General features: G+C 60.7%; 44 protein-coding genes and 2 pseudogenes (1 of these 46 running past the window's edge). 19 read left to right on the top strand and 27 right to left on the bottom strand.

Going from position 1 to position 57,671, the window contains the following annotated elements:
* Positions 1-3,796 carry the 3' portion of a DUF4329 domain-containing protein gene (locus tag F8N85_RS13740; protein WP_191636180.1) on the top strand. Its footprint begins 2,279 nt before the window's first position, so the window shows 3,796 of its 6,075 coding nt (coding positions 2,280-6,075); its start codon lies beyond the left edge, outside the window; it ends in the stop codon at positions 3,794-3,796.
* Positions 3,797-3,898: 102 nt separating this feature from the next.
* On the opposite strand, the gene F8N85_RS13735 is transcribed toward F8N85_RS13740, so the two are convergent.
* From F8N85_RS13735 to cbiE, 11 genes are all read right to left on the bottom strand, one after another.
* On the bottom strand, positions 3,899-4,909 hold the full coding sequence (locus F8N85_RS13735; protein WP_150804143.1) for a FecCD family ABC transporter permease: 1,011 nt from the start codon (positions 4,907-4,909) through the stop codon (positions 3,899-3,901).
* Positions 4,906-5,865: an ABC transporter substrate-binding protein gene (locus F8N85_RS13730; protein WP_150804142.1), complete on the bottom strand. Its 960-nt coding sequence runs from the start codon at positions 5,863-5,865 to the stop codon at positions 4,906-4,908. Before F8N85_RS13730 ends, F8N85_RS13735 begins: the two co-directional genes overlap by 4 nt.
* The gene (locus tag F8N85_RS13725) at positions 5,862-6,650 is read right to left on the bottom strand and encodes an ABC transporter ATP-binding protein (protein WP_150804141.1); all 789 of its coding nucleotides are present in this window, start codon (positions 6,648-6,650) and stop codon (positions 5,862-5,864) included. Before F8N85_RS13725 ends, F8N85_RS13730 begins: the two co-directional genes overlap by 4 nt.
* 193 nt (positions 6,651-6,843) lie before the next feature.
* Positions 6,844-8,226, bottom strand: a complete 1,383-nt coding sequence (locus F8N85_RS13720) for a PepSY-associated TM helix domain-containing protein (RefSeq protein ID WP_150804140.1) — start codon at positions 8,224-8,226, stop codon at positions 6,844-6,846.
* A gap of 136 nt (positions 8,227-8,362) precedes the next feature.
* Positions 8,363-8,794 carry a DUF2946 domain-containing protein gene (locus F8N85_RS13715; protein ID WP_412072491.1) on the bottom strand — a complete coding sequence of 144 codons (432 nt, stop codon included), beginning with the start codon at positions 8,792-8,794 and terminating at the stop codon, positions 8,363-8,365.
* Positions 8,795-8,819: 25 nt separating this feature from the next.
* Entirely contained in the window at positions 8,820-9,299 is a 480-nt protein-coding gene (locus F8N85_RS13710; protein WP_150804139.1) for a copper chaperone PCu(A)C, read from the bottom strand.
* Between the two features lie 48 nt (positions 9,300-9,347).
* Positions 9,348-9,749: a DUF2946 domain-containing protein gene (locus F8N85_RS13705; protein WP_150804138.1), complete on the bottom strand. Its 402-nt coding sequence runs from the start codon at positions 9,747-9,749 to the stop codon at positions 9,348-9,350.
* A gap of 46 nt (positions 9,750-9,795) precedes the next feature.
* Positions 9,796-10,107: a hypothetical protein gene (locus F8N85_RS13700; protein WP_150804137.1), complete on the bottom strand. Its 312-nt coding sequence runs from the start codon at positions 10,105-10,107 to the stop codon at positions 9,796-9,798.
* A gap of 316 nt (positions 10,108-10,423) precedes the next feature.
* Positions 10,424-11,158 carry a cobalt-precorrin-6A reductase gene (locus F8N85_RS13695; protein ID WP_150804136.1) on the bottom strand — a complete coding sequence of 245 codons (735 nt, stop codon included), beginning with the start codon at positions 11,156-11,158 and terminating at the stop codon, positions 10,424-10,426.
* Entirely contained in the window at positions 11,155-12,252 is a 1,098-nt protein-coding gene (locus F8N85_RS13690; RefSeq protein WP_150804135.1) for a cobalt-precorrin-5B (C(1))-methyltransferase, read from the bottom strand. Before F8N85_RS13690 ends, F8N85_RS13695 begins: the two co-directional genes overlap by 4 nt.
* Positions 12,245-13,456, bottom strand: coding sequence for a precorrin-6y C5,15-methyltransferase (decarboxylating) subunit CbiE (gene cbiE / locus F8N85_RS13685; protein WP_150804134.1), 1,212 nt, complete (start codon positions 13,454-13,456; stop codon positions 12,245-12,247). Before cbiE ends, F8N85_RS13690 begins: the two co-directional genes overlap by 8 nt.
* Positions 13,457-13,586: 130 nt before the next feature.
* Between cbiE and cobG the strand changes: the two genes are divergently transcribed.
* From cobG to cobJ, 4 genes are read left to right on the top strand one after another with little or no spacing between them, the layout of a single operon-like run.
* Positions 13,587-14,894, top strand: a complete 1,308-nt coding sequence (cobG, locus tag F8N85_RS13680) for a precorrin-3B synthase (RefSeq protein ID WP_150804133.1) — start codon at positions 13,587-13,589, stop codon at positions 14,892-14,894.
* Positions 14,887-15,513 (top strand): precorrin-8X methylmutase, encoded by a 627-nt coding sequence (locus F8N85_RS13675; RefSeq protein WP_150804132.1) that lies wholly within the window; start codon positions 14,887-14,889, stop codon positions 15,511-15,513. The genes cobG and F8N85_RS13675 overlap by 8 nt, the downstream gene beginning before the upstream one ends.
* Entirely contained in the window at positions 15,513-16,244 is a 732-nt protein-coding gene (locus tag F8N85_RS13670; protein ID WP_150804255.1) for a precorrin-2 C(20)-methyltransferase, read from the top strand. The genes F8N85_RS13675 and F8N85_RS13670 overlap by 1 nt, the downstream gene beginning before the upstream one ends.
* On the top strand, positions 16,244-17,944 hold the full coding sequence (gene cobJ / locus F8N85_RS13665) for a precorrin-3B C(17)-methyltransferase (protein WP_150804131.1): 1,701 nt from the start codon (positions 16,244-16,246) through the stop codon (positions 17,942-17,944). Before F8N85_RS13670 ends, cobJ begins: the two co-directional genes overlap by 1 nt.
* 24 nt (positions 17,945-17,968) lie before the next feature.
* Here cobJ and F8N85_RS13660 read toward each other — a convergent pair whose 3' ends face one another.
* The 14 genes and pseudogenes from F8N85_RS13660 to F8N85_RS13595 all read right to left on the bottom strand — a co-directional run bounded on the left by F8N85_RS13660 (position 17,969) and on the right by F8N85_RS13595 (position 36,715).
* Positions 17,969-18,565, bottom strand: coding sequence for a MarC family protein (locus F8N85_RS13660; RefSeq protein WP_150804130.1), 597 nt, complete (start codon positions 18,563-18,565; stop codon positions 17,969-17,971).
* A 63-nt stretch (positions 18,566-18,628) separates the two neighbouring features.
* Positions 18,629-21,406: a hybrid sensor histidine kinase/response regulator gene (locus F8N85_RS13655; protein ID WP_150804129.1), complete on the bottom strand. Its 2,778-nt coding sequence runs from the start codon at positions 21,404-21,406 to the stop codon at positions 18,629-18,631.
* A 99-nt stretch (positions 21,407-21,505) separates the two neighbouring features.
* Positions 21,506-22,801, bottom strand: a complete 1,296-nt coding sequence (gene purD, locus F8N85_RS13650) for a phosphoribosylamine--glycine ligase (RefSeq protein ID WP_150804128.1) — start codon at positions 22,799-22,801, stop codon at positions 21,506-21,508.
* A gap of 147 nt (positions 22,802-22,948) precedes the next feature.
* Entirely contained in the window at positions 22,949-24,556 is a 1,608-nt protein-coding gene (purH, locus tag F8N85_RS13645; protein WP_150804127.1) for a bifunctional phosphoribosylaminoimidazolecarboxamide formyltransferase/IMP cyclohydrolase, read from the bottom strand.
* An 80-nt stretch (positions 24,557-24,636) separates the two neighbouring features.
* Positions 24,637-24,957 carry a DNA-binding transcriptional regulator Fis gene (gene fis, locus F8N85_RS13640; protein WP_007921650.1) on the bottom strand — a complete coding sequence of 107 codons (321 nt, stop codon included), beginning with the start codon at positions 24,955-24,957 and terminating at the stop codon, positions 24,637-24,639.
* Positions 24,954-25,967 carry a tRNA dihydrouridine synthase DusB gene (gene dusB, locus F8N85_RS13635; RefSeq protein ID WP_150804126.1) on the bottom strand — a complete coding sequence of 338 codons (1,014 nt, stop codon included), beginning with the start codon at positions 25,965-25,967 and terminating at the stop codon, positions 24,954-24,956. Before dusB ends, fis begins: the two co-directional genes overlap by 4 nt.
* Before the next feature lie 195 nt (positions 25,968-26,162).
* Positions 26,163-27,410 carry a DUF3426 domain-containing protein gene (locus F8N85_RS13630; protein WP_150804125.1) on the bottom strand — a complete coding sequence of 416 codons (1,248 nt, stop codon included), beginning with the start codon at positions 27,408-27,410 and terminating at the stop codon, positions 26,163-26,165.
* A gap of 30 nt (positions 27,411-27,440) precedes the next feature.
* Positions 27,441-28,319, bottom strand: coding sequence for a 50S ribosomal protein L11 methyltransferase (gene prmA, locus F8N85_RS13625; protein ID WP_150804124.1), 879 nt, complete (start codon positions 28,317-28,319; stop codon positions 27,441-27,443).
* Positions 28,320-28,556: 237 nt separating this feature from the next.
* A complete protein-coding gene (gene accC / locus F8N85_RS13620) occupies positions 28,557-29,918 on the bottom strand; it encodes an acetyl-CoA carboxylase biotin carboxylase subunit (protein WP_150804123.1) in 1,362 nt (453 codons plus the stop codon).
* Positions 29,919-29,935: 17 nt separating this feature from the next.
* A complete protein-coding gene (accB, locus tag F8N85_RS13615) occupies positions 29,936-30,397 on the bottom strand; it encodes an acetyl-CoA carboxylase biotin carboxyl carrier protein (protein WP_150804122.1) in 462 nt (153 codons plus the stop codon).
* A 24-nt stretch (positions 30,398-30,421) separates the two neighbouring features.
* Entirely contained in the window at positions 30,422-30,877 is a 456-nt protein-coding gene (gene aroQ, locus F8N85_RS13610) for a type II 3-dehydroquinate dehydratase (protein ID WP_150644101.1), read from the bottom strand.
* Positions 30,878-31,008: 131 nt separating this feature from the next.
* Positions 31,009-32,793, bottom strand: coding sequence for a protein-disulfide reductase DsbD (locus F8N85_RS13605; protein ID WP_150804121.1), 1,785 nt, complete (start codon positions 32,791-32,793; stop codon positions 31,009-31,011).
* 238 nt (positions 32,794-33,031) lie between these two features.
* Positions 33,032-33,538, bottom strand: a pseudogene (locus tag F8N85_RS35755) (methyl-accepting chemotaxis protein); the annotation flags it as partial.
* A gap of 1,507 nt (positions 33,539-35,045) precedes the next feature.
* Positions 35,046-36,715: pseudogene (locus F8N85_RS13595) on the bottom strand (diguanylate cyclase).
* Between the two features lie 288 nt (positions 36,716-37,003).
* Here F8N85_RS13595 and F8N85_RS13590 point away from each other — a divergent pair.
* The 6 genes from F8N85_RS13590 (at position 37,004) to F8N85_RS13565 (ending at position 44,085) form a co-directional block, all read left to right on the top strand.
* Positions 37,004-38,071: a DUF2333 family protein gene (locus tag F8N85_RS13590; protein WP_150804118.1), complete on the top strand. Its 1,068-nt coding sequence runs from the start codon at positions 37,004-37,006 to the stop codon at positions 38,069-38,071.
* A 3-nt stretch (positions 38,072-38,074) separates the two neighbouring features.
* The gene (locus F8N85_RS13585; protein WP_150804117.1) at positions 38,075-38,632 is read left to right on the top strand and encodes an NUDIX hydrolase; all 558 of its coding nucleotides are present in this window, start codon (positions 38,075-38,077) and stop codon (positions 38,630-38,632) included.
* A 279-nt stretch (positions 38,633-38,911) separates the two neighbouring features.
* Positions 38,912-39,283, top strand: a complete 372-nt coding sequence (locus tag F8N85_RS13580; RefSeq protein ID WP_150804116.1) for a translation initiation factor Sui1 — start codon at positions 38,912-38,914, stop codon at positions 39,281-39,283.
* A gap of 225 nt (positions 39,284-39,508) precedes the next feature.
* Positions 39,509-41,422: an arginine decarboxylase gene (gene speA, locus F8N85_RS13575; RefSeq protein WP_150804115.1), complete on the top strand. Its 1,914-nt coding sequence runs from the start codon at positions 39,509-39,511 to the stop codon at positions 41,420-41,422.
* Between the two features lie 246 nt (positions 41,423-41,668).
* On the top strand, positions 41,669-43,291 hold the full coding sequence (locus F8N85_RS13570; RefSeq protein ID WP_150804114.1) for a contractile injection system protein, VgrG/Pvc8 family: 1,623 nt from the start codon (positions 41,669-41,671) through the stop codon (positions 43,289-43,291).
* Positions 43,288-44,085, top strand: a complete 798-nt coding sequence (locus F8N85_RS13565; protein WP_150804113.1) for a DUF4123 domain-containing protein — start codon at positions 43,288-43,290, stop codon at positions 44,083-44,085. Before F8N85_RS13570 ends, F8N85_RS13565 begins: the two co-directional genes overlap by 4 nt.
* Here F8N85_RS13565 and F8N85_RS13560 read toward each other — a convergent pair.
* Positions 44,077-45,450 carry an MATE family efflux transporter gene (locus F8N85_RS13560; protein WP_150804112.1) on the bottom strand — a complete coding sequence of 458 codons (1,374 nt, stop codon included), beginning with the start codon at positions 45,448-45,450 and terminating at the stop codon, positions 44,077-44,079. The genes F8N85_RS13565 and F8N85_RS13560 overlap by 9 nt on opposite strands.
* A 190-nt stretch (positions 45,451-45,640) precedes the next feature.
* On the opposite strand from F8N85_RS13560, the gene F8N85_RS13555 reads away from it, so the two are divergent.
* The gene (locus F8N85_RS13555; protein WP_150804111.1) at positions 45,641-50,560 is read left to right on the top strand and encodes an alpha-2-macroglobulin family protein; all 4,920 of its coding nucleotides are present in this window, start codon (positions 45,641-45,643) and stop codon (positions 50,558-50,560) included.
* 212 nt (positions 50,561-50,772) lie between these two features.
* On the opposite strand, the gene F8N85_RS13550 is transcribed toward F8N85_RS13555, so the two are convergent.
* Positions 50,773-51,066: a hypothetical protein gene (locus F8N85_RS13550; protein WP_150804110.1), complete on the bottom strand. Its 294-nt coding sequence runs from the start codon at positions 51,064-51,066 to the stop codon at positions 50,773-50,775.
* A gap of 212 nt (positions 51,067-51,278) precedes the next feature.
* Here F8N85_RS13550 and pbpC point away from each other — a divergent pair, with 212 nt between their 5' ends.
* The 7 genes from pbpC (at position 51,279) to F8N85_RS13515 (ending at position 57,656) form a co-directional block, all read left to right on the top strand.
* On the top strand, positions 51,279-53,591 hold the full coding sequence (pbpC, locus tag F8N85_RS13545; protein ID WP_150804254.1) for a peptidoglycan glycosyltransferase PbpC: 2,313 nt from the start codon (positions 51,279-51,281) through the stop codon (positions 53,589-53,591).
* A gap of 153 nt (positions 53,592-53,744) precedes the next feature.
* Entirely contained in the window at positions 53,745-54,047 is a 303-nt protein-coding gene (locus F8N85_RS13540; RefSeq protein WP_150644813.1) for a MazG-like family protein, read from the top strand.
* Positions 54,047-54,796, top strand: a complete 750-nt coding sequence (locus F8N85_RS13535; protein ID WP_150804109.1) for a methyltransferase domain-containing protein — start codon at positions 54,047-54,049, stop codon at positions 54,794-54,796. The genes F8N85_RS13540 and F8N85_RS13535 overlap by 1 nt, the downstream gene beginning before the upstream one ends.
* Positions 54,797-54,837: 41 nt before the next feature.
* Entirely contained in the window at positions 54,838-55,470 is a 633-nt protein-coding gene (locus tag F8N85_RS13530; RefSeq protein ID WP_150804108.1) for a DUF4136 domain-containing protein, read from the top strand.
* A 42-nt stretch (positions 55,471-55,512) separates the two neighbouring features.
* The gene (locus F8N85_RS13525; RefSeq protein ID WP_150804107.1) at positions 55,513-56,064 is read left to right on the top strand and encodes a DUF4136 domain-containing protein; all 552 of its coding nucleotides are present in this window, start codon (positions 55,513-55,515) and stop codon (positions 56,062-56,064) included.
* Between the two features lie 249 nt (positions 56,065-56,313).
* Positions 56,314-56,784: a prepilin peptidase gene (locus tag F8N85_RS13520; RefSeq protein ID WP_150804106.1), complete on the top strand. Its 471-nt coding sequence runs from the start codon at positions 56,314-56,316 to the stop codon at positions 56,782-56,784.
* A gap of 122 nt (positions 56,785-56,906) precedes the next feature.
* Positions 56,907-57,656, top strand: a complete 750-nt coding sequence (locus F8N85_RS13515) for a response regulator transcription factor (RefSeq protein WP_150804105.1) — start codon at positions 56,907-56,909, stop codon at positions 57,654-57,656.
* Positions 57,657-57,671 lie beyond the last annotated feature (15 nt).

The raw sequence follows: 57,671 nt of genomic DNA, 5'->3' as shown, positions 1-57,671 counted from the left end.
TTCTGTTGGTGATGCGGGTAAGCCCAAACTCCCCGAGGGCTATGCCATCCAAGGTGTGTGTTATCTGTCTTTGCCTGACACCCGGTCGTCACTTAAAGAAAAGTGGCTTTACGAGTGTTTTGTCTCACCCATGGATTTCGCATTGGCTATCGGGACCTCCCGAGTCGCAAAGCCGAGTGATTTCGCGCTCTACATAAGCACCCGAGACGGTGCGCAGTTGAGGTATGTATTCTCTCAATCTGCCCAAGAGAATCAGTTATATGCCGTTAACCCTCATGGGATCGTCAGGGACAACGGTGACCAAGCAGAGCTGGCCGCAGGAACACTGACGCCTGCCGAGTTTGTAAAACGAGTGGCGGCGGCAGGAGCGTTGTCGGTGGTTCAGACCGGGAGACTGTGGGATGTCCAAGGCCTTGTGGGCCAGGACTGGCAGCCCTTCGCTCTCCATCCGAAACCCGTCCTGAGCCCTGCCTTTCTTACGGCAGACGATGCGGCCCGCTACGCCCACGAACGTATCGGCAATCAGCGTGATTATGGCTTCAGCGGGTATATCCTGCAGCGCCAGGATCAGCGGTTTGTCGTCACCGAACCGCTCGACAACTTCAAGTCGGGACGATTCACCCTCGGGTACATCTATCCTGCGGATGCTACCGGAGAAGCGATACTGCCTGAACACCTTGTTCTGCATGGGATGTATGCCTCGTGCCAGGCTTTCTCCCTGTACGACCCGGACAAAATGACGCGACTTTCGTGGACCCGGGAACAGGCGTGTATTGATTCGCAGATGTTCTCCGATGTGGACATCCACACCATCATCCAGAACCGCCATCGCGTTCCATTGGTCTATCTCTCCAACGCCGAAGATTCCTTGATCGCCTATGACACCAGTGGTTCCGCTGTTGAAAACACTCTGTTCAAGCAAGTAGCGCCTGGACCAAAGGGCAGCCTGATGGCGCAGGATCTGGTGAGCGGGGTGTTGAAGCCTGAAGGCATCGTCAAACAACTGGCCGATGCTGGCGGCTTGCGGGTCGTCGTCGGGAGTGAGTTATGGGGCGCGCCGGGGATGGTTCCCGAGCACTGGAAAGCCTTTCCCGCAGCCAAGGATCATGAGGTGCCCGAGCAGGTGGCCTATGGTGCGATATTTTCCAGCGCGGATGCTGCTGCCAAAGATGCTCATGAGCGGGTACGGCGTTATGGCCCAGACCAGACCTGTTTTGGTTTTATCCTCAAGCATAAAAATAAAGAGGAGTACATCGTCAGTGAAACGGTTGCTGCCAGCCAAAAGCAGAAACTTTTTTCTCTCGCCAGCCTGTTCCCTACCGATGACACCGGGGATTTCGAGCATCCGATGGATTTCGACCTGATCGGTCTTTTCTATGCCCGGCAGTGGATGCCCAAAGGTCTCAGCTCGACCGAGAGCTGGTTGGCGCAGCACTTCATCTCTTCGAGCGACCTGTATCAAGCCTTCTTTGAAGCTCGACGTAGGCAACTGAAGGATGAGCCGGCAGGGTTGCCCGTCTATATCTCGACCCTGGACAGGGCGTTGTTGAGATACCAGACAGTTAATTCGACGACCTTGTTCGATGCGCAAATTCAGCCCTCGGGAACGGCCGAAGATGTTCATACGCAGCTGGTCAGCGGACAGCTGCTGCCAAAGGACTTTGTCAGGAAGGTGATCACCCTGAGCTGGTTGACAGTAGTTGTACTTAATGAGTTCTGGGGCGAGCAGAGCCCCGTCAGGTTGTCGGCGAAGTGGAAGCCCTATCCAGATTATGCACGTCGTGCCTTGAGCCCGGCGTTTATCTGTCAGGCCGATGCGGTCCGTTATGTTTATCAGCTGCTGGGCTCTCGTCGCGACAGTATTTATGGAGGGTTGGTTCTAAAACGTGCTGACGGTTTGTTCGTCGCGACCGAACCGCTTGTGGTGCCATCGGAGGACTTCGACCCGAAATGGATTCTTCCAGATGAAGATGTAGCCCAGACCCTGCTGGTACCAGGATGTCAAACCGTAGCCCGCTATCGCTCACGAGGACTGATGGAGTTTCCGTTCCTGCTACCGGGGTTGGAGAAGACGGTGTATTGCAACATGCTTTCTACCGAGGTGATCTCAACAGCACTGGCGTCGGATCATCTCTGGACTCACGAGTACCTGTTCGGGCCGGAGGGTTCCATTGTCAGTTTCACCTTACATGATGATGGCCATGATCTATTGACTGCGTCACTCAAGAACGAGCTGACGGCTCGCGTAACGCTGCTGGAGAACCAGCTCGCGCCATCCAGCGATTCCCCCCATGATCCGTGGAGCAACCTGATCGAACGGCGAATTCGCAACGGCGCGGGTACGCCCACGGAGTGGGTCAATCAGCTGGTCAAGGCTGGGGACTTGCATGTTGTGCAGAGCAGTAACCTCTGGGGCCCTGCGCGCAAAGTGATTGCCGCCTGGCAGCCGCAGCGGCTTGGGTACCAGGCCCCTGAGTCTGTACGGTTTGCGACGGCCGACCGGGCGTTGAGCCCGGCGTTCTGTCACATGGATGATGCCGTGCGTTATGCCCATGAGCATGCCGGGAAACGTGACCAATGGACCTTTGGCTTCATTCTTGCGTCATCGCGGCTCGCACACTGGGTAACAAGCCTGCCAGTCACCGGAGATGACTTGAAGTTTTCGTTCGAGCGGGTTTTTCTTCGGGGCCAGCTACCGACCGGGTATGCAGTACAGGGACTTTATCTCTGTGCGCCGGCTCGACAACCTGAAGAGTTGCCGAGAAACGAGGTCTATCGCAGCTTTATTCCCCCTTCTGTACTACAGGTAGCCTTGGCGGCAGTGGCGGTCATTTCTTCGGTAGCGGTACCTCGGTTCCAACCGTTGTACCTGTCTTGCGCCGATGGGGCCTTGCTCAAGTACGAGGCCGTGAGTGGGGACAATGACCTGCATGATTCCGACAAGATGAAGGCCTACGTGAAGACCCTGCAAGGGGATGGCAACCCTGCAGAATACATCCGCAAGGTGGCTCGTGCCGGTGATTTGAGTGTGCTGATCAGCAGTGCGATCTGGGCCACCAAAGGCCGTGTGGAGCAAACCTGGAGACCTCGGGACGGTTCGGCGCCGGGGCTGATCAGTAATCAACGATTGGCGCTCGGCCCCCTGTGTTCCCATGCGGATGACGCTGCGCGGGGGGTATGGCGCCGGTTTGGAACATTTCAGGGCAAGGCTTATCTAGGGGGCATCCTGAGGAATGACACCACCTCTACATTTGTCGCCGTTGAGCCGTTGGATGACACAGGCCCCAGCGTAGCGGTCGGTCTTCGCTCATCTACAGCGGCTTATCGTCGTCTCTTTGAGGGGGTCATGAATATGAGATTTCAAACCGTCTCCGATAAGTATCCTGCCGGCTACAAGGTGATGGGGGTGCAGCAGATCTACAAGCTGGACGAAAAACGTCAGCCATTCAGTGACCGATATGAGGAGGCGCTCTCCCGCCATTTCATTTCACAGGAAGAGATCCGCGCGTTCATAGAAATGTTCAGGACTGATAATGTCTCTGACGCCCATTACTATTTCACCCCTCGAAACGGTGCCTTGCTTTCGTTCGTGCCCAGCTATCAGGAGGACGAAAACGATATGCTGCGCAATGGCTGGATAGACGAAAAAACCGGTGCAGTTCGCTTCAGACCAAGTGAGGTCATCACCACGTTGGCGACCTCGGGCAAGCTATACATTCTGGAGGCCGATACATTCTGGCAACCGCGTAGTCAGGTCGGTTCGAGGCTGTTGCTAGCACTGAAAAAGCGCGAATGATCCGCCTGGTCATCTGTAACAATGGCTGCTTCAGGTCCGCGTAAACAACCAACCGCCGACCAGGCAATGAGCCCCTTCAGTGATTGAAGTTGAAGGGGCTTTTTAACGCCTGCGCATCAACCCAATAAAAAACAACCCACCGATGGCTGCGGTGGCCACTCCAATCGGCAAGTCCTCGGGCGCTATCAGCGTACGCGCGGCAACGTCGACCCACACCAGAAAAACACTGCCCAGCAACACGCACACCGGCAGCAATCGCCGATGCTCGGCGCCGACCAGGCGGCGGGCGATATGCGGCACCATCAGCCCGACAAAGCCGATCGAGCCGCTGATGGACACCAGCACCCCGGTCATCAGCGAGGCGATCAGAAATACCCGCAAGCGCACGGTCCGGGCATTCAGCCCGAGGGTCACGGCGGTCTGTTCGCCGGCCATCAAGGCATTCAGCGGCCGTGCCATGCCCAGCAGCAACACCAGCCCGAGCAAGACACTGGCGGCGGGAATCGCCAGCAACTCCCAGCGCGCCAGGCCAAGGCCGCCAAGCATCCAGAACATCACCGCGGAACTGGCGCGGTGATCGCCGAGAAACAGCAGCAGGTTGGCGATGGCCATCATCACGAAGGACACCGCGACGCCGCACAGCAGCAGCCGATCACTGTCCAGCCGACCGTTGCGATTGGCGATGGCCAGCACCACCAGCATGCTCAGCAATGCACCGATAAACGCCGCGATCGGCAAGGTCAACAGACCGACGATTTCACCGACATGCAACACCACGATCACTGCGCCCAGGGTGGCGCCGGAAGTCACGCCCAGCAGGTGCGGGTCGGCCAAGGGATTGCGGGTCACCGCTTGCAACACCGCGCCGATCAGTGCCAGGCCAGCGCCTACCAAGGCACCGAGCACCATCCGCGGTACGCGAATCAGCCAGACGATGTGTTCCTGCCCGGCACTCCAGCTCACCTCACCGAAACCGAATGCCTTGTGCAGCAGAATCCGCCAGACCACATCCACCGGTACCCGCGCCGAACCAAAGCCCAGCGAAATCACGCAGGACACCAACAGCAGCGCGCCGAGACCGATCAACAGCAAGGCATAACGACGGTTGATCATTTGCCGTGGAAACCCTTGGCCATGGTCTCGATCGCCGCGACATTATCGATGCCCGGTGTGGCCTGGACGTAGGGGATGACAATGAAACGCCGGTTCTTGATCGCATCCACCGATTGCAGCGCCGGGTTGTTCTCCAGGAACTGCTGCTTCTGCCCGGCACTGACTTCGCCGTAGTCGACGATTACGATGACTTGCGGGTTGCGCTCGACCACGTTCTCCCAGTTGACCCGGGTCCAGCTGGCCTCGACGTCGTCGAGGATATTGCGCCCGCCGGCGGCGTCGATCAGCGCTTGCGGCATACCCAGGCGCCCGGAAGTCATGGCGCGATCTTCGCCGCTGTCGTAGAGGAACACCCTGGGTTTTTCTGCTGGCAGATCCTTCTGCACGTCGGCGACCTGTTCTTGCATCTGCGCGATCAACTGATTGGCACGATCCTGTACGTCGAAAATCTTTCCGAGGTTGCGCAGGTCATTGTAAGTATCCTCCAGAGTGGCCGGTGGACGCTTCATCACGAAGGCGCAGGATTCGGTCAGCTCGTAGACATTGATCCCCAGTGGGCCGAGGGTCTGCGGGGTCAGGTCGCCGCCCACGCGCATGCCGTAATCCCAGCCGGCGAAGAAAAAATCGACGTTGGCATTGAGCAGGGTTTCCACCGACGGGTACTTGGCTGCCAGTTCCGGCAAGCCATCGAGGATGGTCTGCATTTCTGGCGTCACGGCTTTCCAGCCACTGATGCCGCTGTACCCGACCATGCTTGGTTTGAGACCGAGGGCGAGCATCATTTGGGTCATGTTGATGTCGTGGCTGAGGGCGTGTTTCGGTGCCTCTTTGAACGTCACTTCGCGGTTACAGCTGTGGATCGTCAACGGGTAATGGGTGGCCGCGGCGAATGCCTGGGCAGTGCCCGACAGCAGGGCGACGGACAGGCAGGTGCGCAGCAGGGAAGGCAAAATCATGCTTGGGTTATCCAGGTAATTCGAGGGTAGCCGGACAGCGGGTGTTGATCGATCAAGGCCTCGACACCGAACACCTCGCGCAGCAGCGTAACGGTCAGCACTTCGCTCGGCGGTCCGCTGGCGACGATGCGTCCGCCGTTGATGACGTACAGTCGATCACAAAAGGCCGCGGCCAGATTGAGGTCGTGGATGCTGGCGAGGGTGCCGATCTTCAAGCGTTTGACCAGTTGCAACAGCTCTAGCTGATAACGGGGGTCGAGGTGATTGGTCGGCTCGTCGAGGAGCAGCAGTTGCGGTTGTTGAGCCAGGGCGCGAGCGAGGATCACTCGCTGCTTTTCACCGCCCGACAGCGTGGCGAAAGCGTGGTCCTCGAAACCGGACAGGCCGACCGATTGCAATGCTTGCTGGCAGATGTGCCGGTCTTCAAGGGTGTCGCCATCGAACAGGCCTTTGTGCGGCGTGCGGCCCATGGCGACCACTTCCTCGACCGTCAGGCCAAAGGCGTCGGGAAACTCCTGCAGCACCACCGCAATGCGTTGCGCGCACCATCGAGGTGACTGCTTCCAGACGTTGTGATGGTCAAGTCTGACCTCGCCGCTTTCCGGTTTGCTAAAGCGATAGGCACAGCGCAGCAGGCTGGTCTTGCCGCTGCCATTGGGCCCGATCAAGCCGACGAACTCTCCCGCTGCCACCTGCAGGCTGGTTTCACGCAGTTGGAACTGGTGATGGCAGTGGCCATGGCCCAGGGGTGTCCAGGCCAGGTTAGTGAGGTTCAGCGAGGTCATGCGGTTTTCTTTTCGTTGAGAGTTTTAAGTTGCACAAGATCGCCAGGATCGCAGCCTGTGGCAGCTCCTACGCCGACTCCGTGCACCCGCAATAATCAGGTGTACGCAATACCTGTAGGAGCTGCCGCAGGCTGCGATCTTTTGGGGCCGGCATTGTAGTGCCTGTAGGCCCGTTGCTTGTACCTCGCCGTCTTCAGCTTGAAGATGAAGCGGACTCAGCTTTCCCCATCAGTCGTGACAGCAACACACGATCGAGAATCCACACCACGACCAACGAAGCACCCACCAACGGAAATGCCACCGCCAGCGCAAACATGATGACCATCGCGGTTTTCCACTTTGGCAGGTCATGGCGCAACGGCGGAACACCGAGCCGACCTTGTGGACGACGCTTCCACCAGATCACTACACCACTGACCGCACTGAGCAGAATCATCAGGCATACCAGCAGAACAGCTATCTGATTGACTGTTCCGAACATCTTGCCTTCATGCAGCATCACGCCTATTTCCGTGGCGCGAGCGACCGTGTTGTAGTGCTCCCAACGGACATCGGCGAGCACTTTGCCGGTGTATTGATCGACATGCAGGGTGGCGTCGTTGCGCGGGTCGTCGGCGAACACGGCGATGGTGAATACACCACTGGCGGTGGTCGGGAAGGTGATGCTGTAGCCGGGTTCGACCTGGCGCTGTGTGGCGATGTCCTGCACGTCTTGCAAGGCGATGCTCGGCGCGGCCGGAGCGCTTGTCGCTCCCGCGTGAGCCATGTGTTCGGCATGGTCGCCGGACACCGGCAGCGGCGTATTTTCCATGGCCCATGGCACGGTCTGGCGCGTCGCGGTATTGAGGCTGCGAGCCTCTTGATCAGACTTCGGTACGTCGTTCCACATGGCCACCGGGAAGCGGTTCCAGAGTTCGGCGTATTGCTTGCCCCAGACGCCGGTCCAGGTCATGCCGCTGAGCAGCATCACCAGCAGCAACCCCGCGCCCCAGAAACCAGTCACTGTATGCAGGTCGCGCCAGAATAGCCGGCCACGATTGCTCAAGCGTGGCCACAACACGCCGGCCGGCGACTTGCCACGTGGCCACCACAGGTACAGACCGGAAACCACCAGCATGATGCCCCAGCCGGCAGCCAGTTCGACCAGTCGATCACCGACAGTACCGATCATCAACTCACCATGGATGGCGCGGGCGATGGCTTGCAGGTTGCTCTTGGCGTCCTGGTCGCCGAGGATTTCTCCGCGATAGGGGTCAATGAATACGTTCAGTTCGTTGCCACCGTTTTGCACCACGAACTGTGCGCTGCGTTCGGTATTGATCGGCGGCAGATATTGGCTGATCTGCCCCTGTGGATAGGCGATCTGCACACGGCGCAGTTGCTCATCGGCACTCAATGTGTGATGACCGGCGGGAACGTTCAGCAGGTTGCCGTACATCAACGGGTCGAGCTGGGGTTTGAACAGGTAGATGATGCCGGTCAGGGCCAGCATCACCATGAACGGCGCGACGAACAGCCCTGCATAGAAATGCCAGCGCCAGGCCAGGTTGTAGAAAGACACTTTAGGTGGGGTCATCAGGTGTGCTCCGCGTGGGCATGGATCTGTTTTAGTTGTCTGGTTGTTGACCGCTTCGCAGTCATTCGCTAGAACAACACGGCCTGCAGCCTGCAGTATTTTCTGCAGTCGGCCGGATGATGTGAGGTGCGGGGGGTTACCTGAGGATGGGCGGGGCGCGGGTGCGGGCACCGAGGAATACCGTTTGCCGGGCATGACCCTGGCGCGGGGAAAGGCTGATGACACTCGACGTTGGCGGTGTGTCGAAGGCCGCGAACGACAGGCCGCCAGGCAGTGCCGGGCAGTTGTACAGCAGGCCGCAATAGCCGCACTTCTCCCAGAGCATCTGCTGCTCGGCAGGTGCCTTGGCAGGGTTCGGGTGGTGTTGCGAAGCGGCGTGGCAGCCGGGCTCGTCGATGCGCATGTCCATCGACATGTTCATCGGCATGGCGTGATCCATCGGCATCGCCTGGGAAATCAGCGGACCGATAAAGATCATCAGCATGGCGAACAGGCTGATCCAGCTGCCGCGCTTTACTCGCAATGAGTGATGACGCGGAACTGATTGCCTGAGGCCTGGCGAGCGCAGGGCTGTCACAGGATTGAGCCTGTGATTACTGCGCGTGCTTGTGCGTTTCGGAGCCGGCTGGCGGTTGTTTCTGCACCGCGACCTCAACCGTCACATCGCCAGATTTCTCGAAATGCAGGGTCAACGGGAAACGCTTGCCGTCGCTCAGCAGGCTGCGGTCTTTGAGCTCCAGCAGCATCACGTGGTACCCCATTGGCGCGAAAGTGACTACACCGCCAGCAGGGATCTCCACGCTCGGTACCTGCTGCATTTTCATCAGCTCACCCTGCTTCACATGCTCGTGCAACTGGGCGATGCCTGCGATCGGCGAGGCGACGCTGAGCAGGCGATCGGCGCTTTTGCCGTTGTTGTGAATGACAAAATACGCCGCAACCGTCGGGGCATTCGGCGGCAGTTCTTGCGACCAGGGGTGAGCGATCTGCAACTCGCCGGCAACATATTCGTGCGCATTGGCAAAGCAGGCAGGCAACAGCAACGCGGCTAGAAGCAGTGTTTGTTTCAACATGGCAGTTCTCCAGAACGATTCAAAACGCAGATCAATTGCGAGAGGGAATCAGACCAGAGGCGAGGCACGGGGATTGAGACTCGGCCATTGCTGGCGCGGCGTGGGCGTTTCGAAGGTTTGGGGTGGCAGGCTTCGATTGGACTCCAAACGCGCGAAATACAGCTGCGACACATGCCCCGGCAACGCCACCAATGGCGCCGAACCCGAGCAGCACCAGCAATGCTGCATATTGGAGTGATCGTCGTTCTGCGGAGCTTTTTGTTCAGGAGTGCCCAGCGAAATAGCCACCAGCCGGGTGCCGTTCGAGGAACAGAAACTGCCCCACAACAACTGCTCGGCCGACGACTGATTTGCCGCCTGGGCCATCGTCCCGGAATTCGGCATGGCGAGCATGTTGAACAGCACTGCGAAGCAGGCGATCCAGGCAAATGCAAGCCGTTGTCGGGACATGGTCAGATCCGGTGGTGTGGACGATCAAGCGGGGTATTTAGCCTGATCAGGGTCGATAAGTAAAAAGACCGCGTGCGGTTTGGTGTCGCAACGCCTTGGTCAGTAGCTGCAAAAGCCTGCGTGCGAGTTCCGGCTCGCCGTTTTGAAAGAGTGTAGCGGCTTCGATTCGTAATGCCTGAGCGAATATCGGGTCGTGCTGGGTTCGTATGCTGATGGTGTGCATGACATCTTTGAATCCCAAGCGAATCAAGCTGCCATCGCCCGAATCATTTTCCTTGCAAGCCTTCAGATAGGCGGACATCTCTAAAGGGGTCTGGAGATAATCGGAGACATCGAAGCGGGTAGATTTTTCAGTCATCCCGGGCCTCTGAACACGAGTCTTGAGGCACCTGTTTTTTACAGGTGCTGATGCTCAGAAATAATGGGCTAGGGTTTCTGGCTTAACACGTCGGCCATTTCGGATAAGGCTGTCTGTAAAGTCTGCCTGTTGTGCAAGATTCAAGCTTTGCATTGCTTGCAAGGCAGTCTTCGCGCGCAAATTGGATCGCCGCGCCGTTCCCACAGGAGTTTGTGTTTGACACAGTTTCGTTGGTCGACGCGGTCCAATGTGGGAGCTGGCTTGCCTGCGATCGAGTGCGCAGCACTCGCAATGATTGCTGCTGCGCAGAAGCTTATCAGGGTAGTAGATAACCTTGCTGCGTCAGCGCCTCGAGCGTATTGGCCACCGCCCCAAACTCCCGCTCAACCAACACCAACTCCGGCCGTTTCAATATCAACACCGGCACCCCACGTTCCCGCGCCACTTCCAGCTTGGGCTCGGTGGCGGTGCTGCCGCTGTTTTTGCTGATCAGCACATCAATCTGCCGCCGTTCAAACAGCTCACGTTCATCGGTCAGCAGAAACGGTCCACGGGCGCCGATGACTTCGCAGCGCTCATTGCCGGGATACTGATCGAGCGCGCGCAAGGTCCAGAACTGCCCGTCGGGGATTTCACCCAGATGCTGCAGCGGCTCGCGACCCAGGGTGAACAGTGGGCGTTGGAAGGGCTTGAGCGCTTCAACCAGTTCGGCCCAGTCGCTGACTTCCCGCCAGTCATCACCCGCCTGCGCCTGCCATGCCGGGCGCCGCAACGCCCAGCAGGGGATGCCGCTCAATTGCGCGGCAGTCGCGGCGTTCTGGCTGATTTGCGCGGCGTAGGGGTGGGTGGCGTCCAACAGTAAATTGATGCCTTGGTCCTGGATGAACTGCGCCAGGCCCTCTGCACCGCCATAACCGCCGACCCGGACCTCACAGGTCAAATCCGATGGCACTCGGCCGATGCCAGCCAGGCTGTAGATATGCTGCGGGCCCAGGGTGCGGGCAATCGCCAGGGCTTCAGTCACGCCACCGAGCAGTAACAAACGTTTCATTGAAAAGCTCCCGCGTGGCCGACGATGCCACCCTGACGATCGATGGCAAACACCTCGACCTGAACCTGCGTCGGTACCACGCTGCGGGCAAAGTCCAGGGCGTGCTGGCACACCGCATCACCGAGGGCAATTCCGGCGGCGCTGGCCATGGCCAAGGCTTGTTGGCTGGTATTGGCCTGCGTGATGTTGTGCTGCAAGACGTCATCCGCACCGACGTCCGCGGCCCACTGCGCCAATTGCGGTAGGTCGATGCTCGAATGGCGGCTGTGCAAATCCATGTGTCCGGCGGCGAGTTTGCTGATCTTGCCGAAGCCGCCACAAATGCTGAGTTTATCCACCGGCACTTTGCGCAGGTGCTTGAGTACCGCACCGACGAAGTCGCCCATCTCGATCAGGGCGATTTCCGGCAGGTCGTAGACGCGGCGCATGGTGTCTTCGCTGGCATTGCCGGTGCAGGCGGCGATGTGCAGGTAGCCGTTGGTCTTGGCAACGTCGATGCCCTGGTGGATCGAGGCGATATACGCCGCACAGGAGAACGGCCGGACAATGCCGCTGGTGCCGAGAATCGACAGCCCACCGAGAATGCCCAGCCGTGGGTTCATGGTTTTCAGTGCCAGGGCTTCGCCACCCTCGACATTGACCGTGACCTCGAAGCCGCCGTCGTAATTGCGCTCTTGCGCCAGTTGCAGCAGGTGATCGCTGATCATTTTGCGCGGCACCGGGTTGATCGCCGGTTCACCAACGCCCAGCACCAGACCCGGTCGAGTGACCGTGCCAACACCAAAGCCGGCATTGAAACGTATGCCCGGCTCGGGATTCAGACGCACATGGGAATACAGTAGCGCGCCATGAGTGACGTCCGGATCGTCGCCGGCATCCTTGATCGTCCCGGCTTCGGCCCCTCCCTCGGCGAGGCGGCAAAACTCCAGGCGCATCTGTACTTGCTTGCCTTTGGGCAGGACGATGTGCACCGCATCGTGGCTGATGCCACTGAGTAACAAGCGGGCGGCGGCGAGGCTGGTAGCGGTGGCGCAGCTGCCAGTGGTCAGGCCGCTGCGCAGGGGCGCGGGTTGTTCGGCGGTTTCGTCACGCATCGAAGGGCTTCGTCACTTCCAGCAAGGTAATCGGCAATGCCTGGCGCCAGGTATCAAAGTCCCCCAAGGGTTGCGCCTGCGCGATATGTACGCGGGTCAGTTCACCGCCGTGCTGTTCGCGCCAGGCGATCAAGGTCATTTCGCTTTGCAGGGTGACGGCATTGGCCACCAGTCGGCCACCGGGCTGGAGTTGCTCCCAGCAGGTGTCGAGCACCCCCTCGCGGGTGACACCGCCGCCAATGAAGATCGCATCCGGTCGTTCCAGGCCGGCCAGCGCTTGCGGAGCGCTACCGCGTATCAACTGCAAACCGGGTACGCCGAGGGCATCGCGATTGTGTTCGATCAGTTGCTGGCGACCGGCATCGGCCTCGATGGCCAGGGCGCGACAGCTGGGGTGGGCGCGCATCCACTCGATACCGATCGAGCCGCTGCCGGCGCCGACGTCCCAGAGTAACTCGCCGGGCACCGGGGCGAGGCGGGCGAGGGTGATGGCGCGCACGTCACGCTTGGTCAGTTGGCCGTCGTGTTTGAACGCCGAATCCGGCAGCCCGGCAAGTCGCGATAAACGCGGAGCATCGGGTTCGGCGATGCACTCGATGGCCACAAGATTCAGATCGGCGAAGCTCGGCTCGCTCCAGTCGCTGGCAGTGCCCTCGACGCGTCGTTCCGCGGCGCCGCCCACATGCTCCAGCACCGTCAGTCGGCTCGGACCGAAACGCCGTTCACGCAACAGCGCGGCGATGGCGCCGGGACTCTGGCCATCGTTGCTCAGCACCAGCAAACGAACTCCGCTGAACAATTGCGCACTCAAGGCCGCCACAGGCCGAGCGACCACGGACAGCGTCAGCACCTCTTGCAGCGGCCAGCCCAATCGAGCCGCCGCCAGCGAATAAGAGGACGGTGCCGACAACACCTGCATCTCATCGCTCGCCACCCGTCGCGCCAGGCTGGCGCCGACGCCAAACCACATCGGATCGCCACTGGCCAGCACGCACACCGGTTCACCACGTTGCGCCAGCAGCGGTTCCAGGGAGAACGGGCTGGGCCACAATTGTCGCTCACCGCGGATGCACACCGGCAACAAATCGAGTTGCCGCTGGCCGCCAAAAATCCGTGCAGCGCCCAGCAGCGCGCGTCGGGCGTTCTTGCCCAGACCGCTGAAGCCGTCTTCACCGATGCCTACTACAGTCAGCCAGGGCGCCATCTATATTCCTTAAACCATGCGTTCCGACGGGCAGGCTTTTCATGCCTTCGGACAAAGCAGGCATAATACCGCGCCTTCGCCCGCGAAGCGCTTCTACCTCCGAGCCGGTGCCCCTTTGAACGAACGTCAGATGTCCGCTGCTTTACGCCCCTCGGCCTGTCCGGGGTTACTGCGTATCGTCCCTGCACTGGACGGCGGTATCTGTCGGATCAAACTGGCCGGCGGCTCGATCAGCGCGGCGCAAGCCTGCGCAGTAGCCGATGCGGCCGAGCGTTACGCCGGTGGGGTGATCGAGGCGACCAACCGCGCCAACCTGCAGATTCGCGGGATTGGCAGCGAACAGTCGGCGCTGATCGACAGCCTGTTCGCCGCCGGACTCGGTCCGAGCACTGCGGCCGGTGACGATGTACGCAATCTGATGCTCAGCCCAAGCGCCGGGATCGACCGGCACCTGCTGATCGACACCCGACCGCTCGCCGGGCAGATCCTCGGCACTCTGCAAAATCACCAACGCTTCCACGACCTGTCGGCCAAATTCGCCGTGCAACTGGATGGCGGCGAGGCGCTGGCGATGCTCGAACATCCCCATGACCTGTGGTTGTCGGCGCTTGAATCGGGCGGTGAGTTGCTGCTGGCCTTCGGTCTGGCCGGCTGTCCGACCGACCCGCCACTGGCCGCCGTGCCGCTGGCCGAAGGGCATGCGCTGGTGGTCGCGGTGCTGGAATTGTTCCTTGAACTCGCCCGTCCTGACCAGACACGCATGCGCCATCTGCTGGCAGAACTGCCGGTGGATAACTTTTTGCGGTCACTGAGCAAGCGCGTGCCTTTAGTCGCCATCACCGGTTGGCAGCGGTCGCACTCACCCAGGCAGCTGCATATCGGGACTTATCCACAGCGTGAAAGCGATCGAGTCTATGTCGGCGCCGTTCCCCCTCTGGGTCGTCTCGATCCGGTGATGCTGCGCGGTGCCGCGCAACTGGCCAGTGAATTCGGTGATGGCAGCCTGCGCTTTACCCCTTGGCAAAGTCTGTTGCTGCCCACTATTCGCCCGCAAGATGCGCCGGACGTGACGCACTGCCTGCAACACCTGGGCTTGCTGTGTTCGCCGGATCAGGCCCTGGCGCAGTTGATTGCCTGCACCGGCTCAAGCGGCTGCGGCAAAGGCCTGGCCGAGACCAAGGGTGACGCCCGGCAACTGGCCGCGCTGCTGCAACGCCAGGGCAATGCCCTGAGTGTGCATCTGTCGGGCTGTCAGCGATCCTGCGCCGCCGCACACTGTGCGCCTGTCACCTTGCTGGCCGTTGCCCCCGGTCTTTATGACCTCTATTTTCGCGATGCAGAACTGCCGGGTTTCGGTGCTCTGCACGCGCGTCACCTCACAATTGAAGCGGTTGGCGCATTGCTTGACGCCCGCCCACGGAGCCACCTTGATGCTTGATTACATCCGCGACGGTCAGGAGATCTATCGCAACTCGTTCGCGATCATTCGCGCCGAGGCCCGCCTGGATCGCATCCCGGCCGACCTGGAAAAACTCGCGGTACGAGTCATCCACGCCTGCGGCATGGTCGACGCGATCGACGGGCTGCAATTCTCCCCCGGCGCCGGCAAGGCCGGGCGCGATGCGCTGGCTGCGGGTGCGCCGATTCTCTGCGATGCGCGAATGGTCTCCGAGGGCGTGACCCGCGCGCGCTTGCCCGCCAACAATCAGGTGATCTGCACCCTGCGCGATGAGAGTGTGCCGGACCTGGCACGGGAGCTGGGTAACACTCGCTCGGCCGCCGCGCTGGAGCTGTGGCGGCCGCATCTGGAAGGCAGTGTGGTGGTGATCGGCAACGCGCCGACCGCGCTGTTCTATCTGTTGGAAATGCTCGACGCCGGGGCACCGAAACCGGCGCTGATCCTTGGTTTCCCGGTGGGCTTCGTCGGAGCCGCCGAATCCAAGGCGATGCTCGCCGCCGACAGCCGTGGCGTGCCCTTTGTCATCATGCACGGCCGGCTGGGCGGTAGCGCCATGGCCGCCGCCGCCGTCAACGCACTGGCCACGGAGATCGAATGATGCAGCAACCTGGACGTTTGATCGGCCTCGGTGTTGGTCCGGGTGACCCGGAACTGATTACCGTCAAAGCCCTGCGCTTGCTGCGCGAATCGCCAGTGGTGGCGTACTTCGTCGCCAAGGGCAAGAAGGGCAATGCCTTCGGTATCATCGAAGCCCATCTGCAGGACGCACAAACCTTGCTGCCGCTGGTCTACCCAGTGACCACCGAGACGTTGCCGGCACCCTTGTCTTACGAGCAAGTCATCAGCGACTTCTACGATGCCGCCGGCGAGGAAATCGCCACGCATCTGAATGCCGGTCGCGACGTGGCGGTGATCTGCGAAGGTGACCCGTTCTTCTACGGCTCCTATATGTACCTGCATGACCGCCTGGCCGAACGCTACGAAGCCGAAGTGGTGCCGGGCGTGTGCTCGATGCTCGGCGGCGCTTCGGTGCTGGGGGCGCCGCTGGTGTATCGCAATCAGAGCCTGTCGGTGTTGTCCGGTGTGTTGCCTGCCGCAGACCTCAAGCGCCGGCTGGCCGATGCTGACGCCGCGGTCATCATGAAGCTGGGGCGCAACTTCCCCAAGGTTCGTCAGGTCCTGGAAGAACTCGGGCTGGCGGAGCGGGCGCTGTATGTCGAACGCGCAACCATGGCCAACCAGAAGATCGTGCCGCTGGATCAGGTCGAACCGATGTCCTCGCCGTACTTCTCGCTGATCATTGTTCCCGGTGAAAGGTGGCAAGGTTGATGACTCGTTCTGCCCCGGCCATTGTCATTCTGGGCAATGGCAGCCTCGCCACTGCGCGCAAGATCCAGCAGCTGTACCCGGACGCATTGATCCACGGCCTGGCCGAACGGGTCGAAGGCGCCGACCGGACCTATCACGAGTTCGGCGCGACCCTGCGCCAGCTCTATCAGCAGGACACGCCGATCATCGCCCTGTGCGCTGCAGGAATCGTGATCCGCACTTTGGCGCCGTTGTTGCTGGAGAAAGGCGTCGAGCCACCGGTACTGGTTGTCGCTGAAGATGGCAGTGCGGTGGTACCGCTGCTCGGTGGGTTGGGTGGGGTGAACATCCTTGCACGAGAAATTGCCGCCGGATTGGGCGTCGCGCCCGCCATCACCACCAGCGGAGAACTGCGCTTCGGTACCTGCCTGCTCAATCCACCCAGTGGCTATGCCTTGGGCGATCTGGAGCTGGGCAAGCGCTTCGTTTCGGACTTGCTCGCCGGCGAAAGCGTGCGTATCGAAGGCGCAGCCCCCTGGCTGGCTCAGGCACAGTTGCCGGAAGATCAACAAGCGCGGCTGGCGATTCATGTTGGCTGTGCCGAGCGTACACCTGCGGCCAATGAACTGCTGATCTATCCGCGCAGCGTGTTGGTGGCGGTGAGTGCCAGTGTGACGGACCTTGCGTCAGCGATTCGCGCGGCCTTGCACGAAGCCAGGATTGCCGTTCAATCCATCGCGTGCCTGTTGGCTGCCGACACGGAAATGGCCAGCCCTCGGTTGCGTGAAGCCGCGCAGGCGTTGGGTGTCCCGCTGCGTTTCGCGGCCGCTGCCGACACTGTCAGCGAGCTGGCGCAACGTGCGGTGCCACAATTGTTGCCGCCCCTGTGTGTGGGCGATGGCATTGCCATCAGCGTCGCCCATCAACCGCTCGATCCTTCGCAGATCGGTCGCCCTCGTGGTCGCCTCGCGGTAATCGGCCTCGGCCCTGGGGCTGCCGAACTGATGGTGCCGGCGGTGAAAGCCGAGTTGGCCAAGGCCAATGATGTGCTCGGTTATGAAACCTATGTGCGCATGGCCGGGCCATTTCGCGCGGATCAGGTGCTGCACTGCACCGACAACCGCGAAGAAATGCAACGCGCCCGGCATGCCTTCGAACTGGCCGCCCAAGGGCGCTCGGTGGTTGTCGTGTCGTCCGGTGATCCTGGCGTGTTCGCCATGGCCGCAGCGGTACTCGAAGCGTTGCACGAATCGACTGAGCCGAGCTGGCACAACATCGACCTTGAAATCCTCCCGGGCGTTTCTGCCTCTCTGGCCACCGCCGCTCAGGCCGGTGCACCGTTGGGCCACGATTTTTGCGTGCTGTCACTGTCGGACAACCTCAAGCCTTGGGACATCATCGAGAAGCGTCTGGACCTGGCTTCGCAAGCCGATTTGGCCCTGGCGTTCTACAACCCGATTTCCCGATCGCGTCCGTGGCAGTTGGGGCGAGCCCTGGAAATCGTCGCGCAACATCGCACGGGTGCAACGCCCGTGGTGTTGGGGCGTGATATTGGGCGGCCGGGTCAGACATTGCGAGTCACCACCCTTGGCGAGCTGTCCCCCGAGCAAGTGGACATGCGCACCATGGTGCTGATCGGCTCGTCCACTACCTGCGTGTTCCCGCGGGCAGAGGGTGGCGAGTGGGTCTACACGCCAAGGTGGTATGGGGAAAAACCGTAAATCAGGGTTCCGGTGCCGAGAGTTCTACGGCACCAGATACCCTCTGATCCCGGTAAAGATGATTTGCGCCGCCAGTGCACAGACGAACAACCCCATCAACCGGCTGACAATCTGCAGACCCTGATCGCCAAGAATGCGTTCGATACGGTGCGACAGATAGAGCACCACTCCGACGGTAAGGCTGGCCAGGGCGATGCTGAGGATGGCGGTGAGTTTGTCGTCCCAGTGCGGCTGGCTGACGCCCATGACCAAAAGGGCGCCGATAGTGCCGGGGCCAACGGTCAGGGGGATGGTCAGCGGGACGATGGTCACGTCTTGCTGTACGTTATCGGTCTGCACCGCCAGCTTGCCTTGAGCCATGCCCAGCGCCGAGATGAACAGCACGCTCCCGGCACCGATGCGGAAGGCGTCCACGGTGATGCCGAACACGCTGAAAATCACTCGTCCGAACAGATACAGCAAGACGCTGGAGACCAGGGTCGCGAGCGCGACTTTCCAGGCCAGGCGGCGACGTTCCTTGCTGGAATAGCCGCGAGTCAGGCTGATGAAGCAGGACAGAACGAAGAACGGGCTATAGAGCACCAGCATCTTCAGGTAAACGCTGAACAGCACGTGGAGCATGGTGGGGGCTCGCAACCAAGGAGGGCGATGGGGAGTCTATCAGGCGTTGCGCAGTCTGTCGGCTCAGGAAATTTGAACAGCCAGCTGATTCTGCAAGTCCCGTTGAGTCACCCAATGTTCGATCAACTCGCGCAGTTGCGATAGCTCGACCGGTTTGGCCATATGCCCGTCCATGCCGGCCTGACGCGCGCGTTCCTTGTGCTCGGTCAGGATGTGCGCGGTGAGTGCGACCACCGGAGTGCGCACACGCTGGTTGCCGACCTCCCAGGCGCGTAGTTGCTGGGTAGCGGAAAAACCATCGAGGATTGGCATTTCACAATCCATCAGCACCAGATCGTAACGTTGGGCTTTCATCGCCTGCAGCGCTTCCTCGCCGTTGCTGGCAGTGTCCGGCTGCAGGTTGAGCTTGCCAAGCATGCCGCGAATCACTTTGGTCGAGATGCTGTTGTCTTCGGCGACAAGGATGCGGAAATCGCTGGGTACCTTGATCGGTACAGGTATGCCTGACGGCACGTGGTGGGGCACGACCAGGCCTTTGTTGCGTCGGGTCAGCTCGTCAGCCAGGGTGGTCTTGAGGGTATAGCCGGCAACCGGTTTGGCCAGGATGCGCTTGATCCCCGAGTTGCGCGCAATGACCTTGCTCGGCGCGTTGCTGATGCCGGTAAGCATGATCAGCAGGATGTCGTGGTTCAGGCTCGGGTCTTCCTTGATCTTTGCCGCCAGTTGCATGCCGGTCATGCCAGGCATGTTCTGGTCGAGCAGTACCACGTCGAAGTAGTCGCGCAGGTGCGCCTTGGTCCGCAGCAGGGCCAGCGCTTCCTTGCCGGAAGGTACGGCACTGACGTTCAGACCCCAGGCGCTGCATTGCTGCACCAGGACTTTGCGGCACGTGTCGTTGTCATCCACCACCAACACTCGAGCTCCTTGCAGCGGGCCATCGAGGTCGGAGGTCGGATGCTCCAGGCGTTCCGGATCCAGCGGCAAGGTCAGCCACAGGGTGCTGCCACTGTTGTTGCCGCTTTTGATACCGAATTCACCGTGCATCAGCAGGATCAGTTGGCGGGCGATGACCAGCCCGAGGTTGCCACCCAGGCGCGTCGCCGAGAGGAAGTTCTTGCTGTGCAGTTCGGCGTGCAGCAAGGCATCGCGTTCGCTGGCCTCCATCGGTACACCGCTGTCCTGGACCGCGATGCGTAGCCGCGGTTTGGCGCTGCGTTCGTCGAGGGCGACGACGATCAGGATTTCGCCTTCGGCGGTTTTCTTCAGGGCGTTTTCCAGCAGGCTCAGCAATGTCTGGCGCAGGCGTGTTGGGTCGCCGCTGACCACCCGCGGGACTTGCGGCTGAATAAAACTGATCAGTTCGACATTCTGCTGCTCGGCCTTGGCCCGGAAAATACTCAGGCAGTCTTCGATCAGCGCGTTGAGGTCGAACTGCACATCGTCCAGCTCGATTTGCCCGGACTCGAGCTTGGAGATGTCAAGAATCTCGTTGATCAAGGTCAGCAGTTCATTGCCGGCGCTGTGGATGGTCTGTACGTAGTCCCGTTGTTTGACCGACAAGGGGGTGCCCAGCAGCAGCTCGGTCATGCCCAGCACACCATTCATCGGGGTGCGGATCTCGTGGCTGATTTTCGCCAGGAACTCGGCCTTGGCGTTGATCTCGGCGTTGCTGGCTGCCAGGTCGCGGCTGACGCTGAAACGGTCTTCAGTGATGCTGCGTTGACGCTCGCCCAGGGCGATACTCATCAACAGGCCGCTGAGGCAGATGAACCCGAGCAGCGTCATGATCAGGCCTTGCGGTGCCACCAGGGTCAGTCCCAGAAGCGCTGGCAAGATGATCAGGGTGCCGGCGTTGAAGATCACCATGGCCGCGACGAACAGTCGAGCCGGGCGATAACCTTTCTGCCAGTGGTAAGCGCTGACGAATAGCATGCTCAGGCCGGCGAGCGCCACCAGCGCGTAGGTGATGATATTCAGCGGCAGGGTGTCGACAAACAGCAGCAACAGGCTGCACAAGGTGGTCAGCAGGATATCGCCGAGCAGCAACCGGTTCAGCGGATGGGGGCCGAGTGGGGCGAAGAATCGGTAGGCGAACATCAGGCCGCAGGGGGCGGTCAGCAACAAGGCCACATAGGCGCCAGGCGTTTGTATGGTGTACCAGTCCGGCAGCCAGGGGCCAGGCAGATTCAGCAGCAGGAGCAGGCTGAGCAGCAACAGGCCTTCACAGGCGGCCAGCCAGATGCAGCTTCTGGAGCGGGTGTAGGCGTAGCGTGTCAGATTATGCAGGATCAGCATCGCCAGACAGCCGAACAGCAGGCCATAAATCAATGTCTGGCCCTGATCTGCCGCGGTCATGACCGCCGATTGCAAGGTGATATAAGGCCGTAGCTGGTGCTCGGACACCAGCCGCACATACACCTCAAGGGCGTTTTGACTTTGCGGCAGCGCCAGCATGAAGTCGCTGCTTGGCAAGGGCCTCTGGGTTTGTGGTTGATCGGTGCCGGTGTTCAATTGCTCGATCAGCTTGTCGTCGTCGAGCACGTACAGATTCAGTTGAGCCAGATCTGGTGCGAAAATGCGCAGCAGTTGCTCGTGTTTGCCCGGCTGGAGTTTGAAGCGCAGCCATAAAGCGCCACCGGGTTCGGCAGCGGTCAGCTGGTTCAGTTCGACCGGGCTGAATTGATTGGTGAAGCGGGCAGAGCGGATGTCGCTCAATTGCAGGTCAGCCGTTTCGTCAAGCAATACTGCCCAGCCACTGCCTTGCGCGGCCTGGGCCGGTAGCAAGCAGAGCAGAGTCAGCAGGCTGACGGTAAAACCTATGGCAATCCTGAGCCAGCGCACGGCGAAATCCCTTCGTAGGTTGATGCCAGATTGTAACTATGCGCGGGGCTGGAATAGCACGGCAAGGGTCTGAGACCCCTGCCTGGCCGAACGGATAGCCTATTCCTGATTTTCGCCACGCTCGCGGGCAATGGCACGGTAGCCAATGTCCTTGCGGTAGAAGCAGCCTTGCCAATCGATTTTAGCTGCCAATTTGTAAGCCTGCTGTTGAGCCGCATCGACACTTTGGCCCAGAGCGGTGGCGCAGAGCACTCGGCCGCCAGCGGTCACTACCTGACCGTCTTGCAGTGCGGTGCCAGCGTGAAAGACTTTGCCTTCCAGCGCGGCCGCGGCATCCAGACCTTCAATGGCCACGCCCTTGGCGTAATCACCAGGATAGCCGCCGGCTGCCAGCACGATACCGACGCTTGGGCGTGGATCCCATTGTGCTTCGACCTTGTCCAGTGCCTGGGCCAGCGCAGCCTCGATCAGCAACACCAGGCTCGACTGCAGACGCAGCATCACCGGTTGGGTTTCCGGGTCGCCAAAGCGGCAGTTGAACTCGATGACTTTCGGATTGCCAGCCTTGTCGATCATCAGACCCGCGTAGAGGAAACCGGTGTAGACGTTGCCTTCCTCGGCCATGCCGCGCACCGTCGGCCAGATCACCAGATCCATCACGCGCTGATGCACCTCGGCGGTGACCACCGGGGCAGGGGAGTAGGCACCCATGCCGCCCGTGTTCGGACCCGTGTCGCCGTCGCCGACGCGTTTGTGGTCCTGGCTGGTGGCCATTGGCAGAACATTCTTGCCATCGACCATGACGATGAAGCTGGCTTCTTCGCCATCGAGGAACTCCTCGATCACCACCCGGGAACCGGCTTCGCCGAACGCATTGCCGGCGAGCATGTCCCGCACGGCGTCTTCTGCTTCGGCGAGGGTCATGGCGACGATCACGCCTTTACCGGCGGCCAGGCCGTCGGCCTTGATCACGATCGGTGCGCCTTTTTCACGCAAGTAAGCCAAGGCCGGCTCAACCTCGGTGAAGTTCTGGTAGTCGGCGGTCGGGATCTTGTGGCGAGCCAGGAAGTCCTTGGTGAACGCCTTGGAGCCTTCCAGCTGGGCGGCGCCGGAGGTCGGGCCGAAGCAATCCAGGCCGCGGGAGCGGAACAGATCGACTACGCCGGCCACCAGTGGTACTTCCGGACCGACGATGGTCAGGGAAACGTTTTTCTCGGCGAAATCAGCCAGCTGCTCAAGGGCCAGCACGTCGATAGCGACGTTCTCGCACTTGGCTTCAATGGCGGTGCCGGCGTTGCCCGGAGCAACGAATACCTTTACCACACGCGGATCCTGAGCCACTTTCCAGGCCAGGGCGTGTTCACGGCCACCGCTGCCAATGATCAAAACATTCATTTCAAAAACCTCGATGACGCTAATTCTGTGGGAAGCGCTGCATGCCACCGTAGGAGCTGCCGCAGGCTGCGATCTTTTGATCTTGATCTTAAAAGCAAAGTCAAAAGATCGCAGCCTGCGGCAGCTCCTACAGGGGGAACTGCGTTATCAGTGACGGAAGTGGCGCATGCCCGTAAAGACCATCGCGATGCCGGCTTCATCAGCCGCTGCAATCACTTCATTGTCACGCATCGAGCCGCCCGGCTGGATCACCGCAGTGATGCCGACCTTGGCCGCATTGTCGATGCCGTCGCGGAACGGGAAGAATGCATCCGAGGCCATGACCGCGCCTTGCACTTGCAAGCCGGCATGTTCAGCCTTGATCGCGGCGATACGCGCGGAGTTGACGCGGCTCATCTGGCCAGCGCCGACGCCGATGGTTTGACGGTTCTTGGCGTAGACGATGGCGTTGGATTTGACGTACTTGGCGACTTTCCAGGCGAAGATCAGGTCGTTGATCTCTTGCTCGGTCGGGGCGCGCTTGGTCACCACTTTCAAGTCTTCGCTGCCGATCATGCCAATGTCGCGGCTCTGAACCAGCAAACCGCCGTTGACGCGCTTGTAGTCCCAGGCCGCGGCGCGATCGGCCGACCATTGGCCACAGGACAGCAGGCGTACGTTGGCTTTGGCGGCGACGATGGCGCGGGCTTCTTCGGTGACGCTTGGTGCGATGATCACTTCGACGAACTGGCGCTCGACGATGGCCTTGGCGGTTTCAGCATCCAGTTCGCGGTTGAAGGCGATGATGCCACCGAACGCCGATTCGGTATCGGTGGCGTAGGCCAGTTCGTAAGCCTGACGGATGCCGCCTTCGGCGTCCGGGCTGACGGCCACGCCGCACGGGTTGGCGTGCTTGACGATGACGCAGGCCGGTTTGACGAAGCTCTTCACGCATTCCAGCGCGGCGTCGGTGTCGGCCACGTTGTTGTACGACAGCTCTTTGCCTTGCAGTTGGGTCGCGGTGGCGATACCCACTTCGGCAGGCTTGGCTTCCACGTAGAACGCCGCGCTCTGGTGCGGGTTCTCGCCGTAGCGCATTTCCTGAGCCTTGACGAACTGGCTGTTGAAGGTGCGTGGGAACTGGCTGCGACCTTCGGTACCGAGGGTCTCGGCGGTCTGGTCAACGGTGCCCAGGTAGTTGGCGATCATGCCGTCGTAGGCGGCAGTGTGTTCGAAGGCCTTGAGCATCAGGTCGAAGCGCTGAGCGTAAGTCAGGCCGCCGGCCTTGAGGCTTTCCAGGACCTGGCTGTAATCGCTGGCGTTGACCACGATGGCCACGTCTTTGTGGTTCTTGGCCGCGGAGCGAACCATGGTCGGGCCGCCGATATCGATGTTCTCGATGGCGGTCGGCAGGTCGCAACCTGGCTTGGAAATAGTGGCTTCGAAGGGGTAGAGGTTGACTGCCACCAGGTCGATCGGCTTGATGCCGTGCTCGTTCATGATGGCATCGTCGATCCCGCGGCGACCGAGGATCCCACCGTGGATTTTCGGGTGCAGGGTCTTGACCCGACCGTCCATCATTTCTGCAAAGCCGGTGTAGTCCGCGACTTCCACTGCGGCCACGCCGTTGTCCTGCAGCAGCTTGAAGGTACCGCCGGTGGAAAGGATCTCGACACCCAGCGCTTCCAGCTCGCGGGCGAAGTCGAGAATCCCGGTCTTGTCGGAAACGCTGATCAAGGCGCGGCGGATCGGCAGGCGGGTAGTCTGGTCGGTCATTTCAATTTCCATCAAAAGCAAAGGAGTCAGCAAAAAAGCGACCGGTTTTACGCGGACGCCTTTCTGGTTTGATTGAATGCTTACAGCAGATCGTACTGCTTGAGTTTCTTGCGCAAGGTGCCGCGGTTCAGCCCCAACAGCTCACTGGCCTTGGTCTGGTTGCCCTTGACGTAGTTCATCACGCTTTCGAGCAGTGGCGCCTCGACTTCGGACAGCACCAGGTTGTACACGTCCGTGACGGCAGCGCCCTCAAGGTGGGCGAAATAATTGTGCAGCGCTTTCTCGACACTCCCGCGAAGGGTCTGACCCTCTTCGCTCGGTGTATTGAGGTGCTGTTTCAAATTTACATTGTCGCTCACGGGTGCTGTTCCACTCACTAAAGTCTCGGTCATCATCGTCATGCGGCCACCCCTTCTGCGTCCCCTTTCACCAGGCTCTTGTAACGCTCGGCGAAAAATTCACGAACGTTGGCGCACTGTGCTTCCGTTTCATCCAAACGATTGAACTGGGCGCGGAACTCCCTGGCGCCCGGCAAGGTTGCGAGATACCAGCCCACATGCTTGCGGGCAATGCGTACGCCCATGACATCCCCATAGAAGGCATGCAGTGCGGCCAGATGCTCTAGCAGAATACGTTCCACCTCGACCAGCTCCGGTGCCGGGAGTGTTTCGCCGGTACGCAGAAAATGCTCGATCTCACGAAAAATCCATGGCCGCCCTTGAGCGGCCCGGCCAATCAGCAGACCATCGGCGCCGGTCGCTTGAAGCACGTACCGGGCTTTCTCGGGCGAATCGATATCGCCGTTGGCGAAGACCGGAATCGACACCGCCTGCTTGATCGCGGCAATGGTGTCGTACTCGGCAACGCCGGTGTACAGATCGGCGCGGGTCCGGCCATGGACCGCCAGTGCCGTGATACCTGCCTGCTCGGCGATCTTCGCCACCGTCAGGCCGTTCTTGTTCGACCGGTCCCAGCCGGTACGTATTTTCAGGGTGACCGGGACATCGACCGCCGCCACGACGGCGTGCAGGATCTCCCTCACCAGGTCTTCGTCTTTCAGCAACGCGGAACCGGCAGCCTTGTTGCAGACTTTCTTCGCCGGACAACCCATGTTGATATCAATAATCTGTGCGCCCAACTCGACGTTGGCGCGGGCGGCATCCGCCAGCATCTGTGCATCACCGCCGGCGATCTGTACCGAGCGCGGCTCGGGATCACCTTCGTGGATCATCCGGAGGCGCGATTTGCGACTGTTCCACAAGCTCATATCGCTGGTGACCATTTCCGAGACTACAAGGCCTGCGCCCAACCGTTTGCACAGCTGACGAAAGGGCTGGTCAGTGACCCCCGCCATGGGAGCGAGAATCAAGCCGTTGGGCAATGTATATGGACCGATGCGTACCGCCGACATAGGACTTCCCTGGTGTGGGGCCGGATCATTAGAGTTCGAAAAAGGGTTGGCATGATACCCGCTCTCGATGACCGGATAAAGGCTGAATTGGATAAAATCTGAACAGTTATTCTGTTATCGCCAGCAGTTTGGTTCGCGGCGAGGAAGTCAGAAAAGCGCCGTCAATCCTTAGCCGCGCCGCTTGACTGAAGTGTTTCACTCGGGTGAATGAAAGCTCAGGCTGTAATTGACGGCTTTGGGGCCGGGATCAAGGATGTCCAGGGCGATATGGATGGGTGTTTGTGGTGGCATTTCCGCCAGGCCTTCAAGCTCGCCGTTGAGGTACTCGCCAGGCTTGAAGCGCCGACTGGCGATCAGGTGCCCATTGAGATCGGCAAAGCGCAGTTCCAGCAACGGGAAGGGCTGAGAGAAGGGTGCGCGATTGTAGATGATCGCATCGACTATCAGTGCGCCGCTGAAGTCCGGATGACTGCGAACCACCAGGTTGCTGCTCTTGATGCGGGCAATATCGACCTTGGACGGTACCGTGCAGCCGATTTGCGGGCACAGTTGCTGAAACCACGGGCGGTACTGGTCCTGGCGGGCCAACTCCTCGAATTGATAAGCAATGTATTGACCGGCCAGTGCCGCGGCTCCGAGCAGAATCAGCAGTCCCCAGAGAAAACGTCGACCCCAGGGGGAGCGACGCTTTTGCCAATCGACTTGCACCGGTTCATCGATCAGGTCCTGTAGCACCTCGTCGTGCAAGCCGGGTTCACTGCGTGCGCGCTTCTTGCGCGGTGGCTCGGCCTCCAGCAGCTCTTCGTCGGCGACATCTATCGCGCTCAGGCGCTCGAAATGCTCTGGCGCTGGCGGCTCCTGCTCCAGGGGGATAAGCGGTGCTTCGGGTTCATCCCGCAGATCGTCAAGCTCGAAGGACAGTGAGGGTTCGGTGCGGCCGGGTCTGTCCGGCTCGACGATCTGGTCTGCCGGTAAGCGGTCTACATTGGCCAAAGGCTCAATGGGCTCGTTCGTTTCTGCGCGGTCGGCCGTCGATTCGCTGAACAGGCTGCCAGTCCATTGCTCTTCCTCGCCGCCGGTGATCTCCCGGCGCGCGTTCAGCGAATCTTCCTTGGGCTTGCGCTTTTGGTCGAGGTCGGTGATCGGCTGAATTTCCCGCTGTTCGAGCCGGGCGAGTTCTTCGTCGAGGTCATCCAGGTCGAGTTCGGCGGCCGTCCACTGCTTCTGGCTGATTGCCCGGGGCGCGACGGGCTCGGCTGGCACTGGCGCGCCGGCGGGGAGGGTTTCCTTGCTGGCGCGTTGTTCCAGCAACTGCCGCGCGGCGTTGAACACCTGCAGGCAGGAGCCGCAACGAACCGCCCCGCGGGCCACGCTCAATTGCGCGTGGTTGACGCGAAAGCTGGTTTGGCAATGCGGGCACTGGGTGACGAAACTGTCGGTCATGCGGCAATCCGGATTATGCAGGCGTCCATTCTAGCGCCGACGGCCGGTAATGCGCACCCAGCCTTCGCGATTGGCAATCGGGTCAAGCTCGAAGTCCTGGGCATAGGCCGCGGCGACCTCTTCGCCCTGCTCGGCGAGGATGCCCGACAGTGCCAGGCGCCCGCCGGGCTTGACCAGACTGGACAGTTGCGGGGCCAGTGAGACTAACGGGCCCGCGAGGATATTGGCGACCAATACATCGGCCTGAACTTGCGGCAAATCTTGTGGCAGATACAGCGGGAACAGCTCTTCGGCAATGTTGTTGCGCCCGGCGTTGTCGCGGGAAGCTTCCAGCGCCTGCACATCGATATCGGTGCCGACCGCTTCTTTGGCACCCAGCAGCAAGGCGGCAATCGCCAGGATCCCCGAACCGCAACCGAAGTCCAGCACGTTGCAGTCTTTCAGGTCCTGACCATCGAGCCATTCCAGGCACAGAGCCGTGGTCGGGTGGGTGCCGGTACCGAACGCCAGGCCCGGGTCGAGCAGCAGGTTGACGGCGTCTGGCTCCGGCGCGGCGTGCCAGCTCGGAACGATCCACAGACGCTGGCCGAAGCGCATGGGATGGAAGTTGTCCATCCAGCTGCGTTCCCAGTCCTGGTCTTCGATAATTTCGCTGTGGTGCTCAGGCAGCGGGCCGCCGGTCAGCAGTTCCATATGAGCCAGCACGCTGGCGGCTTCGGTGCCGTCTTCGAACAGGGCCAGCAGATGGGTGTGGGACCACAGCGGCGTGGTATTGAGTTCCGGCTCGAAGATCGGTTGATCTTCAGCGTCCATGAATGTCACCGAAACGGCGCCGACTTCAAGGAACGCGTCTTCGTAGGTTTCGGCTTGTTCTGGGCTGATGGCGAGACGGACTTGCAGCCAAGGCATGGCGGGCACCTTTGAAAAATGTAGTGTGCAGCCTGGAGGCTACGAGAAGCCCGCCAGTTTACGCGAGCGCGACGCAGAAGACGACCATAGGGTGTATGCCGAAAAGATCGCAGCCTGCGGCAGCTCCTACTGGTGTACGCCAGTCCCCTTGTAGGAGCTGCCGCAGGCTGCGATCTTTTGATTTATTCAGAAACAACAAAGCCGCTCGAGAGCGGCCTTGTTGGTCTGGATCACATCTTAATGCTGGGCAGCCAGCTTGTGTTCCAGGTAGTGGATGTTCACTCCACCTTCGCAGAAGCCTTCATCGCGGACCAGGTCGCGGTGCAGCGGGATGTTGGTCTTGATCCCGTCGACAACGATTTCGTCCAGCGCATTGCGCATGCGCGCCAGGGCTTCGTCACGGGTTGCGCCGTAGGTGATCAGCTTGCCGATCAACGAATCGTAGTTCGGCGGAACGGCATAACCACTGTACAGGTGCGAATCGACGCGAACGCCGTTGCCGCCTGGAGCGTGGAAATGCTTGACCGTGCCTGGGCTTGGCATGAAGGTTTTCGGGTCTTCGGCGTTGATCCGGCATTCCAGCGCGTGACCGCGGATAACCACATCATCCTGGGTGTACGACAGCTTGTTGCCAGCGGCGATGCTGAGCATCTCCTTGACGATGTCGATCCCGGTGACCATTTCCGATACCGGGTGCTCAACTTGAACGCGGGTGTTCATTTCGATGAAATAGAACGCGCCGTTCTCGTACAGGAACTCGAAAGTGCCCGCGCCACGGTAGTTGATGTCGATGCAGGCCTTGACGCAGCGTGCGAGGACTTCCTGGCGAGCCTTCTCGTCGATGCCCGGTGCCGGCGCTTCTTCGAGAACCTTCTGGTGGCGACGTTGCAGCGAGCAATCGCGGTCACCCAGATGGATCGCCTGGCCCTGACCATCGGAAAGCACCTGGACTTCCACGTGACGTGGGTTGGTCAGGAATTTTTCCAGATAGACCATCGGGTTGCCGAACGCTGCGCCCGCTTCGGAGCGGGTCAGTTTCGCCGAGGAAATCAGGTCTTCTTCTTTGTGCACAACGCGCATGCCGCGACCACCGCCGCCGCCAGCGGCTTTGATGATCACCGGGTAACCGACTTCGCGACCAATGCGCAGAGCGGTTTCTTCATCTTCAGGCAGTGGGCCGTCGGAACCCGGAACGGTTGGAACACCGGCAGCGATCATGGCGTGCTTGGCGGAAACCTTGTCGCCCATCAGGCGAATGGTCTCGGCTTTCGGGCCGATGAAGGCGAAGCCGGAGTTCTCGACCTGTTCGGCGAAATCGGCGTTTTCCGCGAGGAAACCGTAGCCCGGGTGAATGGCGGTGGCGCCAGTCACTTCAGCGGCCGCGATGATCGCCGGGATGTGCAGGTAAGACTTTGCGGCGGATGCCGGACCGATGCAGACGGATTCGTCAGCCAGGCCCAGGTGCATCAGCTCTTTGTCGGCCGTGGAGTAAACGGCGACAGTCTTGATGCCCATCTCTTTGCAGGCACGCAGGATCCGCAGGGCAATTTCACCGCGGTTGGCGATCAGCACTTTTTCCAACTTCGCAGGTTTCAACATCGTCGGCTCTCCGCGGTTCAAACGATGGTGAACAGCGGTTGGTCGTACTCAACCGGCTGGCCGTCTTCAACGAGGATGGATTCGATCACACCGCTGGTTTCAGCTTCGATGTGGTTCATCATCTTCATGGCTTCGACGATGCACAGCGTGTCGCCTTTCTTCACGCTCTGACCGACTTCAACGAAGGACGGCGAGGCAGGGGAAGATTTGCGATAGAACGTACCCACCATCGGCGAGCGGGCAACAGTGCCGTTGAGCACTGGAGCGGCCGGTGCGGCAGGCGCTGCGGCAACGGGTGCGGCGACAGCGGCAGGCGCGGCAGCCGGAGCGGCCATAGGGGCAGGCGCGTAGAACTGCTGAGCCGGGGTTTTGCTGTGGCGGCTGATCCGTACGGACTCTTCGCCTTCCTTGATCTCGAGCTCGTCGATGCCGGATTCTTCCAGCAGTTCGATCAGTTTCTTAACTTTACGGATATCCATGAATCATCAACTCCCAAGGGTCGGTCAGGGGCGTTTAGCTTGTTGTTCAAGCTGTTCCAGGGCGGCCTCCAGGGCCAGTCGATAACCGCTGGCGCCAAGGCCGCAGATCACTCCCACCGCAACGTCGGAGAAGTAAGAGTGATGGCGGAAAGGTTCGCGTTTGTGCACGTTAGACAAATGCACTTCGATGAATGGGATGCTCACCGCCAGCAGCGCGTCACGTAATGCAACGCTTGTGTGCGTAAAAGCTGCTGGATTGATCAGGATGAAGTCCACACCCTCGCCAGGGGCGGCATGGATGCGATCGATCAATTCGTACTCGGCGTTGCTTTGCAGGTAAAGCAAATGGTGGCCGGCATTGCGCGCGCGCTGTTCCAGATCCTGATTGATCTGAGCCAGGGTAACCGCACCGTAGACGCCCGGTTCGCGGGTGCCGAGCAGGTTCAGGTTGGGGCCGTGCAAAACCAGTAGGGTCGCCATCTGCAGTTCCTTGTCATCTGTGTGCAGTTGTCAGAACCCGGCGACTATGCCGCAAAGCCTTTGTGACTGTCCAGTTCTCTGCAATAGCCAGCACAATGTCCGATGTTTGCGCGAAATATATGACCAGTTGATTAAAACCGGTCATTTGCTTTGGCGACACGTTCGGCGAAGTCCGCTGCATTGATCTCGCCGATGACCCTCGCGTCCCCGAGTTCAAGACCGTCTTTCCCGAAAAACATCAGCGCCGGCGGCCCGAACAGTTTGTAACGGTCGAGCAGGGCACGTTGCTCGCGGTTGCTGGCGGTGATGTCAAAGCGCACCAGCCGATAGCCTTTAAGGCGTTCGACGACGTTGCCGGCGTTAAGCACCTCATGTTCGATGACTTTGCAGCTGATGCACCAGTCGGCATACCAGTCGAGCAGCAGCGGGGTGCCGGCGGTTCTGGCCTCGGCGAGGGCGCGATCCAGTTCCGCCGGGGTACTGATGGTCTGCCATTGGCTGGCGTTTTGAGCCGGGATGCCAGTGGCCGAATTGACGGCCAATGAGCGGCCGATCGGACTCAGCGGGTCGGTCTGGCCGCTGAATGCGCCGTACCAGCAGGCCAGTGCGTAGAACAACAAAAACATCCCCAGCAGCTGCGCCAGGCGCTGTCTGGGTGGTTTGTAAATGAACTCGAGAGCACCAAGAAACAGGCCGACACCGGCCGCCAGCAAACCGAGCAGCAGTAAAGTGACCTGGCCGGGCAACACCCGGCTGAGCAAGCCGATCGCCAGCCCGAGCAGCAGCACCCCTATGGCATTTTTAACGTAGAGCAGCCATGGGCCGCTTTTCGGCAGCCAGGCCGCGCCGCCCGTGGCGACCAGCAACAACGGCGCGCCCATGCCCAGGCCCAGCAACAGGAGTTTCAGTGCCCCACCCAGGGCGTCACCACTGGCACTTATGTAAAGCAGAGCGCCGGCCAATGGCGCCGACACGCAGGGCGAAACCAGCAGGCTGGAGACCACCCCCAGCACTGCGGCGCCCCACAAGGAACCGCCTTCGGTGCGATTGGCCACCCGATCCAGGCGGCTGCTGATGGCATGGGGCAGTTTCAGTTCGAAGATACCGAACATGGCCAAGGCAAACACTGCGAAAAACAGCGCGAACGGCACCAGTACCCAGGCCGATTGCAGGCGTGCCTGGAGATTCAATTGCGCGCCGAACATGCCCATCAGTGCCCCGAGCAGGGCAAAGCAGACCGCCATCGGCAACACATAGGCCAGCGACAGGTTGAAACCGCGCCAGCCGCCGACCTGGCCGCGCAACACCACGCCGGAGAGAATCGGCAGCATGGGCAGCACGCAAGGGGTGAAGGTCAGTCCCACTCCGGCGAGGAAGAACAGCGCCAGTTCGCGCCAGTTCCAGCGGGTCTGCAGGTCGCTGGCCGGGGTTTCGGCGCCGGTTGTTGCAGAAGACGTGTCCACGATGCTCAGCCGCTGGGTTTCGGGCGGGTAGCACAGACCTTTATCGGCACACCCCTGGTAAGTCACCGCCAGGGTGAAGGCCCGCTGATCGCCGGCCGGGCGTGGCAGTGTTACATCGAGAATCCCGTGGTAGACCTCGACGTCGCCAAAGAACTCATCGTGTTTCTGCTCCCCCTGAGGCAGCTGGGCGGCGCCCAGCGCGACGTCTGCGGGCTCGGTCCGGAACTGAAAGCGATGGCGGTACAGGTAATAACCTTCGCTGGCGACGAAGCGCAGCTTGATCGATTGCGCCGTGCTTTCCATCAGACTCAGTTGAAACGCTTCGCGTACCGGCAGGAAGTCGGAACTGTTATTGACCGAGCCCAAGGTCGAACTGGGGCGACTGTCCAGCAACCCGCCGGCGTTCACCGGCAGGGCGAGCAATAACAGCATCAGGCAGAGCAAGCGGCGCATAGCGATCTCGCGTATCGGGAGTGTGCGCATCATAGCGGAGTGGGGCGGGGAGTGCAGGGAGTGGGGGCAGGGAACTAAATCTGTGGCGAGGGCTTTTGTGGCGAGGGGGCTTGCCCCCGTTCGGCTGCGCAGCAGTCGCAATACTGTCCTGCGGGTTCTAACTGAAGGATCCCATTGCCTGATTTTGGGACCGCTTCGCGCTCCATCGGGGCAAGCCCCCTCGCCACAAAAGGCCCTTTCAGACCCTGAAGGCCTGCACGGCCGTATGCAACTGCCCGCCCAGCGCCAACAAATGTTCACCCTGGCTGCGGCCTTCACCAATCCTCAGCAAGTTATCCCCGCCCAGTTGGTGAATCCGCTCGCTGTGATCGCGGATTTCGCTGACGGCACCGCTCTGTTGGGCAGTGACATCGGCGATGCGCACGGCAGTGTCGGAAATGGTCTGGATCGCCCCGACGATTTCATCCAGTGCGCCGTCAGCCGCTTGGGCCTGGCTCGCGGTGGCCTCAGCGTGTTCGACCTGCGCACGCATGCCCTCTACCGATTGGCGGGCAGCCAGTTGCAGTCCGGCGATCAGCGTCTGGATCTCGGCGGTGGCGCCGGCGGTGCGTTGAGCCAAGGTGCGGACTTCTTCGGCGACCACCGCGAAGCCGCGGCCCATTTCCCCGGCGCGAGCGGCTTCGATGGCGGCGTTGAGGGCCAGCAGATTGGTCTGATCGGCAATCGAGCGGATCACGGTGAGCACGCCGCCAATGGTCGCCGACTCTTCGGCCAGGTGTTCGATCATCTGTGCGTTGCCTTGCACTTCGCCGACCAGAGCATGCAACCCCGTGAGGCTCAGGCCGATCACTTTCTGCCCGTGTTCGACAGCGAGCCCGGCATGCCGGCTGGCGTCCGCGGCCTGGCTGGCATCGCCGGCTACTTGCTGGATGGTGGCTTCCAGCTCACCCAAAGAGTCGCGAATTTGTGCGGTATCTCCGGCCTGGCGTTCGGCGCCGCTGTGCAGGCCACTGCTCAGCTCGGCCAGAGCGCGGCTGCTGCCGGCGACCTGCTCGGCGTTCTGTCGGATGGTTCCCACCAGATCGACCAGATATGCCCGCAGTCGATTCAGCGACGCTTCGATATCGTGCAACTCGCGGTTGGTGTTGCCCAGCTGGATATCCCGGCTGAAGTCGCCCTCGGCCCAGGTCGACAAGGCCGGCGCGAGGTTGGTCAGCACTCGCGCCAGACGCCGTTGCAAGGTATCGATGAGCAACGCGATCAACAGGATCAGGCCAATCATCAAGCCCTGGATGATCCGTACTTCGCTCTGGATCTGCCCGTGTTGGGCGCGCACGGCGGGTTCCAGGCCGGCAATCGCCTGGGTAACCGCGGTGATCTTCAGGTGTGTCGCAGCGCTGAGCTCGGCGCGTTGCTGGATCTGCTGGCGAGTGCGGGCGAGCTCGGCCGGGTAGCGCGTCAGCAGGCTGTTGAGTTCGCGCTTGAGGCCAATGCCGGTATCTTCGGCGATGCTTTTTTCAGTGTTCTCCAGCCCCATCATGGCGGCGAAATCGTCGCTGTTCGATTCGCTGCTGGCGGTGACGCCTAACAATGCCAAGGCCTCCAGCTGCTCGGCCTGGCTGCGGATGTTGCTGACTTCACGCTCAACATCCGCCGCCAGCTCACTACGGCCGCTGCTGACCAGTTTGTCCCGGGCCAGCGACAGTTTGGCCAGGTGCTGCGACGCCGCCAGTAACAATGGCAAATAACCGCTGGCATTCGGGTTATTGGCGCCGGTAGCGTATTGGCTCAGTTGTTCCAGATTGGCGCCCAGCTCGCGTTCGGCCTGGAGCAGCAAGGCTTGTGGATCACCTGCGAGTTTGCCCGCGGCCAAAAGCTCGGTCTTGCTGAACTCACCAAGGCTCGAAAGGCTTGGTCGCAAGCTCTGGGCCAGTTCGCTCGGTAACTCGTCCAGCTCCTGTTGCAGGGTTTCGATGGCTTGGCTGGCACTGCTCAGGCGCAGTGCATCGCCACTGGCCAGGTAGTCCTGGATATTGCGCGCCACCTGATTCTGGAACTGCTGGGACAAGCCCAGGTAGCGTTCCATCAGCAGATAGGGGCGCTCCAGTGCCCGTTGCGACCACCAGAGCGTGGCACCCAGGGCGAGGCAAACGGCGACTAAAAGGAGGGTGTTGAGATTGGTCAGCAGCTTCAGGCGCATTGTGGCTCTACCAACGACAGAATCGTAAGCGCCTGAAGTTATTGCGTTTCTGTTACAGGGTTATGACCGACTCGGTGAGTACGATGGAAAAGTGGCACTTTGCTTTGATTGCGGAGCGGCTTGCACACAGTTGCGTCCGGCGTGCTTGGCGCGATACAACGCTTCATCTGCCTGGCTGGCCATCATCAGGCTGTCGGAACCCTCGCGCAGCTCTACGACGCCAGCGCTGAAGGTGCACCGCAGATCATGAGGTTGTGCTGGATAATGAATTTCGGCAAAACGCTGGCGGATTTCATTGAGCACTTTATAGGCCGATTCGACATCGGTGTCGGGCATGACGATGGCGAACTCTTCGCCGCCATAGCGACCGATGAAGTCGGTCTTGCGCAGGCGTTGCTTGAGGAACAGCGCCAGGCTTTTGATCACACGGTCGCCCATGGGGTGGCCGTGGCTGTCATTGACCCGTTTGAAATGGTCGATGTCGAGCATCGCAAAGCTCAGCGGCTTGCTTTCGCGATGAGCGCGGAAGCTACAGTCTTCGAGGAGTTGCAGGATATGGGTGTGGTTGTACAGCCCGGTCAGGCTGTCGCGAACCATCCGCGCCTTGAGGTTGCGTGCCCGGGCCGCGCGGTTACGCACAGTGGTGATCAGGTGGCGCGGCTTGATCGGCTTGGTCAGGAAGTCGTCGCCACCTTCGCTCATGGCATCGAGTTGCTTGTCCAGATCGTCTTCGGCCGACAGGTAGATGATCGGCACGCTGACGTAGCGGTCGTTGTGGCGGATCACTTTGGCCAGTTCGGTGCCGGTGCAGGCTGGCATATACATGTCGAGGATGATCAGGTCCGGCTGGAAGTCCGCCAGTTCGGCCATCGCCTGGATCGGCTCGATCAGGGTCCGGGTAACGATCCCGGCACTGTTGAGCAGGCGTTCGGTGTGCAAGGCCTGTGCCCGGGAGTCATCGATGATCAGCACTTTGTACGGTTCGTACTGGGCGACGCAGGTCAGCACTTCGATTTTTTCCAGCAGGCTCGAAGCTTCGAGGGTGCCGGTCAGAAACTCCTGGCCGCCGGCGCGCACGGCCGCAAGACGGGTTGGCGTGTCGGTTTCGTGCAGGCTGAAAAACAGCAGCGGCAGTTGGTGCTCCAGGCCTTCCTGGGCTTCGGCCGCCAGTTGCAGGCCCATACCGGTGCCACAGAAGTCGACATCCATGACAATCGCCGCGGGCAATCGCTCCACCAGCGAGGAGCGAAACGCTGCGACACTGTCCAGCGATTGAGCGCTGAGCCCGAAGAACTCAAGCTGCTTGGCCAGCCGCTCGGCACGGTCGTGATCTTGCAGCATTACGTAGATCGGCTTGCGCAGCGGTGGCAGTAGGGTTTGGTCAAGCTGGTCGCCATGCCGCAGGCCGGTGCGCGACAAGCGTTGCATCAAGCGGTTGAGATCGGTGATCAATCCGCTGCTCAGACGCCCGCGGTTGGCCTCCACCGCTTGCAGCGAATCGCCGATACTGCGTGCCAGCTTTGCATGTTCGGGTTGTTCAAATCGTTCGGCGAACCGCAGCAGGCGCAGGTTGGCTTCGCTCAGCTCCGACAGGTCGACGGTAGACCATTCACTTCGCTGCAGACGTTGCCATATCTCAAGAATCTGACGTGCCTGATGAATTACCCGCTGGGCAAAGTGGTGCTTGAGGCGCTCACGGCTGGGGTCTTCTGGCTCGGTCATATCCTGACTACTAGTTAGGGGGCATGCTGAGATTGGGTGGTGGCCCTATGCTAGCACCTCTCTTCGATCGTATGAGTGTTGTACGTCAATAAACTGTGCAGGGGCATTATTCATTTGTTGACCGACTGGTCGCATAGGCTCGCAACTGTGCTTCATTTATAGTGGGCCGGTGATCCACGACAATTGTGCAGCGCTTGGTATCTTGAGCGATAAATTCGCTCCGGTCGAGGCACGATGGGGTAGGGTTACGGTCGAACCCATGAATTCCGAGATCGAAAGGATATAGCCATGCTGGACTGGAAGAACCGCGCAGGCAGCGCGCCTGAACGTGCCGCTGAACCGAAATCGGCAACCCGCAGCTATTTCGGTGGTTTGCTGTTTAGCCGTGCACTGGCTACGTTGCTCGGTCTGTACCTGCTGGTGGCCATTGTCCTGGGTTGGTACTGGAGCCAGGAGCCGGCGCTGTTTCCGGTTCAGCAGAACGCTCAGGTGGCGGCCGAGATGCAAGGCAAGCAGATGGTCATCGGTTACACCACGGTGGAAACCCTGAAGACCGTTGCCGGTACGCTGCTGACCAAGCAGGGCGGCTATATTTCCAACGACCGTTTTCCGCCGGGCCTGTGGATGGACAACATGACCAGCTGGGAATACGGCGTGCTGGTGCAGGTCCGTGACCTGAGCCGCGCCCTGCGCAAGGATTTCGCCCGTTCCCAGTCGCAGTCCGCCGAAGACGCCGATCTGGCCAAGGCTGAACCGCGCTTCAACTTCGACAACAAAAGCTGGGTGCTGCCTTCCAGCGAGTCCGAGTATCAGGAAGGGATCAACTCCCTGACCCGTTACCAGACCCGCTTGTCCGATGCGAACCAGAAAGGCGCGCTGTTCTATTCCCGTGCCGACAACCTGAACAATTGGTTGGGTGACGTGGGCACCCGTCTGGGCTCGCTGTCGCAACGGCTGTCGGCCAGCGTCGGTCGGGTCAAGCTCAACACTGCGCTGAAAACCGAAGTCCTGGCCCCGGGGCAGGTGCCGCAAGTTGATGAAGAGGTGGTGGAAACCCCGTGGATGCAGATCGACAACGTGTTCTACGAAGCTCGCGGTCAAGCCTGGGCGTTGTCCCATCTGCTGCGGGCCATCGAAGTCGACTTTGCCGATGTCCTGGCCAAGAAGAACGCCACCGTCAGCGTGCGCCAGATCATTCGTGAGCTGGAAGCTTCCCAGGAGCCTGTCTGGAGCCCAATGATTCTCAACGGCAGCGGCTTCGGTGTATTGGCTAACCACTCGCTGGTCATGGCCAATTACATCTCGCGGGCCAACGCTGCGGTCATCGATCTGCGTCAACTGCTTTCCCAAGGCTGAGTCATGGTCGCTACCTCGAATGAGGCCGCCCATCGCGCGGCCTCGGATGCCGAACACATTGCCTGGGTCGATGAGCAGGACAATCTGCTCGGCGCCCTGGTCCGCTCCGATCTGCGCGAACGCGGGCTGATCGGGCGCGGTACCTACATCATGCTGTTCAATTCTGCCGGTGAGCTGTGTGTGCATCGGCGCACCCTGAGCAAAGCCATCTATCCGGGTTTCTGGGACGTGGCGGCGGGTGGCATGGTGCTGGCGAGCGAGACCTACGCCGAGTCGGCGGCCCGAGAGCTGGAAGAAGAGTTGGGGGTGAGCGGTGTGGAGTTGACCGCTCATGATCACTTTTTCTTTGAGGACACCGGCAATCGGCTCTGGTGTTCGGCGTTTTCGGCGGTCTGGGACGGGCCGTTGCGCTTGCAGCCGGAGGAAGTGCTGGAAGCGCGCTTCATGCCGGTCGACCAGGTGATGCAGGATATCCAGCAGAAGCCTTATTGCCCGGACTCTCTGGCGGCCTTGAAGCGCTATCTGCGCGCGCAAGGCGCAGACGTCGCAAAAGATGCATAAATTGGCGCCGATTGGCTCTTAGCAAGTCGGCTTTTTGCCGTTACACTGCGCGACCTTTTAAAAGCTGGACCGGTTTTGCTTGTTGTAGGCTGCCGCAGGCTGCGATCTTTTGACTTTGCTTGCGAGTCAAAATCAAAAGATCGCAGCCTCGTTGCACTCGTCAGCTCCTACACAGGGTTACCCGGTTCAGTAGCGCTGCCCCTGCCTGAGTGGGGCTTCGCGGTCGATGGCACAGCCATTGTGCTTCGACCAGTCTTTGTCCTCCCAAGAGGATTGCCGGTGGCCAAAAAAGCCGCATCCTTCGCCGCCCTTGGTGGCCTGGTATTTTCCACCGACGCAGGTCGACATTGCCCGGACTGTAGCCAGCCGGTGGATGCCTGCATCTGCAAACAAACCGTTATCCCTGCCGGCGACGGCATTGCTCGCGTGCGTCGCGAAAGCAAGGGCCGTGGCGGCAAGACGGTGACCACCATCACCGGCGTGCCGTTGGCTGAAGACGCGCTCGGAGCGCTTGCCACGACCCTGAAAAAGCGTTGTGGCACCGGTGGCACGTTGAAAGACGGGGTCATCGAGATCCAGGGCGAGCATGTCGAGCTACTCTTGGCAGAGCTGATCAAACTCGGTTTCAAAGCGAAGAAATCCGGCGGCTAGCAGCCTCTGTGAAGACCACCCCCGACTTGATGCATTCCTGATCCGATTCAGGTTTGCCGTCGTCTCCATGGTTTTCACAGAGCCTGTTCATGACCGGTTTCTAAACTCCGCGCCATATGTGAGGTCTATCCCCCTCGAATGCGCGCTAATCGTCACTTTTACTCTTTAGACTGCGTCAGCCTGATCTCAGGTGACGCTCTATGACTTCATTTATAGGGGACTTCGATGTCCGTACGACGCACACGCAAAGACGATGGCAGCCAATGGACAGTTGCGGACAGCCGCAGTGTTTATGGGATTCGCCATTGGGGGGCCGGGTATTTCGCGATCAATGACGCCGGTCGCGTCGAAGTTCGTCCGAACGGCCCGAACAGCTCGCCTATCGATCTGTACGAGCAAGTCGACGAACTGCGTAAAAGCGGCCTGTCCTTGCCGCTGCTGGTGCGCTTCCCGGATATCCTGCAAGACCGCGTACGGCAGCTGACCGGCGCGTTCGACGCCAACATCGAGCGTCTGGAATACCAGAGCAAGTACACCGCGCTGTACCCGATCAAGGTCAACCAGCAGGAAGCGGTGATCGAGAGCATCATCGCCACCCAGAACGTTTCCATCGGTCTGGAAGCCGGTTCCAAGCCAGAATTGCTGGCGGTACTGGCCCTGGCTCCCAAGGGCGGGACCATCGTCTGCAACGGGTACAAGGACCGCGAATTCATTCGCCTGGCGCTGATGGGCCAGAAGCTGGGTCACAACGTGTTTATCGTGATCGAGAAAGAATCCGAAGTCGGTCTGGTAATCGAAGAAGCCGCCTCGCTGAAGGTCAAGCCGCAGGTCGGCCTGCGGGTGCGTCTGTCGTCCCTGGCCTCGAGCAAGTGGGCGGACACCGGTGGTGAAAAATCCAAATTCGGCCTGTCCGCCGCGCAGTTGCTGTCGGTGGTCGAGCGTTTCCGCGCGGCCGGTCTGGACCAGGGCATTCGCTTGCTGCACTTCCACATGGGCTCGCAGATCGCCAACCTGGATGACTACCGGCACGGCTTCAAGGAGGCGATCCGTTACTACGGCGAGTTGCGCAACCTTGGCCTGCCGGTCGATCACATTGACGTTGGCGGCGGCCTGGGTGTCGACTACGACGGTACCCACTCGCGCAATGCCAGCTCGATCAACTACGACATGGACGACTACGCCGGTGTCGTGGTCGGCATGCTCAAGGAATTCTGCGACGCGCAGAACCTGCCGCATCCGAACATCTTCTCTGAAAGCGGCCGCTCGCTGACCGCCCACCACGCCATGCTGGTGGTCCAGGTGACCGACGTCGAGAAGCACAACGACGACGTGCCAGTCATCGAAAACAAGGAAAACCTGCCGGAAACCGTGCAATGGCTGGTGGACCTGCTGGGCCCGACCGACATTGAAATGGTCACCGAAACCTACTGGCGTGCCACGCACTACATGAGCGACATCGCCACCCAGTATGCCGATGGCAAACTGAGCCTGGCCGAGAAAGCCTTGGGCGAACAGTGCTATTTCGCTGTCTGCCGTCGCCTGCACAACTCGTTGAAAGCCCGTCAGCGTTCCCACCGCCAGGTACTCGACGAACTCAACGACAAGCTCGCCGACAAGTACATCTGCAACTTCTCGGTATTCCAGAGCCTGCCGGACACCTGGGCGATCGGCCAGGTGCTGCCGATCCTGCCGCTGCACCGTCTCGACGAAGAGCCGCTGCGCCGTGCCGTGCTGCAAGACCTGACCTGCGACTCTGATGGCAAGATCAAGCAGTACGTCGATGAGCAAAGCATCGAAACCAGCCTGCCGGTGCATGCGCTGAACGACGGTGAAGATTACCTGCTGGGGGTTTTCCTGGTAGGCGCCTATCAGGAAATTCTCGGGGACATGCACAATCTGTTCGGGGATACCGACTCGGTGAACCTCTACCAGAACCAGGATGGCTCGGTGTACAGCGCCGGTATCGAAACCCACGACACCATCGAAGACATGTTGCGCTATGTGCATTTGTCCCCGGAGGAGTTGATGACTCACTACCGCGACAAAGTCGCCAGCGCGAAGATCACCGCCGCTGAGCGTACCCAGTTCCTCGACGCTCTGCGCCTGGGCCTGACTCGCTCGTCTTACCTGTCGTCTTGAGCCAGTAATCGGTTGCCCCAGGCTGTCTGAAAACTCACCGCAACTCGTGTGTTTTTTTACAGATGGCCTGGTGCGATCTTTCTTTATCTTTCAGACATAAACGGCTCAGCCTGTTGGCTCTCGAAGGATCAAAGAGATCTGGTCTGCATTTCATGTAGGCCACTTCCTGATTTGTACTCTTGCCCTCTACTCGGCCATGTCTCTCAGCGAGAATCCCCGGTCGCCCTCCTGTAGAGAGAAACCTCGATGTCCAATCCAGTCAGCGAACCGTTCTTTCGTCTGGACATAGCGGGTCTGCCCCATCCCCTTAACGTTCTGGCCTTTACCGGCAGCGAATCCATCAGCGAACCGTTCGTGTTCGAGTTGCACCTGATTATCGATGACCCGCAGCTGGACCTGGGGGGGCTTATGTATCGCTGCGCCTACCTTCAGGTCTTCGATGGCCAGGGCGGTATTCATGGGCAGATTCATGGGCTCAGCCAAGACCTTCATTGCGCCCCCCAAAGGCTTTGTCGCGTGCGGCTGGGGCCGAAGCTGGCGTGTCTGGCGCAACGTTACAATCAGCGTGTTTTCACCGACCTTACGGTGCCTGAAATCATCAAGCGGGTGCTGCATGAACACGGTATTCGGGAGGGGGAATATTGTCTTGAACTGACGGGTACCTATCGTGCCCGAGATTACTGCACCCAGTATCGAGAGTCGGATCTGCAGTTTCTCCAGCGCCTGTGTGCGCAAGAACGAATCCATTATCACTTTCAGCATCAGCGGCGCGGCCATTGCGTGGTATTTGCCGATACACAGAGGAGTTTTCATCAAAGCGACAGCTGCTTTTTTTCCACCGAAGGGCAGGCTCCTGCAATCCGGACATTCAGTGTGCATGCACAGCTCAGGGCAGATGAACCCGCAGAGCGGGCCGAGCACATTGCCGAGGGCCAAAGCGATCTCGCGTTGCTGCGCAGTGGTTCACTCATGCGCTTGTCCGGGCACCCTTTTACCGATTGGAACGATCTCTGGCTACTGACCAGCGTCCAGCACCAGGGGGCTCAGGCAGCAGCTTTGGAGTCGAAAGGGGCATTTTCCGGTGAGTTGCCCTCTGCCTGTCAGTACCGCAATCATTTCCGCGCTACACCCCGGGAAGTCTCCTTCGTGCCCCCCAGGTCGTTGCTAAAACCGCGAATGAGTGGCATCCAGCGAGCTTGGGTCGTCGATGCCGCGCCAGCCCCTCAGGGGATGATTGCGGTGCAGTTTGATTGGCTGTACCAGGGCCAGGGTTCTAATCAGGATCCCTGTTGGGTGCCCGTATTGAATGAGCTTGCTGGCGAAACGACTCAAGGGTTGCAGGCCGGCATGGAGGTACTGGTCAGTTTTGCCCAAGGCGATCCAGACCAGCCACTGATCATTGGCTTCCTGCCGGAGGCAGCGTTCGGTACGGCGAATGTGCCGGGGGAGAATGTTGCTGCAGGACCATGCGAGGAGCCAGCATTGCTGCATGCCGACCTGGATCCCGCGAGGTTTGTCGGGGCTGGGCAAAGCATCCAGTTGGCAGACGGGCTTGAGCTGAGATTCGACACCGGCAGCGAAATGCATTTCAAGGTCGGCAACAGTACGGTCAAGCTCGACGCAGCAGGTCTCGGTCTGTCCAGTGCGCAGATCATTCTCGAGGCGCGGCAGCGAGAGTCCGGCAGCGTCCCGATAGCCTGCTCGCCGCTGCTCCTGCCTGAGCAGGAGGATTTGCTGACGCTGGTGCAGGCCAGCCACCCTCTGATGTTGCTGTGCCTGCTGCCTGAAGGCGGCAGCTTCACTCACTGCAAACAAAACGTTTGCACCTGTCGCTTGCTGGCCAGGGCCGGTAAAAGTGGTGGGGTATGAGTGTCGCCGAGATGCCAAGGCACGCAGCCCAATGGTTGTTGCTCGACCTCCCGAGCTCACCGGAGTCTGGCTGGCTGCTGCGCCAGCGCTTTGCCGGAGTCCGCTGCCAGGCGCTGTTCGAGAGCACTGACCTGAACTCGCTGAGCGGGCATGGACCGTTATTGATCGCGCTGGATCAACACTCGCCTCTGGTTGCGCTCAGTCAGTCCGAACCACAGGCCTGGCCGGGATTGTTCCTGGTCAGCGCGGCACCATTACAGGAACTGTTGGTGCATCTGCGACGGATGCTCACCGTCACCTTGGGGATGCACTACAAAGGCCTCTTGAGCTACTACAACCCACAGACCGCGAGCTATTTCTTCGATGCCTGTGACGCCCGCGAGCTGAGTGACTGGTTGGGCCCGATCAGTCAGTTGTATTGGTATGGCGGGACCTGGGCCGACAAGGCGGTGGGCAGCCTGGGCTGGCAGCACCTGATGAATCCACAGCTGCCGGGCAGCAGGCTGGTAATAGAGCCCGGCCTGAGCCGGCGCCAGCAAGACAAGCTGCAAGCATGCCTGCTGGAGCGCCATGCCTATCAGTGGAGTCGTTCGACGGGGAGTGACTACAGCACTATCTGGTGCCATCTGGAGGAGGGACTCGAGCACGGCTTTCGAGACAACAGCGTGCTCGATGACTGGTTGCGACTACGGCTGCGTTACCCGGCGGCCAGTGTTCCCGAACGATTGAGTGGCAGCACACCGAGTGAGCGCCTCGAGCACTTGCGTCATATCTGGGAGCGTCATTCACCCTGAACGAGGTGCTTTGATCAGCGGTGGGGTGGTGTTGAACCATCCGTCGTTCTTGCGTAGATGCCAGGCAAAAACGCCGAGGGTCAGGCTTCGTATCAGCATGAACAACAGAAATGTCAGCCACAGGCCGTGGTTGCCGAAGCCCTGTAGAGCCCAGGCAAACGGCAGCGACAGGATGACGCTCAGTAGCATGCCGTTGCGCATTTCCCTGGCTCGGGTGGCACCGATGAACAGGCCGTCGAGCAAGTAACTCCAGACTGCAATCAGCGGCAGTACGGCGAGGTAGGGTAAATAGCTGAAGGCCGTTTCGCGCACACTCTGGATGTCGGTCTGCAACTCGATGAACAGATGACCGGCCACCAGGAACAGCACGGCGAAGCCCAGGCTGATCAGCAGCGACCAACCACAGGCCACCACCAGCGAGCGACGCAAGGCCGCTCGGTCATGGGCACCAATGGCGTGCCCGCACAGGGCTTCCACGGCATGGGCGAGGCCGTCCAGTGCATGGGCGGTCAGCAGCAAGCCGTTGAGCAACAGGGCATTGGCCGCAACCGTCGCGTCGCCCAGCCGCGCGCCCTGCACAGTGATCAGAAAAAACACCGATTGCAGCGCCAGGCTGCGAATGAAGATATCCCGGTTCACCGCCAGCAGCGGTCGCCAGCTTTGCCACAGCGCCAGCGCGGCCCAGGCAATGTGCCCCGGGTAGGCGCGCAAGGCCTTGCGGGTCATGGCCAGACCCATCAGGGCGCCGGTCCATTCGGCGATGACCGAGGCCCGTGCCGAGCCGACCACGCCCCAGTCCAGACCGAGGACGAACCACAGATTCAGCGCGATGTTCACCAGGTTGGTGCTGAGCAGAATCGCCAGCGGCGCGCGTGCATTCTGGGTGCCGAGGAACCATCCCACCAGGGCAAAACTGGCCAGCGCTGCCGGCAGGCCGAACAATCGGGTATGGAAAAAGTCCCGGGTCATCTGGTCGAGTTCGGCAGAGGGTTGCATCAGCTGCAGGGCGACGCCGCTCAGCGGCACACCAATGATCCCGAGCAGCAGCGCCAGGCCCATGGCCAACAGCAACCCCTGCAAGAGGATTTGCCGAAGCGCGGCACCGTCTGCACGCCCGGCGGCCTGGGCGGCGAACCCGGTGGAGCCCATGCGCAGAAAGCCCATGGACCAGGCCAGAAACACATACAGGTTGGCGCCGATCGCCACCGCGCCAAGTTGGTGGGCGTGGGGCAGGTGGCCGATCACCGTGCTGTCGACCAGCGCCACTAACGGAACAGAAATGTTAGACAGAATCATCGGCGCCGCGAGGGCCCAGACGCGGTGATGGGTCAGACGGTGGCGCCAGTCGGTGAGCAGGGTGGACATGCAGGCTCCTTGCAAGAGCAGGCATTGTAGCGGTAGATGCGGGATTGGCGCCGAGCCTTTGTGGGGAGGGGCGCTTGCCCCAATATTGGCAGGTTATATATGCAGTGCCCCTTTTGATCTTGGCGTTCAGCCGCTTTGGCGCCAGTGATATATAGTTCAACCCTTCAATACCCCTGCCAACGAGTGTCTCATGCTTAACAAAGGATTGTTCCTGGCCTGTGCGCTGGTGCTGCTAAGCGCTTGCGATTCGTCGACCCCGGATAAGGCACCGACCGCCGCTGCCCCCGCTGCCCCCGCTGCCCCTCCAGCGACGGTCAGCGCGCCCAAGGCCAAAGCGCTGGCGGATGTCAGCGCGCTGAAGCAGCGCTACGTCGGCCGTGAGTTAAGTGTGGTGGATGTATCCGAGGTTCAGCTCGATGGCGCGAGTACGCTGTCGGTGAGCTTCTCGGTGCCACTGGACCCGGAGCAGAAGTTCGCCGAAAAACTGCACCTGGTGGACAGCAAAACCGGCAAGCTCGATGGTGCCTGGGAACTCTCCGACAACCTGATGGAACTGCGTCTGCGCCACCTCGAGCCGCAGCGCAAACTGGTGCTGACCATTGATCCCGGCTTGCGAGGGGTGAACGACGCCACGCTCGCCGCCGAGTACGTCAGCCGCCTGGAAACCCGCGACCTGCAACCTACTGTAGGTTTCGCCAGCCGTGGCACCTTGCTGCCGACTCGCTTGGCCGAAGGCCTGCCAGTGATTGCGCTGAACGTCGACAAGATCGACGTCGAATTCTTCCGCATCAAACCCGAGGCGTTACCGGCATTTCTCAGCCAGTGGGGCCGCAGCACCAGCCTGCAGAGTTATGAGTCGCGCGAACTGCTGCCGATGGCCGAGTTGGTCTACGGTGGTCGTTTCGACCTCAACCCCGCACGCAACACCCGGGAAACCCTGTTGCTGCCGATCGCCGGCCTCAAACAGTTGCAGCAGCCGGGCGTTTACCTGGCGGTGATGCGCGCTTCCGGCACCTACAACTACTCGCAACCGGCAACCCTGTTTACCCTGAGTGATATCGGCCTGTCGGTGCACCGTTACCAGAATCGCCTGGACGTCTTCACTCAAGCGCTGGAGGGTGGCAAAGCCCTGGATGGCGTCAGTCTCGAACTGCTCGACAGCAACGGTCGGGTCGTTGGCCAAGGCAAGACCGAGAAGGGCGGCCACGCCGAGTTGCCGCTACCGAAAAAGGCCGAAGTGCTGCTGGCTCACCAGGGTGAGCAGACCAGCATGCTGCGCCTGAACAGTGCTGCACTGGACCTGGCCGAATTCGATATCGGCGGGCCGCAGGCCCATCCGCTGCAATTCTTCGTGTTTGGCCCGCGTGACCTGTATCGCCCAGGGGAAACCGTACTGCTTAACGCCTTGCTGCGGGACAAGGACGGTAACGCGGTCAAACCACAGCCAGTCAGCGTTGAAGTGCGTCGGCCGGATGAACAGGTCAGCCGCAAGTTCGTCTGGGATGCCGATGCGTCCGGCCTCTATCAATACCAGTTGCAGCTGGCCGGCGAAGCGCCGACCGGGCGCTGGCAACTGGTGTTCGATCTGGGCGACGGCAAGCCGCAACTTTATGAGTTCCTGGTCGAGGACTTCCTGCCCGAGCGTCTGGCCCTTGAACTCAAAGGCCGCGATGAACCGATCAAACCAGCCGACACCGCCGAAATCAGTGTCAACGGCCGCTATCTCTATGGCGCCCCGGCGTCGGGCAATCGCCTGAGCGGCCAGGTCTATGTGCGTCCGCTGCGAGAGGCGGTCAACGCGTTACCGGGTTATCAGTTCGGCTCGATTACCGAAGAAGAGTTGAGCCAGGATCTGGAACTGGAGGAAACCGCGCTGGACGCCGATGGCGAAGCGCTTATCTCCCTTGAAAGCAAATGGGCCGAAGCCCGGTCGCCACTGCAACTGATCGTTCAGGCCAGCCTGCAAGAATCCGGTGGCCGTCCGATCACCCGTCGCGTGGTCCAGCCTGTGTGGCCGGCAGATCGGCTGCCGGGGCTGCGCGCCTTGTTCGAGGGCGAAGAAACCGACGGCGACGGCCCGGTCGAATTCGAGTTGCTGGTGGCCAACATTGAAGGCCAGAAACTGGCCGCGGACAACCTCAAGGTGCGCCTGGTGCGTGAGCGCCGTGACTACTACTGGAACTACTCGGAGAACGATGGCTGGAGCTATCACTTCAACGAAAAATTCCTCAACCTTGACGAAGAAACCATCAGCATCAAGGCCGGAGATACCGCGAAAGTCAGCTTCCCGGTGGAGTGGGGCCCGTACCGCGTCGAAGTCGAAGACCCGCAGACGGGCCTAGTCAGCAGCTTGCGCTTCTGGGCCGGCTACCGCTCCCAGGACAACGCCGAAGGCGGCGCAGTACGTCCGGACCAAGTCAAACTGGCACTGGATAAACCCGCCTATGCCGATGGTGACACCGCCAATGTGACCGTCACCCCACCGGCTGCCGGCCAAGGCTATCTGCTGGTGGAGTCCGCTGACGGCCCGTTGTGGTGGCAGGAAATCGACGTGCCGGCCGAAGGCAAAAGTTTCGAGGTCAAGCTTGATCCGAAATGGTCGCGGCATGACCTGTATATCAGCGCGCTGGTGATTCGTCCCGGTGAGCGCAAGGCCAACATCACCCCTAAACGTGCGGTCGGCGTACTGCATCTGCCCTTGGACAGGACCCAGCGCAAACTCGGCCTGACCCTGAGCGCAGCGGAAAAAATGCGTCCGAAACAGCCGCTGACGGTGAAGATTCAGGCGAAAAATGCTGACGGCAGCGTGCCGAAACAAGTGCATGTGCTGCTGGCCGCAGTGGACGTGGGCATCCTCAATATCACCGAATACCCAACCCCGGATCCGTACTCGAGCCTGTTCGGTCGCAAAGCCTACGGCGCTGACCAGCTGGATATCTATGGGCAACTGATCGAGGCCGGGCAGGGCCGTTTGGCCAGCCTGGCGTTCGGTGGTGACGCGGCACTGGCCAAGGGCGGCAAGCGCCCGGACACCAGCGTGACCATCGTTGCCCTGCAAAGCGCACCGGTGACCCTGAACGAGCAGGGTGAGGGCGAAGTCAGCGTCGAGATCCCGGACTTCAACGGCGAACTGCGCTTGATGGCCCAGGCCTGGACCGATGATCGTTATGGCATGGCCGAAGGTAAAACGGTGATCGCCGCGCCGCTGATTGCCGAACTCTCGGCACCGCGCTTCCTCGCCGGTGGTGACCAGACGACCCTGGCTCTGGACCTGTCGAACCTCTCGGGCAAAGCGCAGAAGCTCATGGTGCAACTGAGTGCCGAGGGCCAGTTGGGCCTGCTCGGTGAAGCGAGCCACAACGTACAACTGACCCAGGGGCAACGCACTACCTTGCAGATTCCGGTGCAAGCACTCGGCGGTTTGGGCCAGGGTAAAGTCAAAGTGCTGGTCAATGGCCTCGACCTGCCGGGGGAGAGCCTGCCACCCTTTACCCGCGAGTGGACCCTGGGTGTGCGTCCGGCCTATCCGGCGATGCTCAGACATTACCGCGCGGTGCTCAAGGATCAGCCGTGGGAGTTGCCGGAAGCTGAACTGGCGGCTTTCGAACCCTCCGGACTTGAAGCCCTGCTCAGCCTGTCGAGCCGCCCACCACTGAACCTTGGCGAACAAATCCGTGCGCTCAAGGCCTATCCCTATGGGTGCCTGGAGCAAACTGCCAGCGGCCTGTATCCGTCGCTCTATGCCGATGCCGCGAGCCTCAAACGCTTGGGCCTGGAAGGCGAACCGGATGCCGAGCGCAAGCGCAAGATCGAGCTGGGCATCGAACGCCTGCTGGGCATGCAGCGTTACAACGGCAGCTTCGGTCTGTGGGGCGCTGATGGTGAGGAAGAGTACTGGCTGACAGCCTATGTCAGCGACTTCCTGTTGCGTGCTCGCGAGCAAGGTTTCGCGGTGCCGCCCGAGGCGCTGAAAAAAGCCAGCGAGCGGCTGCTGCGTTATCTGCAGGAGCGCAACCTGATCGAAGTGAACTACAGCGAAAACGCCGAGCACACGCGCTTCGCGGTGCAAGCGTATGCCGGGCTGGTATTGGCCCGCAGCCAACAGGCGCCATTGGGCGCGCTGCGCAGTCTGTTCGAGCGTCGCAGCGATGCCCGTTCCGGCCTGCCGCTGGTGCAACTGTCCATCGCCCTGCAGAAAATGGGCGACCAGCCGCGTGCCGATCAGGCCTTGATCGCGGGGTTGGCGGCGTCCCGCAACAGCAAGGACTGGCTTGCCGATTACGGTAGTCCGCTGCGCGATCAGGCGCTGATCCTGGCACTGCTCGAAGAAAACGACTTGGCCAAAGGCAAACGTGAGGAGCGTCTGTTCGAGTTGTCCGATCAGCTGGCCGCCAGCCAATACCTGTCGACCCAGGAGCGCAACTCGCTGTTCCTCGCCGGTCGTGGCTTGCTGGGCAAACCTGAAGCCAGCTGGACTGCGCAATTGCACAGTGGCGGTGAAACCCGTGGGCTGAGCAATAACCAGCCAGGCCTGAAACTCGAAGGTGCGTTGCTGGCTTCGCCGTTGACCCTGCACAACGAAGGCAGCGAGCCGGTGTACCAGCAGTTGACCCTTTCCGGTTACCCACAGCAGGCACCGGTCGCCGCTGGCGTGAACCTGAGCATTCGTCGCGAGTACCTGGGCATGAATGGCCAGCCGTTGAATCTCAAGGCCTTGGTTAGCGGTGATCTGGTACTGGTGCACTTGACGGTCAGCGCCAAACAGCGAGTGCCGGACGCCCTGGTGGTGGACTTGCTGCCGGCGGGCCTGGAGCTGGAAAACCAGAATCTGGCCCAGAGTGCCGCGAGCCTGGAAAACGCCAGCAGCAAGGTCAAGGAATGGCGCGAATCAATGCAGAACGCCAGCCTCAAGCATCAGGAATTCCGTGATGACCGTTACGTCGCGGCGATGAACCTGGACGGCTACGGCACCACGCACTTGCTGTACCTGGCGCGAGCCGTCACGCCGGGCACCTACCGGGTGCCGCCGCCGCAAGTAGAGTCGATGTACCGGCCGAACTGGCAGGCAGTGGGTGAAACTCCACCGCAGATGGTGATCAAGGGGAGGTAATCGGGGCAAGGCGCGGAATCTGTGGCGAGGGGGCTTCCTGTGGCGAGGGGGCTTGTCGGAACGCCGCACCGCCCCGTTGGGGCGCGAAGCGGCCCTAAAACCTACAATCACATTTTGTCAGGCGCACCGCATTCACAGGTTTTGCGGCTGCTGCGCACCCGAGCGGGGGCAAGCCCCCTCGCCACAGATCGCGGCCGGTCTGATGATTTGGTTCAATGAATAATCCAGCTCAACAACCACAACCCCAACATCAGCCAGATAATTCCCATGATGATCGAGGCCCGCATAAAGGCGCGGATGGCCGAGTACAACAGCATCAGGCCGACGATCAAAGCGATGATGCTGATGATCGAGGCGTCCATGCCGAGTGTGCGCGATAGCCCTTCTACGAAATTGCTGCCAGCGTTGGCCAGGAGATTGAACAATCCACTGAGGCCATCGACGATAAACCGGATGACTGAGCCGAGTGCCTGGCCGAGCCATTCGAAAAAGCTTTCTACCTGCATGTGTGCATCCTGATGAGAGAGTTGGCGTTGATACCAGACCTGAGCCTTGGGCCATCATGTGTGCTGGCGAGTTCCCTGAAGCATAGAGGTTTGCCGGTTTGAATTTGCGATTAGTTACCCAGCCTCTGCGATCCCTGTGGCAGTGGGTTTGCCTGCGAACGGGACGGCTCGGTGTGTCAGGCAGGGCATGGGGATCTCGCTGGGGCAGATTTCTGCGGTGGGTTTCAGGCTGCTTGTTGCTGTTGATCGCGCTGCTCTGGCTCGCCGACCGCCTCTGGCCGCTGCCCTTGCCCCGGGACGATCTGGCGCGGGTAGTGCTGGCCGAAGACGGCACGCCGCTGTGGCGCTTCGCCGATGCCAATGGTGTGTGGCGCTATCCGGTGGAGACCCGCCAGATCTCGCCGTATTACCTCGATGCCCTGCTGACCTACGAAGATCGCTGGTTCTACCAACACCCCGGCGTGAACCCGTTGGCGTTGGGCCGTGCCGCATGGCAGAACCTTACTGGCGGCCGTGTCCTGTCGGGTGGCAGCACGTTGTCGATGCAGGTTGCGCGATTGCTTGATCCGCACTCGCGCACGTTGTTCGGCAAGTTGCGGCAACTCTGGCGCACCGCGCAACTGGAATGGCACCTGTCCAAGGATCAGATCCTCAACCTGTACCTCAACCGCGCGCCGTTCGGTGGCACGTTGCAAGGCGTGGCAGCGGCCAGTTGGGCGTATCTGGGCAAATCACCGCAGCAGCTGACCCACGCCGAAGCGGCGCTGCTGGCGGTTCTGCCCCAGGCGCCGAGCCGCTTGCGCCCGGACCGCCATCCGGCGCGGGCTCAAGTGGCCCGGGACAAAGTCCTGCGGCGTCTGGCGCAGTTCCAGGTCTGGCCGCAGTCAGCGGTCGACGAAGCGCTGGAAGAACCCCTGCTGCTGGCGCCGCGACTGGAACCAAGCCTCGCGCCGTTATTGGCGCGACGCCTGAACCGAGCGGACAGCCCGCCGCTGATCCGCACCACCCTCGACGCGACCTTGCAGCGACGTCTTGAAGACTTGCTGCTGGGTTGGCGCGCGCGCTTGCCGGAGCATACGTCTGCAGCGATTCTGGTGGTCGAAGAAGAGACCATGGCAGTACGCGCCTACCTGGGTTCGGTGGACATCAACGACGCCAGGCGCTTTGGTCATGTGGACATGATCAGCGCCATGCGTTCGCCGGGATCGACCCTCAAACCCTTCCTCTACGGCATGGCCATGGACGCCGGGCTGATCCATTCCGAATCAATGCTGCAGGACGTGCCGCGTCGCTACGGCGACTATCGGCCGGGCAATTTTTCCATGGGCTTCAGCGGCGCCGTGCCGGCCAGTACCGCGCTGGCTACATCGCTGAACCTGCCTGCAGTGCAACTGCTCGAAGCCTACGGGCCGAAGCGCTTTGCTGCCGAGATGCGCATTGGTGGAGTACCGCTGGCACTGCCGGCATTGGCTGAGCCGAATTTGTCGCTGATTCTCGGCGGGGCTGGCAGCCGACTGGAGGACCTGGTCAGTGGTTACAGCGCTTTCGCCCGTGGTGGCAAGAGCGCCAGCATTCGTTTGCAACCGGACGATGTACTGCGTGAGCGACCCTTGTTGTCACCGGGCTCGGCATGGATCGTGCGGCGGATTCTCAGCGGCCAGGCGCGACCCGATCGCGACCCCCGTGCCGAGCTGGTGCAACGCCCGGTGCTGGCCTGGAAAACCGGTACCAGCTACGGTTTTCGTGATGCCTGGGCGATTGGCGTCGGCCCGCGGTACCTGATCGGCATCTGGATCGGCCGTCCGGACGGCACCCCGGTGCCGGGGCAGTTCGGCCTGGCCTCGGCAGCGCCGCTGATGCTGCAAGTCCACGACGTATTGATCAACCGCGACAGCCAGCGCGGAGTCAGCGCTGCGGTACAACCGGTGCCGATGAACGTCGGCGTGGCGGCAATCTGTTGGCCATTGGGCCAGCCCATGAACCGTAGCGACCCCAATTGTCGGCGCCAGCGATTCGCCTGGACCCTGGACGGCACCACGCCACCGACCTTGCAGGCGTTGGACCAGCCACTGAGCATCGGCTTGCTGGAAAAAGTCTGGGTCAACGCCAAGGGCTTGCGGGTCGACGCCAAATGCCCGGGTGCCGTGGCGCGTGACATCGCCTTATGGCCGGCACCATTGGAACCCTGGTTGCCAAGGGTGGAACGTCGTGAAGCACGCTTGCCCGCCAACGATCCAGAATGCCCAGGGCCGATGCTGTCGGCCGCGTCACCCATATCGATTGTCGGCGTGCGTGAAGGCGACCAACTGCGGCGCCCGGCCGCCAGTCAGGAGCTATTGCGCTTGAAGCTCTCGGCCCTGGGCGGCAGCGGACGGCGCTGGTGGTTCATCAATGGCGCACCGCTGGGCGACAGCGCCAATCAGGACAGCATCAATGCGACCTTCGATCAGTTGGGGCGATATCAGCTCAGTGTGCTGGATGAAGGCGGGCAGACGGCTCGGGTTGAGTTCGGTGTTGTTGATTAGTCCGCTATCGCGAGCAGGCTCGCTCCCTCCAGAGCGTGACAGTACGTGTGGGAGCGAGCCTGCTCGCGATCTGTCGCGAAGCGACAGCAATAATGCTCGGCGCTTGCCTTCATTCTCCATCCGCCCGAAGCTATACGCCTTCAGGAGAGCCCGATGAACCTAGACGAACTGACCGAACGCCTGCACGCCATCCGCGACCGTAACGACTGGCGCCCATTCCACAGCCCGAAAAACCTGGCCATGGCTGCCAGCGTGGAAATGGCTGAACTGGTCGAAATATTCCAGTGGCTCAGCGAGGACCAGTCGCGGCAATTGCCGGCGGAAAAACTTGCCCATGCCGGGCAGGAAGTCGGCGACATCGTGCTTTATCTATTGCTGCTGTGCAGCGAGCTGGGGCTGGACATGGAGCAGGTGGTACGCAGCAAGCTGGCGGACAGTGAACGGAGGTTCAGTTGATGGGTGATCGTCATTTCGATCAGTTGGCGACTCGTTTCGCCGAAAAAATCTACGGCGGAGCCAAAGGCGCAATTCGCCTCGCGGTGCTCCAGGCCGATCTGGCTGAAACCTTGCCGGACCGCCCGCTACGGGTGCTGGATATCGGCGCAGGGTTGGGTCATATGTCCTTGTGGCTGGCCCAGCGCGGGCATCAGGTGACACTGGCCGAACCTGCCGAACCGATGCTCGAAGGCGCGCGCCAGCGTTTCGCCGAAGCCGGGCAGACCGCGACCTTCATTCAGGCGCCCTGGCAGGAGCTGCTCGGGCAGCTCACCGAACCTTACGATCTGGTGCTATGCCACGCAGTGCTGGAATGGCTGGCCGAACCCCATGCAATCTTGCCGGTGCTGCATCAATTGACCACCAAGGACGGCTGGCTGTCGCTGGCGTTCTACAACCGTGATGCGCTGATTTACCGCAATCTGCTCAAGGGCCACTTCCGCAAGATGCGCAAGAACGATATGGCCGGTGAAAAGCAGAGCCTGACGCCACAGCAGCCGCTTGATCCGCGCGAATTGGCCGCGCAACTTGAAAGCCTGTGGACGGTCGAAACCCAGAGTGGGGTACGGGTTTTTCACGACTATATGCCGGTGGAATTCCAGGCCCGCGCCGAGTTGCTGGATTTGCTGGAAATGGAGCTGGCCCATCGTCGTCACCCAAGCTTTATCGGACTTGGACGCTATTTGCACTGGATCTGCCGTCCGGTTTAAGCGGTCTAGCCACACAGGCCACTATGTTAGTGGAGAGCGAAATGAAACGCCGTCTCGGATTAATCCTGTTGTGCCTGGGGCTGGGCGCTTGTCAGGGCAGTAATCCTTATGTCGCCAGCTCCAAGCCGATTCCGCCCGCGCCGCCGCAGGCGGCCAACACCTTCGACAGTAGCGCCTACCCGGCACCACAACGAGACTACGCTCGTTACCGCAGTTGGGCCTGGCTTAACGGGCATTTGCCCGCGGGCTCGGCATGGGCTGATTCAGCGCAGATCGCTGAAGCGGTCAGCAATGGCCTCGATCAACGTGGTTTGCGCCCGTTGCATGACAACCGCCCGGCGGACTTGTGGGTCAGCGCCGATGTGCGCCTGGAAACCCGCCTGCGTCAGGTGCGAGACGATTACGGTTATGGCGGTTATGGCGGTTATGGCGGTTATGGCTATGGCGGGTATAACCGTTACGGCAGCGGTTACGGGATATACAACACGGTGCCGATCGTGCGCACCTACGAGGTGCAAGTGGTGGTGGTGCGGCTCGACCTGTTCGACGCTGCGAGTGGCCAGCCAGTGTGGAGCGCCAGCGCCGAAACCAGCAGCCAGGGCAGCATGAGCGCGCGCGCCGATGCATTACGCGAAGCTGTGGAAAAGGCCATGTCGGCGTATCCTCCTAATTAAGGCCATCCCCCACAGGTTCATGTCTTCAACCGGAGAGTCATCATGTTCCGCCATCTTTCCTTACTGGCTATCGCCGTGCTGCTCGGCGCCTGCCAGAGCCAGGTCAACCAGGATTTCGATGCCAGTCGTGACTTCGCTGCCTACCGCAGTTGGAGCTGGAAAGAACCTGCGCTGCAATATCGCCCGGACGATCCACGGATCAAGAGCGATCTGACCGAACAGCGGATCCGCCAGGCGGTCAGCGATCAGCTGGATCAACGCGGATTGCGCCCGGCGTCCGGCGCCAAAGGCGACCTCAATGTGCAGACCTACCTGATCGTCGAAACTCGTCAGCAACAAGTCACCTCCAACTACGGTGGCGGCTACTGGGGTAGTCCATGGCACGGTTACTGGGGAGCGCCAATGTACGAAACCCGCAATATCACCTACACGGTCGCGACCATTCAGATCGACCTTCTGGATGCGAAGGACGGCAAGCTGGTCTGGCGAGGCAGTGACGAGCAAACGCTCAGTAACACGCCGAACCCGGCAGACCGCAGCACCGCCGTACGCGCAACCGTGGCCAGGATATTGGCCAATTACCCGCCGAGGTAATCGAAGCCCCATAAAGATCGCAGCCTGTGGCAGCTCCTACGAACCTGTGTACATTTGATCATTCAGGCTGAACCCGGTCGGCGTAGGAGCTGCGGCAAGTTCGGGCCGCGCTCGGACGATCTTTTTACCTCCCCCCCGACGGCTATTTGCTTTCTTGGGAGGCCTACCTTCATCAGTGCGTCTACCCTGACAAGTACTCCATCAAGTCCGCAAAGAATCATTCAGACAAAAAGGGACGCTTTTTACCTGATGCAGAGCTTAATGCTATTTATCTGGTTGGCTCTCTGCGCTGCGCAGGATATTCAGCAACGCCAAATTGCCAATGGTCTGACCCTTGGTGCGACGGTCATTGCCCTGGTGTACTTGCTGTGGAACGGCACCACCTGGATGGGCGCGAGCGCAGAGCAGGGGGTCGGGGCGTTCTTGCTGGCGCTGGCCTTCACCTTGCCTGGCTATACAATGGGGCGCCTGGGGGCGGATGATGTGAAACTGATGGCAGCGCTGGGGTTGGCGAGCGACAACATGCACCTGTTGGGAACCTTCATTGGTGCGGGCATCGCCAGTATTGTCTGGCTACTCATGTCTCCCAGACTCTGGCCGCTGATAAACAAAAAACTGAGAGCCCATCTGCAATACCTCGATCCGAAAGAATCGACACAACAACCCTTTGCGCCGTTCGTTCTGGTCGGGATGCTGCTGGCCGTCGCCTGGATCAATTAGCCGCCTGAGTGGCGAACTTTATGTACACAGTCAGAAAGTGCGTCTATTTTCAGTGCGTGTACAGCCATTGGCTGTCGGTGCAGGAAGAATAAGTCTTCGGTTTGCTCAGCATGGAGTCGCGCGTGATCAAGCTTAACTCTCTGATAAAAGTGCTCGTAGTCGACGATCAGCCGCTGATTGTCGAAGAACTCTGTAAGTTTCTGGAAAGCAGTGGTTACCGCTGCATTCCCTGCACCTGCGGCAAGCAAGCCATCGAACGGTTTAGCGAGGACCCTGAAATCGGTCTGGTGCTGTTCGATTTGCACCTGGCAGAACCGGGCGGCATTCAACTGGTGCAGGCACTGCAGGAGCTCGCCGGCAACCAGCGAGCATTCGAAGCGATCATGCTGACCAGGGCGTCTGACAAACAGCAAGTGATCAAGGCCTTGCGTGCCGGGGTTGCCGACTACTACCAGAAGCCTGTCGATCTGAATGAATTGCTTGAAGGCCTGCGGCGCCAGGAAGCGGTCGTGCAGGAGCGGGTGAAAAACCTTCAATTGAGTCAGTTGAACCAGAAACTGCAAAGCCTCGCCGATTCCATCGACACGCTTTATCAAGACCTCGACGAGGTTCGACGGGGAGCTACGAGCGAAACGCAACCCGCAGAGATTCCAGCCATCCTCAATCAGCTGTCACCGCGCCAACTGGACGTAGCCCGCCTGGTGAGCAAGGGGCAAACCAACTATCAGATCGCCTGTGAACTGGGTATCACCGAAAACACCGTGAAACTTTATGTCTCCCAAGTGCTGCGCCTGACCCAGATGCACAATCGCACGCAACTGGCGCTGGCCTTGGCACCGGGGCGTTCGGGGTTGAGGCAGAGTGCCCGTTAAACCGCGTTATCGTTC

The sequence above is a fragment of the Pseudomonas fluorescens genome, from assembly GCF_902497875.1.
Classification (GTDB): domain Bacteria; phylum Pseudomonadota; class Gammaproteobacteria; order Pseudomonadales; family Pseudomonadaceae; genus Aquipseudomonas; species Aquipseudomonas fluorescens_BR.
The sequence above is the reverse complement of the archived record's forward strand: the minus strand, read 5'-3'. Positions and strand labels throughout refer to the sequence as shown.

What these genes read in the sequence shown, in the direction of transcription:
- F8N85_RS13735 (WP_150804143.1), bottom strand. Translation starts at nt 4,909, where the DNA reads ATGATCAACCGTCGTTATGCCTTGCTGTTGATCGGTCTCGGCGCGCTG.
- F8N85_RS13730 (WP_150804142.1), bottom strand. Translation starts at nt 5,865, where the DNA reads ATGATTTTGCCTTCCCTGCTGCGCACCTGCCTGTCCGTCGCCCTGCTG.
- F8N85_RS13725 (WP_150804141.1), bottom strand. Translation starts at nt 6,650, where the DNA reads ATGACCTCGCTGAACCTCACTAACCTGGCCTGGACACCCCTGGGCCAT.
- F8N85_RS13720 (WP_150804140.1), bottom strand. Translation starts at nt 8,226, where the DNA reads ATGACCCCACCTAAAGTGTCTTTCTACAACCTGGCCTGGCGCTGGCAT.
- F8N85_RS13710 (WP_150804139.1), bottom strand. Translation starts at nt 9,299, where the DNA reads ATGTTGAAACAAACACTGCTTCTAGCCGCGTTGCTGTTGCCTGCCTGC.
- F8N85_RS13705 (WP_150804138.1), bottom strand. Translation starts at nt 9,749, where the DNA reads ATGTCCCGACAACGGCTTGCATTTGCCTGGATCGCCTGCTTCGCAGTG.
- F8N85_RS13700 (WP_150804137.1), bottom strand. Translation starts at nt 10,107, where the DNA reads ATGACTGAAAAATCTACCCGCTTCGATGTCTCCGATTATCTCCAGACC.
- F8N85_RS13695 (WP_150804136.1), bottom strand. Translation starts at nt 11,158, where the DNA reads ATGAAACGTTTGTTACTGCTCGGTGGCGTGACTGAAGCCCTGGCGATT.
- F8N85_RS13690 (WP_150804135.1), bottom strand. Translation starts at nt 12,252, where the DNA reads ATGCGTGACGAAACCGCCGAACAACCCGCGCCCCTGCGCAGCGGCCTG.
- cbiE (WP_150804134.1), bottom strand. Translation starts at nt 13,456, where the DNA reads ATGGCGCCCTGGCTGACTGTAGTAGGCATCGGTGAAGACGGCTTCAGC.
- cobG (WP_150804133.1), top strand. Translation starts at nt 13,587, where the DNA reads ATGTCCGCTGCTTTACGCCCCTCGGCCTGTCCGGGGTTACTGCGTATC.
- F8N85_RS13675 (WP_150804132.1), top strand. Translation starts at nt 14,887, where the DNA reads ATGCTTGATTACATCCGCGACGGTCAGGAGATCTATCGCAACTCGTTC.
- F8N85_RS13670 (WP_150804255.1), top strand. Translation starts at nt 15,513, where the DNA reads ATGCAGCAACCTGGACGTTTGATCGGCCTCGGTGTTGGTCCGGGTGAC.
- cobJ (WP_150804131.1), top strand. Translation starts at nt 16,244, where the DNA reads ATGACTCGTTCTGCCCCGGCCATTGTCATTCTGGGCAATGGCAGCCTC.
- F8N85_RS13660 (WP_150804130.1), bottom strand. Translation starts at nt 18,565, where the DNA reads ATGCTCCACGTGCTGTTCAGCGTTTACCTGAAGATGCTGGTGCTCTAT.
- purD (WP_150804128.1), bottom strand. Translation starts at nt 22,801, where the DNA reads ATGAATGTTTTGATCATTGGCAGCGGTGGCCGTGAACACGCCCTGGCC.
- purH (WP_150804127.1), bottom strand. Translation starts at nt 24,556, where the DNA reads ATGACCGACCAGACTACCCGCCTGCCGATCCGCCGCGCCTTGATCAGC.
- fis (WP_007921650.1), bottom strand. Translation starts at nt 24,957, where the DNA reads ATGACGATGATGACCGAGACTTTAGTGAGTGGAACAGCACCCGTGAGC.
- dusB (WP_150804126.1), bottom strand. Translation starts at nt 25,967, where the DNA reads ATGTCGGCGGTACGCATCGGTCCATATACATTGCCCAACGGCTTGATT.
- F8N85_RS13630 (WP_150804125.1), bottom strand. Translation starts at nt 27,410, where the DNA reads ATGACCGACAGTTTCGTCACCCAGTGCCCGCATTGCCAAACCAGCTTT.
- prmA (WP_150804124.1), bottom strand. Translation starts at nt 28,319, where the DNA reads ATGCCTTGGCTGCAAGTCCGTCTCGCCATCAGCCCAGAACAAGCCGAA.
- accC (WP_150804123.1), bottom strand. Translation starts at nt 29,918, where the DNA reads ATGTTGAAACCTGCGAAGTTGGAAAAAGTGCTGATCGCCAACCGCGGT.
- accB (WP_150804122.1), bottom strand. Translation starts at nt 30,397, where the DNA reads ATGGATATCCGTAAAGTTAAGAAACTGATCGAACTGCTGGAAGAATCC.
- aroQ (WP_150644101.1), bottom strand. Translation starts at nt 30,877, where the DNA reads ATGGCGACCCTACTGGTTTTGCACGGCCCCAACCTGAACCTGCTCGGC.
- F8N85_RS13605 (WP_150804121.1), bottom strand. Translation starts at nt 32,793, where the DNA reads ATGCGCCGCTTGCTCTGCCTGATGCTGTTATTGCTCGCCCTGCCGGTG.
- F8N85_RS13590 (WP_150804118.1), top strand. Translation starts at nt 37,004, where the DNA reads ATGCTGGACTGGAAGAACCGCGCAGGCAGCGCGCCTGAACGTGCCGCT.
- F8N85_RS13585 (WP_150804117.1), top strand. Translation starts at nt 38,075, where the DNA reads ATGGTCGCTACCTCGAATGAGGCCGCCCATCGCGCGGCCTCGGATGCC.
- speA (WP_150804115.1), top strand. Translation starts at nt 39,509, where the DNA reads ATGTCCGTACGACGCACACGCAAAGACGATGGCAGCCAATGGACAGTT.
- F8N85_RS13570 (WP_150804114.1), top strand. Translation starts at nt 41,669, where the DNA reads ATGTCCAATCCAGTCAGCGAACCGTTCTTTCGTCTGGACATAGCGGGT.
- F8N85_RS13565 (WP_150804113.1), top strand. Translation starts at nt 43,288, where the DNA reads ATGAGTGTCGCCGAGATGCCAAGGCACGCAGCCCAATGGTTGTTGCTC.
- F8N85_RS13560 (WP_150804112.1), bottom strand. Translation starts at nt 45,450, where the DNA reads ATGTCCACCCTGCTCACCGACTGGCGCCACCGTCTGACCCATCACCGC.
- F8N85_RS13555 (WP_150804111.1), top strand. Translation starts at nt 45,641, where the DNA reads ATGCTTAACAAAGGATTGTTCCTGGCCTGTGCGCTGGTGCTGCTAAGC.
- F8N85_RS13550 (WP_150804110.1), bottom strand. Translation starts at nt 51,066, where the DNA reads ATGCAGGTAGAAAGCTTTTTCGAATGGCTCGGCCAGGCACTCGGCTCA.
- F8N85_RS13540 (WP_150644813.1), top strand. Translation starts at nt 53,745, where the DNA reads ATGAACCTAGACGAACTGACCGAACGCCTGCACGCCATCCGCGACCGT.
- F8N85_RS13535 (WP_150804109.1), top strand. Translation starts at nt 54,047, where the DNA reads ATGGGTGATCGTCATTTCGATCAGTTGGCGACTCGTTTCGCCGAAAAA.
- F8N85_RS13530 (WP_150804108.1), top strand. Translation starts at nt 54,838, where the DNA reads ATGAAACGCCGTCTCGGATTAATCCTGTTGTGCCTGGGGCTGGGCGCT.
- F8N85_RS13525 (WP_150804107.1), top strand. Translation starts at nt 55,513, where the DNA reads ATGTTCCGCCATCTTTCCTTACTGGCTATCGCCGTGCTGCTCGGCGCC.
- F8N85_RS13520 (WP_150804106.1), top strand. Translation starts at nt 56,314, where the DNA reads ATGCAGAGCTTAATGCTATTTATCTGGTTGGCTCTCTGCGCTGCGCAG.